This is a genomic window from Streptomyces sp. NPDC005485 (genome assembly GCF_040606085.1).
Classification (GTDB): domain Bacteria; phylum Actinomycetota; class Actinomycetes; order Streptomycetales; family Streptomycetaceae; genus Streptomyces.
The window spans coordinates 1-56,925 of the sequence record NZ_JBEXDZ010000005.1 but is presented as its reverse complement, the minus strand read 5'-3'; the positions used below and the strand labels follow the sequence as shown (position 1 = coordinate 56,925).

51 protein-coding genes (1 of these 51 only partly in view) are annotated in these 56,925 nt (G+C 71.4%); 25 read left to right on the top strand and 26 right to left on the bottom strand.

All coding sequences use genetic code 11. The features are described 5' to 3' along the window. Nucleotides 1-74, bottom strand: partial view of a DUF2087 domain-containing protein gene (locus ABZS97_RS03595; RefSeq protein ID WP_356133067.1) — the 5' portion only. It extends 520 nt beyond the left edge of the window; the window shows 74 of its 594 coding nt (coding positions 1-74); it begins with the start codon at nt 72-74; its stop codon lies beyond the left edge, outside the window. A gap of 192 nt (nt 75-266) precedes the next feature. On the opposite strand from ABZS97_RS03595, the gene ABZS97_RS03590 reads away from it, so the two are divergent. Further along, nucleotides 267-575, top strand: a complete 309-nt coding sequence (locus ABZS97_RS03590) for a chaplin (protein ID WP_356133065.1) — start codon at nt 267-269, stop codon at nt 573-575. A gap of 113 nt (nt 576-688) precedes the next feature. Here ABZS97_RS03590 and ABZS97_RS03585 read toward each other — a convergent pair whose 3' ends face one another. From ABZS97_RS03585 to ABZS97_RS03550, 8 genes are all read right to left on the bottom strand, one after another. Further along, nucleotides 689-1,555, bottom strand: a complete 867-nt coding sequence (locus ABZS97_RS03585) for a tyrosinase family protein (RefSeq protein ID WP_356133062.1) — start codon at nt 1,553-1,555, stop codon at nt 689-691. Next, complete coding sequence (locus ABZS97_RS03580; protein WP_356133171.1) at nt 1,539-1,952, bottom strand: tyrosinase family oxidase copper chaperone; 414 nt, start codon at nt 1,950-1,952, stop codon at nt 1,539-1,541. The genes ABZS97_RS03585 and ABZS97_RS03580 overlap by 17 nt, the downstream gene beginning before the upstream one ends. 259 nt (nt 1,953-2,211) lie before the next feature. Next, entirely contained in the window at nt 2,212-2,727 is a 516-nt protein-coding gene (locus tag ABZS97_RS03575) for a hypothetical protein (protein WP_356133060.1), read from the bottom strand. Nucleotides 2,728-2,953: 226 nt separating this feature from the next. Continuing rightward, a complete protein-coding gene (locus ABZS97_RS03570) occupies nt 2,954-3,451 on the bottom strand; it encodes a DUF5949 family protein (RefSeq protein WP_356133058.1) in 498 nt (165 codons plus the stop codon). A gap of 199 nt (nt 3,452-3,650) precedes the next feature. Continuing rightward, entirely contained in the window at nt 3,651-3,905 is a 255-nt protein-coding gene (locus ABZS97_RS03565; RefSeq protein WP_356133054.1) for a chaplin, read from the bottom strand. An 84-nt stretch (nt 3,906-3,989) separates the two neighbouring features. After that, nucleotides 3,990-4,292 carry a hypothetical protein gene (locus tag ABZS97_RS03560; RefSeq protein WP_356133052.1) on the bottom strand — a complete coding sequence of 101 codons (303 nt, stop codon included), beginning with the start codon at nt 4,290-4,292 and terminating at the stop codon, nt 3,990-3,992. 238 nt (nt 4,293-4,530) lie between these two features. After that, complete coding sequence (locus tag ABZS97_RS03555) at nt 4,531-5,301, bottom strand: hypothetical protein (protein WP_356133050.1); 771 nt, start codon at nt 5,299-5,301, stop codon at nt 4,531-4,533. A gap of 229 nt (nt 5,302-5,530) precedes the next feature. Then, nucleotides 5,531-5,770: a chaplin gene (locus ABZS97_RS03550; RefSeq protein ID WP_356133048.1), complete on the bottom strand. Its 240-nt coding sequence runs from the start codon at nt 5,768-5,770 to the stop codon at nt 5,531-5,533. 306 nt (nt 5,771-6,076) lie between these two features. Between ABZS97_RS03550 and ABZS97_RS03545 the strand changes: the two genes are divergently transcribed. The 9 genes from ABZS97_RS03545 (at nt 6,077) to ABZS97_RS03505 (ending at nt 17,027) form a co-directional block, all read left to right on the top strand. After that, the gene (locus tag ABZS97_RS03545; protein ID WP_356133046.1) at nt 6,077-7,294 is read left to right on the top strand and encodes a DUF3344 domain-containing protein; all 1,218 of its coding nucleotides are present in this window, start codon (nt 6,077-6,079) and stop codon (nt 7,292-7,294) included. Nucleotides 7,295-7,335: 41 nt separating this feature from the next. Next, nucleotides 7,336-8,610 (top strand): glycosyltransferase family 4 protein, encoded by a 1,275-nt coding sequence (locus ABZS97_RS03540; protein WP_356133044.1) that lies wholly within the window; start codon nt 7,336-7,338, stop codon nt 8,608-8,610. Further along, entirely contained in the window at nt 8,607-10,058 is a 1,452-nt protein-coding gene (locus ABZS97_RS03535; RefSeq protein WP_356133042.1) for a sugar transferase, read from the top strand. Before ABZS97_RS03540 ends, ABZS97_RS03535 begins: the two co-directional genes overlap by 4 nt. A gap of 100 nt (nt 10,059-10,158) precedes the next feature. After that, nucleotides 10,159-11,484 (top strand): O-antigen ligase family protein, encoded by a 1,326-nt coding sequence (locus ABZS97_RS03530; RefSeq protein WP_356133169.1) that lies wholly within the window; start codon nt 10,159-10,161, stop codon nt 11,482-11,484. After that, complete coding sequence (locus ABZS97_RS03525; protein ID WP_356133040.1) at nt 11,481-13,340, top strand: lipid II flippase MurJ; 1,860 nt, start codon at nt 11,481-11,483, stop codon at nt 13,338-13,340. Before ABZS97_RS03530 ends, ABZS97_RS03525 begins: the two co-directional genes overlap by 4 nt. A 70-nt stretch (nt 13,341-13,410) precedes the next feature. Further along, nucleotides 13,411-14,103, top strand: coding sequence for a polysaccharide deacetylase family protein (locus ABZS97_RS03520; RefSeq protein WP_356133167.1), 693 nt, complete (start codon nt 13,411-13,413; stop codon nt 14,101-14,103). Between the two features lies 1 nt (nt 14,104). Then, on the top strand, nt 14,105-15,247 hold the full coding sequence (locus ABZS97_RS03515; protein ID WP_356133038.1) for a glycosyltransferase: 1,143 nt from the start codon (nt 14,105-14,107) through the stop codon (nt 15,245-15,247). Continuing rightward, complete coding sequence (locus ABZS97_RS03510) at nt 15,244-15,909, top strand: lipopolysaccharide biosynthesis protein (RefSeq protein ID WP_356133036.1); 666 nt, start codon at nt 15,244-15,246, stop codon at nt 15,907-15,909. The genes ABZS97_RS03515 and ABZS97_RS03510 overlap by 4 nt, the downstream gene beginning before the upstream one ends. Beyond that, nucleotides 15,906-17,027, top strand: a complete 1,122-nt coding sequence (locus tag ABZS97_RS03505; protein ID WP_356133034.1) for a GNAT family N-acetyltransferase — start codon at nt 15,906-15,908, stop codon at nt 17,025-17,027. The genes ABZS97_RS03510 and ABZS97_RS03505 overlap by 4 nt, the downstream gene beginning before the upstream one ends. A gap of 31 nt (nt 17,028-17,058) precedes the next feature. Here the strand turns inward: ABZS97_RS03505 and ABZS97_RS03500 are convergent, their stop codons facing one another. Then, entirely contained in the window at nt 17,059-18,438 is a 1,380-nt protein-coding gene (locus ABZS97_RS03500) for a glycosyl hydrolase (protein WP_356133032.1), read from the bottom strand. Between the two features lie 164 nt (nt 18,439-18,602). Between ABZS97_RS03500 and ABZS97_RS03495 the strand changes: the two genes are divergently transcribed. Beyond that, on the top strand, nt 18,603-19,865 hold the full coding sequence (locus tag ABZS97_RS03495; protein WP_356133030.1) for an ATP-grasp domain-containing protein: 1,263 nt from the start codon (nt 18,603-18,605) through the stop codon (nt 19,863-19,865). Then, nucleotides 19,865-21,136 carry an NAD(P)-binding domain-containing protein gene (locus ABZS97_RS03490; RefSeq protein ID WP_356133165.1) on the top strand — a complete coding sequence of 424 codons (1,272 nt, stop codon included), beginning with the start codon at nt 19,865-19,867 and terminating at the stop codon, nt 21,134-21,136. Before ABZS97_RS03495 ends, ABZS97_RS03490 begins: the two co-directional genes overlap by 1 nt. 96 nt (nt 21,137-21,232) lie before the next feature. Here ABZS97_RS03490 and ABZS97_RS03485 read toward each other — a convergent pair whose 3' ends face one another. The 3 genes from ABZS97_RS03485 to ABZS97_RS03475 form a co-directional block, all read right to left on the bottom strand. Then, a complete protein-coding gene (locus tag ABZS97_RS03485; RefSeq protein ID WP_356133028.1) occupies nt 21,233-22,300 on the bottom strand; it encodes a chaplin in 1,068 nt (355 codons plus the stop codon). Nucleotides 22,301-22,407: 107 nt separating this feature from the next. After that, entirely contained in the window at nt 22,408-22,665 is a 258-nt protein-coding gene (locus tag ABZS97_RS03480; RefSeq protein WP_356133026.1) for a chaplin, read from the bottom strand. Between the two features lie 314 nt (nt 22,666-22,979). Continuing rightward, a complete protein-coding gene (locus ABZS97_RS03475) occupies nt 22,980-23,396 on the bottom strand; it encodes a rodlin (RefSeq protein ID WP_356133024.1) in 417 nt (138 codons plus the stop codon). Nucleotides 23,397-23,649: 253 nt separating this feature from the next. On the opposite strand from ABZS97_RS03475, the gene ABZS97_RS03470 reads away from it, so the two are divergent. Further along, nucleotides 23,650-24,063: a rodlin gene (locus ABZS97_RS03470; RefSeq protein ID WP_356133022.1), complete on the top strand. Its 414-nt coding sequence runs from the start codon at nt 23,650-23,652 to the stop codon at nt 24,061-24,063. Between the two features lie 206 nt (nt 24,064-24,269). Further along, complete coding sequence (locus tag ABZS97_RS03465; RefSeq protein ID WP_356133020.1) at nt 24,270-24,680, top strand: rodlin; 411 nt, start codon at nt 24,270-24,272, stop codon at nt 24,678-24,680. Nucleotides 24,681-24,755: 75 nt separating this feature from the next. Here ABZS97_RS03465 and ABZS97_RS03460 read toward each other — a convergent pair whose 3' ends face one another. The 4 genes from ABZS97_RS03460 to ABZS97_RS03445 all read right to left on the bottom strand — a co-directional run bounded on the left by ABZS97_RS03460 (nt 24,756) and on the right by ABZS97_RS03445 (nt 32,073). After that, complete coding sequence (locus ABZS97_RS03460) at nt 24,756-26,675, bottom strand: AMP-dependent synthetase/ligase (protein ID WP_356133018.1); 1,920 nt, start codon at nt 26,673-26,675, stop codon at nt 24,756-24,758. Nucleotides 26,676-26,816: 141 nt separating this feature from the next. Beyond that, nucleotides 26,817-28,388 carry a von Willebrand factor type A domain-containing protein gene (locus ABZS97_RS03455; RefSeq protein WP_356133017.1) on the bottom strand — a complete coding sequence of 524 codons (1,572 nt, stop codon included), beginning with the start codon at nt 28,386-28,388 and terminating at the stop codon, nt 26,817-26,819. Between the two features lie 173 nt (nt 28,389-28,561). Beyond that, a complete protein-coding gene (locus ABZS97_RS03450) occupies nt 28,562-29,425 on the bottom strand; it encodes an ABC transporter permease (protein ID WP_356133016.1) in 864 nt (287 codons plus the stop codon). After that, nucleotides 29,422-32,073, bottom strand: a complete 2,652-nt coding sequence (locus ABZS97_RS03445) for an alpha/beta fold hydrolase (RefSeq protein WP_356133015.1) — start codon at nt 32,071-32,073, stop codon at nt 29,422-29,424. The genes ABZS97_RS03450 and ABZS97_RS03445 overlap by 4 nt, the downstream gene beginning before the upstream one ends. Before the next feature lie 116 nt (nt 32,074-32,189). Between ABZS97_RS03445 and ABZS97_RS03440 the strand changes: the two genes are divergently transcribed. Further along, nucleotides 32,190-32,600 (top strand): GNAT family N-acetyltransferase, encoded by a 411-nt coding sequence (locus ABZS97_RS03440; RefSeq protein WP_356133013.1) that lies wholly within the window; start codon nt 32,190-32,192, stop codon nt 32,598-32,600. A 10-nt stretch (nt 32,601-32,610) separates the two neighbouring features. Here ABZS97_RS03440 and ABZS97_RS03435 read toward each other — a convergent pair whose 3' ends face one another. The 6 genes from ABZS97_RS03435 to iolC form a co-directional block, all read right to left on the bottom strand. Then, entirely contained in the window at nt 32,611-34,020 is a 1,410-nt protein-coding gene (locus ABZS97_RS03435) for an APC family permease (RefSeq protein WP_356133011.1), read from the bottom strand. A 300-nt stretch (nt 34,021-34,320) separates the two neighbouring features. After that, nucleotides 34,321-35,823 (bottom strand): CoA-acylating methylmalonate-semialdehyde dehydrogenase, encoded by a 1,503-nt coding sequence (mmsA, locus tag ABZS97_RS03430; protein WP_356133009.1) that lies wholly within the window; start codon nt 35,821-35,823, stop codon nt 34,321-34,323. A 13-nt stretch (nt 35,824-35,836) separates the two neighbouring features. Further along, nucleotides 35,837-37,729 carry a 3D-(3,5/4)-trihydroxycyclohexane-1,2-dione acylhydrolase (decyclizing) gene (iolD, locus tag ABZS97_RS03425; protein ID WP_356133007.1) on the bottom strand — a complete coding sequence of 631 codons (1,893 nt, stop codon included), beginning with the start codon at nt 37,727-37,729 and terminating at the stop codon, nt 35,837-35,839. Then, nucleotides 37,726-38,559, bottom strand: a complete 834-nt coding sequence (iolB, locus tag ABZS97_RS03420; protein WP_356133005.1) for a 5-deoxy-glucuronate isomerase — start codon at nt 38,557-38,559, stop codon at nt 37,726-37,728. Before iolB ends, iolD begins: the two co-directional genes overlap by 4 nt. A gap of 7 nt (nt 38,560-38,566) precedes the next feature. Then, nucleotides 38,567-39,523: a deoxyribose-phosphate aldolase gene (locus ABZS97_RS03415; RefSeq protein ID WP_356133003.1), complete on the bottom strand. Its 957-nt coding sequence runs from the start codon at nt 39,521-39,523 to the stop codon at nt 38,567-38,569. Next, nucleotides 39,520-40,470: a 5-dehydro-2-deoxygluconokinase gene (iolC, locus tag ABZS97_RS03410; protein ID WP_356133001.1), complete on the bottom strand. Its 951-nt coding sequence runs from the start codon at nt 40,468-40,470 to the stop codon at nt 39,520-39,522. Before iolC ends, ABZS97_RS03415 begins: the two co-directional genes overlap by 4 nt. A 125-nt stretch (nt 40,471-40,595) precedes the next feature. On the opposite strand from iolC, the gene ABZS97_RS03405 reads away from it, so the two are divergent. The 3 genes from ABZS97_RS03405 to ABZS97_RS03395 all read left to right on the top strand — a co-directional run bounded on the left by ABZS97_RS03405 (nt 40,596) and on the right by ABZS97_RS03395 (nt 42,671). Next, a complete protein-coding gene (locus ABZS97_RS03405) occupies nt 40,596-41,549 on the top strand; it encodes a sugar phosphate isomerase/epimerase (protein ID WP_356132997.1) in 954 nt (317 codons plus the stop codon). A gap of 243 nt (nt 41,550-41,792) precedes the next feature. Continuing rightward, the gene (locus ABZS97_RS03400; protein ID WP_356132995.1) at nt 41,793-41,993 is read left to right on the top strand and encodes a MerR family transcriptional regulator; all 201 of its coding nucleotides are present in this window, start codon (nt 41,793-41,795) and stop codon (nt 41,991-41,993) included. Nucleotides 41,994-42,080: 87 nt separating this feature from the next. After that, nucleotides 42,081-42,671 carry a GNAT family protein gene (locus tag ABZS97_RS03395; protein ID WP_356132993.1) on the top strand — a complete coding sequence of 197 codons (591 nt, stop codon included), beginning with the start codon at nt 42,081-42,083 and terminating at the stop codon, nt 42,669-42,671. Here the strand turns inward: ABZS97_RS03395 and ABZS97_RS03390 are convergent. Beyond that, a complete protein-coding gene (locus ABZS97_RS03390) occupies nt 42,652-43,695 on the bottom strand; it encodes a zinc-dependent alcohol dehydrogenase family protein (protein WP_356132991.1) in 1,044 nt (347 codons plus the stop codon). The genes ABZS97_RS03395 and ABZS97_RS03390 overlap by 20 nt on opposite strands. 202 nt (nt 43,696-43,897) lie before the next feature. Between ABZS97_RS03390 and ABZS97_RS03385 the strand changes: the two genes are divergently transcribed. The 3 genes from ABZS97_RS03385 (at nt 43,898) to ABZS97_RS03375 (ending at nt 47,559) form a co-directional block, all read left to right on the top strand. Next, nucleotides 43,898-44,848 (top strand): PrsW family intramembrane metalloprotease, encoded by a 951-nt coding sequence (locus tag ABZS97_RS03385; protein WP_356132989.1) that lies wholly within the window; start codon nt 43,898-43,900, stop codon nt 44,846-44,848. A gap of 95 nt (nt 44,849-44,943) precedes the next feature. Next, nucleotides 44,944-45,183, top strand: a complete 240-nt coding sequence (locus tag ABZS97_RS03380) for a cation transporter (protein ID WP_356132987.1) — start codon at nt 44,944-44,946, stop codon at nt 45,181-45,183. Nucleotides 45,184-45,288: 105 nt separating this feature from the next. Beyond that, nucleotides 45,289-47,559 (top strand): heavy metal translocating P-type ATPase, encoded by a 2,271-nt coding sequence (locus tag ABZS97_RS03375; RefSeq protein WP_356132984.1) that lies wholly within the window; start codon nt 45,289-45,291, stop codon nt 47,557-47,559. A gap of 590 nt (nt 47,560-48,149) precedes the next feature. Here ABZS97_RS03375 and ABZS97_RS03370 read toward each other — a convergent pair. Both ABZS97_RS03370 and ABZS97_RS03365 read right to left on the bottom strand, forming a co-directional pair. Continuing rightward, nucleotides 48,150-49,448 (bottom strand): citrate synthase, encoded by a 1,299-nt coding sequence (locus ABZS97_RS03370; RefSeq protein ID WP_356132982.1) that lies wholly within the window; start codon nt 49,446-49,448, stop codon nt 48,150-48,152. A gap of 243 nt (nt 49,449-49,691) precedes the next feature. Next, on the bottom strand, nt 49,692-51,953 hold the full coding sequence (locus ABZS97_RS03365; RefSeq protein ID WP_356132980.1) for an ATP-dependent RecD-like DNA helicase: 2,262 nt from the start codon (nt 51,951-51,953) through the stop codon (nt 49,692-49,694). Between the two features lie 179 nt (nt 51,954-52,132). Here ABZS97_RS03365 and ABZS97_RS03360 point away from each other — a divergent pair, with 179 nt between their 5' ends. From ABZS97_RS03360 to ABZS97_RS03345, 4 genes are all read left to right on the top strand, one after another. After that, nucleotides 52,133-53,149: a LacI family DNA-binding transcriptional regulator gene (locus ABZS97_RS03360; RefSeq protein WP_356132978.1), complete on the top strand. Its 1,017-nt coding sequence runs from the start codon at nt 52,133-52,135 to the stop codon at nt 53,147-53,149. Beyond that, nucleotides 53,146-54,693, top strand: a complete 1,548-nt coding sequence (locus tag ABZS97_RS03355; RefSeq protein ID WP_356132976.1) for a sugar ABC transporter ATP-binding protein — start codon at nt 53,146-53,148, stop codon at nt 54,691-54,693. The genes ABZS97_RS03360 and ABZS97_RS03355 overlap by 4 nt, the downstream gene beginning before the upstream one ends. After that, nucleotides 54,683-56,638, top strand: a complete 1,956-nt coding sequence (locus tag ABZS97_RS03350) for a substrate-binding domain-containing protein (protein WP_356132974.1) — start codon at nt 54,683-54,685, stop codon at nt 56,636-56,638. Before ABZS97_RS03355 ends, ABZS97_RS03350 begins: the two co-directional genes overlap by 11 nt. Before the next feature lie 92 nt (nt 56,639-56,730). Further along, nucleotides 56,731-56,925 (top strand): PfkB family carbohydrate kinase (locus ABZS97_RS03345; protein ID WP_356132972.1); only part of this gene is annotated, 195 nt, incomplete at its 3' end.

The following is a 56,925-nucleotide window of genomic DNA, read 5'->3' as shown; positions in this document are numbered from 1 at the left end:
CCGAGGGCCACGGCGGCGAAAGCCAGAACCCTGCGCTCCTCGGCGAACAGACGGATCAATGGGTCGGTTGCCATGGTTCGGAGGCTAGTTGAGGTGCCTCGTGGTCCGAAGCGAATTTCCCGGGGTTCGAAGGGCCGTGCGAACGAAGGGCCTGTTCGGAACGGGTGATCCCCCGAGGAAGTCCGTGACCAGTGGTGAGCGGGCGCGTTGAAGGGGAGTGCGGTCGCGTTCGAGCAGCCGCACTCACCGAATCAAAGGAGAACGTGATGTCTCGCATCGCGAAGGCGGCCGGTGTCGCGCTCGGCACGGGTGCCGTGGTGCTCAGCGGGGCCGGCCTGGCCCTGGCGGACGCGGGTGCTCAGGGCGAGGCCGTCGGCTCGCCCGGCGTCCTGTCGGGCAACGTCATCCAGGTCCCGATCCACATCCCGGTCAACGTGTGCGGGAACACCGTCAGCGTCATCGGCCTGCTCAACCCGGCCTTCGGCAACACCTGTGTCAACGACGGCGGCCACAAGCCCAGCCACCCGGGCCACCCCGGTCACCCCGGCCCCTCGGGCTACGGTTACGGCAACTGATTCGTCGTAAGCGCGGAAAGGCCCCCGGCGGTTCCACCGCCGGGGGCCTCGCACTACCCGCCCGTCCCGTTCCGCCCGTCCGCCCGTCCGTCCGTTCCGGGCCATGGCGCGCGCTACGCGTAACGGTAGATCCGGCCGACGTCCTCCATCTGGTCCGGCGTCACGTTCCACGGCGGCATTCCCTCGTGCCGGGCGACGATCCGCTCGTACTGCGAACTGCCGGGGCCCGGCGGATTCGCGGGGAGGTAGCGGGCGCCCCCGTGGCGCCGCTGCCACAGCGACCACTGGAGGTCGATGAAGGCGTGGTGCAGCCAGAAGACGGGATCGTTGACCGAGGCGCCGCCGAGCATGTGCCCGCCCACCCAGCGGTGGACGCGGTTGTGGTTGCCCCACGCACCGCTGCCGCTCCCCCGGCCCCATCCTTCGAGGCGGTTGCGGAAGCCCTTCGTCGAGGTGGAGTCCCACGGCGAGGTGTCGTAGACGGCATCGCCCAGGGCCTGTGACAGCTCGGTACGGGTGGGCAGTTCGAGCGGATCCTGGGGGTGACCGAAGTCCCGGGTGAGGAACTTGACGTCGGTCACGCCCTCCTTGATCGTCCACTTCCCGTTGCCGTAGGCGAAGGGGCCGGTCATGACCCGGTGGTCGGAGCGCCGCCCGTTGCCGCCGAGCAGGTCCTTGGTCCAGGGTGCGGAGGAGGGCGTGCGGTTCCGCGTCCAGTCCCAGTACGGCACGCTCACGCCGGAGTCCACGCGCCGCAGTGCCCGCTCCAGCTCCAGCAGGAACTTGCGGTGCCAGGGCAGGAAGGAAGGCGCCATGTGGGCGGCGCGCAGTCCGCCGTCGCCGTCGGCGACGTAGTAGTCGATGTGCGTCCGCACGAACTCGTCGTACTCGCCACGGCGTTTGATCTCCAGCATCGCGCCCACGAACCGCCGCCGCTCCGCGACGGTGAGGGTACTGACGTCCTTACGCGTGTACGCCACGGTGCCCCCCGTCCCTGGAACGACCACCCTCGTCCCCGCTCGGGCCCATGGCGCGCAGGTGCTCCGCGGGCCCGAGTTCGTCGACGGCGGCCCGGGCGGCGGCGAGCGGTGTCGGGTACGACTGGTAGTGGTCCACCATGCTCAGGTACGTGCCGTCCGCACGGCGCATCAGGTGCAGTGGCCGCCCGTCCACGGTGACCTGCCACTCCCCCGCGTCATAGCTTGCCCGGCCCGTGCCCGCCCAGGTCCCGCGGATCAGGCGGCCGCGATAGGTCTCCTCGAAGGTGTCCGTCGTGTCAGGCGGGTCGGCCACGATGTCGTCGGCGACCGGGGGGCGCGAGGCCGCGACGACCGGGATCGCGGCCGCGGCGACGACCAGGGCCACCATTCCGCGCATCACGTACCGGCGGCTTCTGTCCTCGGGTTCGACCGGACGTTCGGACCCCACGGGACTCTGCTGACCTACGTGGCCCACCGGACCCACCGGGCTTACTGCGCCCACCGGATTCGCCGAACCCGCCGACGAACTCACCGACACTCTGCTGACGAACAATGTTCTCTCCTCGTCGTGTTCAGTAACGGTGACCGCCCGGGAGCCGGGCAGCGGACCCTGCGACGGCACGGCCCGCAGGACGTCGGGCCCGGTGGGCCGGGGACTACGCGCCTCCCGCGAGCCCCAGGTTCGCGGCCGGCACCGTCTGCAGCACGGGGCCGAGGACGGCGGCCTGCGGGAGCTTCAGGTCGGGGAGGCCGAAGTTGTCGGGGTTCGGCGGGGTCAGCGGGGTGTCCAGGGACAGCCCGGGGGTCAGCGTGCGGAGGTCGGACGCGGGGGCGCCGACCTCGACATGGTCGGAGCCGTCGCCGAGGACGTGCGGCAGCGGCGCCCGCAGTCCCGCGCCGGGCAGCCCGCCGCTGAGCGGCAGCTGCGGCACGACCCCCTGCGGGATCAGGCGCCCTTCGACGTACTGCGGCCCCTCGGGCTTGCCCGGCACAAGCAGCGGCAGCTCTCCGCCGACCTTGGGCAGCTGCACGTTGAGGGACTTCTCCACACCGTCCAGCGGTACGGGAACGGGGACCGAGCCCGCCGCGACGGCGGGGGTCGCGGCGGCACCTGCCGCGGCCGCCACGCAGGTGATGACGGCGGCGAGGGTTCCTCGGGTGGTCGGCTTCATCTCAGGTACGGTCCCTTTCGGAATTCATGGGGGCTCTGCGTGCGTACCGAGTAACGATCCTGAGAACGGCATCAGTTCAAGATTCCCCCGAGTGATGCAGTAGTAGGACTGGTGGAGATGCCGTACGCCACCAGGCCCAGCTTCGGGCCGGGGAACCCGAGGGCCGAGGCCTGGTCGCTCCTCGTGGGGCCGCCGGGGCGACCGGCTCAGGCCGTGGCCCGGACCATCAGCCGCGCAGGCTGCGTGCCGGCAGCAGGACGTGGGCGGCGCTGGTCAGGGTTTCCTCGTCGCCGGCGAAGGCGGTCAGGCTCTCCGGGGCGACGGGCCGGCCGGGCACGGCGTCGGGCCAGGCGCGGGTGGCGAACAGGAAGTAGGCGTAGCCGCGTTCGCCGACGGCGGCGAGCCACTCCGGCGGCACGATGCACTGGGCGTTGAGGTGCGGCATGTTGACGACGGCCTGGCCCGCCTCGACGAGGAGGGTGAGCGGCAGGCTCGGGTGCCGGGAGCCGTCGACGAGCTTGTCGCCGACGGGCAGCCCGTTGTCGCGCAGCAACTGCGTGACGGCTTCCGAAGAGCCTTCCGGGCCGTTCTCGCCGTCGCCCAGGGAGTAGGCGAGGAGGTAGGGCATGTCGCCGTCAGGGGCTTCGCCGCTGAACGCCATCACGGCGAGCGTGCCGAGATCGCCGGCTCGAAGAGGGCGCGTTTCGCTTGAGGTTGAGGTCACCGCAAAACCCTATCGACGCGACTGAATACGCCCGGCCGCTTTCTCACCCGACCGGGCGATATCCGACGGGGTGACCACACGAACGAGGGACGGATATCGAACAGCGCCACATGGCACGAAGGGCCGATTCCGCGGATGCGGAACCGACCCTTTCGGCGTGCGAACGGCGCCACTTGTCCGGGCGAATCCGGGAAGGACGTCAGTGGTTGACGCAGGTGTTCCCGAACGCCGGGTTCAGGGCGCCGATGACGTCGACGGTGTTGCCGCAGACGTTGACCGGAACGTCCACCGGAACCTGGACGACATTGCCGGAGGCGACACCCGGGGACTTGACCGCGGCACCCTCGGCACTGGCGCCGCCACCGTCACCGTGGGCGAAGGCGCTGCCCGAGGCGGCACCCGCGGCCATTCCGGCGGCGGCGAAAATCAGAGCGGCCTTCTTGGCAGTGTTCATCGTCAGCCCTTTCCTCGGGAATTTTCCCCAGCCTATGGACGGCTCGGCAAGGCATTCCGCAAGGACACGCGAGGAAAAATCGGATCAGCCTTGGAGCGGGAGTCCGCCGAGGAGCTGAGAGGGGCTGGCGGCCGAGTTCAGTGCTGTCGTCGCGCCGTTCACGGTGTTGAGCGCCGAGTCCTTGTTCTCGGTGTCGAGCGCGTCCGACTGGTGCTGCAGGGGCATCACGTCCTGCAGGTTGAGCGAGCGCTGGCTGGTGATCGTCTCCAGGGCGCCGTTGAGGCTGGTGGGCGTGACATCGGCGGCCTCCACGGCAAAGGCCGGGGCGGCGACACCAGCGATGACCACGGATCCGGCAACGACAGCGGCAGCCTTCAGGGACTTCATCGTGTTCCTTTCTTCGGCAACTCACGTCACCAGAGGGATTTTTCACTGTGCAGACATCTTGAAATGCCTGGTCTCTCACTGCGTCCTGGCTAACGAGCCCCGGGCGTGACGGAAACCCCGTGTGCAGAAAATTGCTGCAACCCACCCGAATGAACGGCGTGTCGCATTCTCATATAAAACAGCCGTCGTGCCGACCGGAAAGGTCGGCACGACGGCGGAATACCGCGAAACCCGTGGCTCAGGAAGGCAGCAGCCCCGAAGTCGGGAGGCTGGAGGTCGGCAGCGCACCCGTCGGCAGCGCGGGCAGTGCGGGCAGCCCGGGCAGGTTCGGCACGGGCAGGCCGCCGCCGAGCACCACGGCCACGACGACGTTGACGAGGCCCGTCACCACGGCGGTGGCCGCGGGCACCAACTGCGTGGGGTCGCCGGAGGTGACGGCCTTGAGCAGCGTGTCGACCGACTTCTGCAGAGCCGCGAGCGCGTCGCCCTTGAGGTCCGCCGGCGCGGCGGCTCGCGGCGCCTTGCCGTCCTCGCTCGCGGCGTCGCGCTCCGCGCTCTTGAGCCCGGGCAGGGCGGGCAGCGCGGGAGCAGCCGGCAGCGTCGGCGTGGCCGGGAGGGCCGAGGTGGCGGGGGTCGTGGACGTGGTCGACGTGCCGGGAGTCTGCGGGAGTGCGACCGGCGGCGTTACCGGTGCCGCCGCGGTGACCTTGGCGATCGCATCCTTCACCGCCTGGCCCAGTTGGGTCGCCTGGTCGGCGGAGAGCTGTCCGTTGTCCGCCTTGAGGGCGGCGTTGAGCAGGTCGGTGACCGGGGTCAGCACGGCGCCGATGTTGCCCAGCGACTGCACCTGCGCCAGAAGCGCGTCCGCGCCGGGGACGGGCGCCGCCGCATGAGTGCGGGCGCGCGTCGAGTCACTGTCCGCTGCCATGGCGGCTGGTCCGGCGATGCCGAGCAGGAGCGAGGCACAGAGAGCGGAGGACGCGAGGCGCCGTACGGGCAGAACACGCATGGATGTTCCCTTCGATGATTGCATCGGATCTTGTGCTCACCGTGAAAGCGGTCATCGCCGCCTGCAACCGATCAACTGCTCCGCGTAGCGGCCCGGCGCCCCTACCACTCGCGTCGTCGCTGGTGAGGAGCCATGCCCGGACATGGAACCCGCTTCCACCATTCAGGGCAACGCGGGCCGGCCGCCCACCCCGAGGGGAGGACGGCCGGCAGAAGGGTCCGCGCTGACGTCAGTCGTTGACGCAGGTGTTGCCGAACGCGGGGTTCAGCAGACCGATCACGTTGACGGTGTTGCCGCAGACGTTGACCGGGACGTGGATCGGAACCTGCAGGACGTTGCCCGACAGGACGCCCGGGGAGTGGGCGGCGACGCCGTGTGCGTCGCTGTCGGCGGCGGCGATGCCGGCGGTGCCCGCCACGGCGGCTGCGGCAACGGAGGTCAGGGCCAGGCCCTTCGCGATACGCGACATGGAGAAGTGCTCCTTGGATTGGTCACAAACATCCGGGCGGGGATGCCCGGCGCTGAATCAACGCGCGGCGCGCGCTGGGGTTGTGCCTCCGTTTGAGTGATGTCGGAAAAGGCAGGCTTCACCATTCCGACACACTTGCAGGGTTTCACCGACGAATACCGATAGAGGCTAGAGTTGCCCTCCTCCTGAGGCCGCTTGGAAACAGGCGTAAAGACGTGGGAGCTCAACGCGGCACAAATGTGATTAACACATTGATGTCAATCCGCTGGTCCAGAACCTTTTCCCACCGAAAGGGCAACGCCGGTCATGCGTATTTCCCCGGGTCTCCTGCTGCGCCGTGTGACGGTGGGCTGCTCCGCTCTGGCCACCCTCTGGGCGCCGGGCTGCGCCGTGGCGGCCGCTGCGCCTTCCCCGCCCGCCGCACAGGCGGACAGCCTCGCGTTCACGCAGCGGTACGCCGCGCTGCAGCACGGCGGGATCGTCCGGGCGGCCAACACGTCGATCAGCTGCCGTACGCCCCTCGCGCCCGTAGGGACACCCGCCCCCGACCCGGACGCCTCCGATGCGGCCGTCGCCCGTACGTATCTCGCCGAGACAGCCGCAACAGCCGAGGCGACCGACACGACTGCCACCCGCGCAGCCGCGCCCTCGTGTTCTACCGCGCGCGAGGGGAGGGCTGCCGCGAACAACGACTTCGACATGTTCTACGTCGACGTCGACGACGACCCGAACACCTACAACTCCAGCCGTGCGGAGGTGCGTCTGCCGGAGGGGGCGCACGTCACGTACGCGCGGCTGTACTGGGGCGGCAATCTCCGGGTGGGTGAGCAGAAGCCGCCGAAGGACAACGGGCGGGTGCTCATCGCGGAGCCCGGCGGCCAGTACAAGGCCGTGCTCGCGGACACCGTCGTCGGGCACCGGGTGGCCCGTGGCGCGGACGCGTTCCAGGCCTCGGCGGACGTCACCAAGCTGGTGCGGGGCAGTGAATCGGGCCTCTACACGGTCGCGCAGGTCAATGTGGCGATGGGCAGGTCGACCCCGGGGGCCTGGGGCGGCTGGACGCTGATGGTGGCGTACGAGAAGGAGTCGGAGCCGCTGCGACGGCTGGCGATGTGGGACGGCTTCGACACGCTCGGCCCGGGCGAGGACCAGGTGATCCGGCTGCGCGGACTGCCGTTCCCGAAGGGGGCCCGCGGGCGTGCCGGACTGGTCGCGTACGACGGCGACCGCGGACAGAGCGGCGACTCCCTGACGGTGTCGACCGGCGAGCGCGGCCCCACGACCACCCTGGGCGACACGGCCAACCCCCTTGACGACGTACTGAATTCGACGATCAGCGAGCCGGGCCCGGCGGCGATGGCGCGGGTGCCCGCCTACGCGAACACGCTCGGCTACGACTCCGACGTCCTCGACCTGGACAAGGCGCTGCGCCGCGGCGGGGACGGGCTGGTCTTCCGGCTCTCCTCGCGGCGGGACGCCGCCTGGGTCGGGGCGCTGTTCGCCGCCGTCGACGCGAAGCAGTGACGGGCGCCCGCCGGCGCCGGCCCTTAGCCGAGGAACCGCGCATGCAACAGTCCCCGACCGACGCTTCGTCGCGGGTCCTGCACATCACCCAGCCGGTCGACGGCGGTGTCGCCCGGGTCGTCACCGACCTGGTGAAGGCACAGCTCGCCGCCGGAATCCACGTCACCGTCGCCTGCTCGGACGACAGCCGCCTCGCGGACACGCTCCGGGCGCTCGGCGGCGACGTACTGCACTGGTCGGCCGCCCGTTCGCCCGGACCACTGCTGCCTCAGGAGGTACGGCGGCTCGCGCGCGTGGTCGCCGCGGCGCGGCCGGACGTGCTGCACGCGCACAGTGCGAAGGCCGGGCTCGCCGCCCGGCTCGCCGTGCGCGGGCGCATTCCGACCGTGTTCCAGCCGCACGCCTGGTCGTTCGAGGCGGTCGGCGGGAGCCTGGCCGCGCTCGCGCTGAGGTGGGAGCGGTGGGGGGCGCGTTGGGCCTCCCGGGTGGTGTGCGTGAGCGAGGCCGAGCGCGGGACCGGGCAGCGGGCCGGGGTCGCCGCCCGGTGGAGTGTCATCCCCAACGGGGTCGACCTGGAGCGTTTCCACCCCGCGGCCGTGGACACCGTACGGGCCGGGATTCCGCTGCTCGCGGGAGCGGGTGTGGATCCGGCGGCTCCGCTTGTCGTCTGCGTGGGGCGGTTGTGCCGGCAGAAGGGCCAGGACGTCCTGCTGGAGGCGTGGGGCGAAGTGGTCCGGCGGGTGCCCGGGGCCAGGCTGGTGCTGGTCGGGGACGGGCCGGACGCCCCGCTGCTGCGGGCCCTCGCGCCCGCCGGTTCGGTGCTGTTCGCCGGGGCCGCCGAGGACGCCGTTCCCTGGTACCAGGCCGCCGATCTCGTGGTCCTGCCGTCCCGTTGGGAGGGCATGGCGCTGGCCCCGCTGGAGGCCATGGCCTGCGGGCGGCCGGTGGTGATGACCGACGTGGACGGCGCCTCGGAGAGTCTGCCGACGGCGCTCGCCCCGCGTTGCCTGGTGCCGCCACGGGATCCGGAGTCGCTGGCCCGGGCGATCGCGGACCTGCTGTCCGACCCGCTGCTGCGCGAGTCGCTCGGCCACCAGGGCCGCCGTCACGTCCTGGCCACCCACGACGTCCGGCACATGGCGGACGCGGTGGCGGGCGTGTACCGCGAGCTGCTCGACGCGAAGCGCGCCGAAAGCGTGCGGCGTACCGGGCGGGGGCGGCATGCCGAGACCGCGAAGTCCGTGGAGCACGCCGGGGGCGCCGGGCGCGCCCCCGGCGTGGAACACACCGAGTGCAGGGAGTCCATCCACACGTGACTGCGGAAAGCACCGTTCCCTCCCCGGGCGGACAGCCCCGGGAGTACGGATTCTCGCCCGTCTCGGTCATGCCTGCGCGCGCAGCCGCAGACGGCTTCGGATTCCCCGCCGGCCGGCGGCCCTCCGTGCGGCGTGCCTCGCGGCTGCCGCTGCTCGCCGTGGACGGGAGCGCCGCGCTGCTCACCGGCCTCGCGCTCGCGCAGGTCCAGCGGCACCCGTCGCTCGTCGTCGCGCTGCTGTTCGGCGTGGTCTGTCTGAACGCGCACGCCTCGCTGTACCGCAGCGAGGTGGTGCCCGCGATGCTGGACGAACTGCCCGCGCTCTGCACGCGGATCGCGGTGACCTGGTGCACCCTCGCGGCACTCGTCGCGGCACTCGCCCCGGCCGCCGTGCTGTCCGCCCGCACCCTCGCCGTGGGCTGCGTGCTGCAGTCCGCGGTGAGCTGCGCGGGCCGCGGCACCGTGCACTGGCGGCGCCGCCGAGCCCTCGCCCTGCGCCCCGACACCGCGCTGGTGATCGGCCCCGCCCCGACGGCACAGCGCGTGGCCGCGGCCTTCCTGCGCCATCCGCAGTGCGGCGTACGGCCCGTGGGCATCGTCGCCGACCAGCCGGCCGGGGGTGAGGGACTGCCGGTCCTGACCACCGGCGAGGAAGTCCAGCGGGCGCTGATCCAGAACACCGTGCGGGCCGTGCTCGTCGTGCAGCCGCCCGGTGAACGGGCCCCGCTGCTGCGGGCGTTGGCGGGGGCGGGCTGTGTGCTGTGGGAGATCGACCCGGAGTCGCCGTCGTACGGCACCAGACCTTCGTACGACCGGCGCGGCTGGCAGCTCGCCGGGTTCGCCTGCCGCCGGATCGGGGTCGCCGAGCCGCGCGGCAGCCTCGCCAAGCGGCTGCTGGACGTGGCCGTCTCCGGGACGCTGCTGCTGATGGTCAGTCCGGTGCTGCTGCTGTGCGCGGTGGTGCTGCGGCTGAGCGACGGGCCCGGTGTGGTGTTCCGGCAGGAGCGGATCGGCAAGGACGGGCGGCCCTTCACGCTGCTGAAGTTCCGCACGCACCGCCCGGTCGACGCGCATGAGGCGGCGACCCGGTGGAGCGTGGCCAACGAGCAGGAGATGAGCCGCTTCTGCCAGTTCCTGCGGCGTACGTCGCTGGACGAGCTGCTCCAGCTGTGGAACGTGCTGTGGGGCGACATGAGCCTGGTCGGGCCGCGCCCCGAACGGCCTTATTTCGTCGGCAAGTTCAGTCAGACGTACCCCGGTTACGCGGCCCGCCACCGGATGCAGACCGGCATCACCGGGCTGGCCCAGATCCAGGGGCTGCGCGGTGACACCTCGATCGAGGACCGCTGCCGGTTCGACAACGCATACATCGACAACTGGTCGCTGTGGCAGGACATCTGCATCCTGCTGCGCACGGTCGCCGCGCTCGTGCGTCCGACGGGGAGCTGAGCCGATGAGTCAAGTCCTGCCGCTCACCTCGCCGTTGGGCACCCTGGTCGGCGCGCTGCGACGCGCGCTGCCGGTGCTGCCCGTCGTCGCGGTGATCGCCATGCTCGGTCTGCCCATCGCTCCGGACGGCGAGGGCGGCGCGACCGTCGCCGACGCCGTCTCCGGGCTCGTGGTGGTGTGCTGCGCGGTCCGTCTCGTACGGGAGCGGCGGCGCCCCCTGACCCGTACCGCAGCGGTGGTCATGGGTATGCCCGTGGTCGGCATCGCGATCGCGGCCGTCGGGGCGGCGAGCCCCGGGGCGGGGATCACCGGCCTCGCCCGCTACCTCCAGATCTTCGTGCTGGTGCCGGGCGCCGTGCTGCTGCTGATCCGGGACCGGCGCGACTTCCGGCTGCTCGCCTGGTCGTTCGTGGCCCTGGCGCTGTGGCAGGGGGCGGTCGGGGTGCACCAGTACGTCACCGGGACCGGTGCCTCCTACATGGGTGAGGACATCCGGGCCGTGGGCACGTTCGGGCCGACGGATGTCATGGGGATGGCGACCGTCGTCGCGTTCGGGCTGGTGTGCGCGCTCGCGCTGGCGCTCGGTGCGCTCGGGCCGGTCGCGGCGAGGCAGCGGACCGCCGCGGTGACGTGCTCGCTGCTGCTTCTGCCGCCGCTCGCGCTGTCGTTCAGCCGCGGCGCGTGGATCGCCACGGCCGTGGCGTGCTGCGCGCAGCTGGTGCTGGCGGGGTTGCGGCGGGCGGCGAAGGCGGGGGCGGCCGTGGCCGCCGCGGCCGTGATCCTCGTGGGCGGGCTCGGTGTCGGTACGGCGATGCTCCAGGAGCGGATCGACAGCATCAGCCAAGTCGCGGACGCGCCCGACCAGTCGGTGGTCGACCGGTACACGATGTGGGCCGCGGCCGTCGACATGTGGCGCGACCATCCGCTGACCGGCGTCGGGCTGAAGGCCTTCCCCGACCAGCGCGACGGGCACGCGTCACTGGCCCTCTCCTCCGGCAGCGACATCGGCGGCGCGGGTGCCGCCTACCGCAAGCAGCCGCTGCTCTCCCCGCACAACATGTACCTGCTGGTGCTGAGCGAGCAGGGGTTGATCGGACTGCTCGCCCTCGCGGGGAGCTGGCTGGTCCTGCTGGTGTGCGGGCTGCGGGGGCTGATGCGGGTGCGCCGCGGCTCTTCGGGGGTGCCGAGGTGGCCCGGAACGTCGCCGGAGGCCGCGGGTGCGGCGCACGGTGGGCTCGACTGTGCGCTCGTCGCCTGCGGGCTGCTCGTCTGGCAGCTGATCGACTTCGCGTACGCGGACATCGGCGGGCCCTCGACGGTGCTGACCGCCGTGTGCTTCGGCCTGGTGGCCTGGTGGGCACTGGCGGACCCGGCCTCCGTGGCCTCACCGGGCTCCGCTCCGTCCGGGGAGGCCACGGCCCGATGACGGTGACGCCACCTCGCGTGGCCTACGGCGCGACGGCCGACGGGGGTTCGGTGGTGCCGGGCGACCGGGCCGTGCCGGGCGGCCCGGTCGTCGAGGGCCAGGCGTCGGCCGGCTCGGCACCCGGCGGCTCCCCGGCCGACAGCCCGGCGCCCCGAACCGTGGTGGCGGACCCACCGACCGCCAACGGGCCCACCACCCATGGCACGTTGGCGATGCCCGACCGCTCGACGCCCGGTGGCCCGGTGGCCAACCGCAGGGCATCCGGCGGCCCGGCGGCCAAAAGCACGCCGGCCGGCAGCACCCCTCCCTCCAGCCGTTTCCTCGCCAAGGCGGCCCTGGTCACCGTCGCGCTCTCCATTGCCGGGGCGCTGCTCGGACTCGGGCGTGACCAGGCGCTGGCGCATCTCTTCGGGGCGGGGTCCGAGACGGACGCGTTCCTGGTGGCGTGGACGGTGCCGGAGTTCGCGGCGACGCTGCTGATCGAGGACGGTCTCGCCTTCGTGCTCGTGCCGGCGTTCAGCATGGCCGTGGCCCGGCGCGCACGGGGGGCCGCGGGCGACCCGGTGCGCGCCCTCGTCGCGACGACGCTGCCCCGGCTGTCGCTCGCCTTCCTGGCCTTCGCCGCGCTGCTGATCGCCGGGGCACCGTACCTGGTCGAGGCGCTCGCGCCAGGCCTGCCCGACCCCCAACTCGCCGTGGACTGCACCAGGTTGACGGCGACCTGCGTGCTGAGCTTCGGGCTCGCCGGGTACTGCAGCGCGGCGCTGCGTGCGCACCGGCGGTTCGTGGCGCCCGCGGCGATCTACGTGGCGTACAACATCGGCATCATCACGGCGATGTTCGTCCTCGGCGGCCACTGGGGCGTGCGGTCGGCGGCGCTCGGGGTCGCGGTGGGCGGTGCGCTCATGGTGGCGGCACAAGTGCCTTCGCTGTGGCGGCAGTTGAGGCGCCCTGACGGCAGCACGGCGCCGGTGGAGGCGGCGGACCAGCGCCCGATGGACCTCACGCTCATCGCCACGGTCCTGCTCTTCGCGCTCACCCGCCAGTCCCAGGTCCTCGTCGAACGTTTCCTCGCCTCCTCCCTCCCCTCCGGGGCCATCTCGCATCTGAACTACGCGCAGAAGGTCGCCCAGATGCCGATGGTGCTCTCGCTGATGCTGTGCACCGTCACCTTCCCGGTGGTGGCGCAGGCGGTCGCCGAGGGCGACACCGAGCGCGCCCGCGACCGCGTGGAGCGCGATCTGACGCTGGTCTCCTGCACGGTGCTGCTCGGTGCGGCGGTGGTTGTCGCGTGTGCGCCCCAGATGATCCAACTGCTGTTCCAGCGGGGCGCGTTCACGGCCCAGGACACCGCTGCGACCGCGGCCGTCATGCGGGTGTACGCGCTCGGGCTGCTGGGCCACACCCTGGTGGGCGCCCTCGCGCGCTCGTACTTCTCGGGCGGGCGGCCCACCTGGTACCCGCTGTTCGCGATGGCCGCCGGGATCATCGTGACGTCCTGGCTCGGCGCGTGGACCGTCGGCTCCTGGGGGGTGTGCGGGATCGCCGCGGCCAACGCCACCGGGATCACGCTCAGCGCCCTGCTCCTGCTGCGCGGCATGGGCCCGCGCAGCATCCCGATCCGTACGCGCCGGGTGGTCGCCGAGATCGGCAAACCGGTGCGGGCGGCGGTGGTCGCCGCCGCCGTGGGGGCGTTCTGCGCGAGCCGCGTGGACTCCCCCGTGCTCGGCCTCGTCGTCGGCGGCACGCTCGTGACCGTCGTGTTCGCCCTGCTGGCCTGGGCCCTGCGGGTCCAGGGCTTCGCACCCGCCGTTCGTTCCGTCGCAGGAAGGCTGCCGCATGTCCGTTTCCGCTGACAGCGCCACGGCGCGCACCGCACGCCCCACCCACACCCACAGACGCCCCGGCACACTCCCGTGGGTGGCGATGTACCACTCCGTGGGCGACTGCTCCGACGACCCCTACCGCATCACGGTCTCGCCCGACCGCCTCGACCAGCAGCTGGGCTGGCTGCGCCGCCGGGGTCTGCGCGGCGTCGGCATGACCGAGCTGCTCGCGGCGCGCGCCCGCGGTGCGGGCCAGGACCTGGTGGGTCTGACCTTCGACGACGGGTACGCCGATTTCGTGACGGCGGCCCTTCCGGTGCTGCGCCGCTGGGAGTGCGGCGCCACCCTGTTCGTGCTCCCGGGCAGGCTGGGCGGCGAGAACGCCTGGGATCCACTGGGTCCGCGCAAGCCGCTTCTCGACAAGCAGGGCATCCGGCTGGCGGCCGCGACGGAGGGCATCGAGGTCGGCTCGCACGGGCTGACGCATGTGGACCTGACGGAGGCGGACGACACCGTTCTGCACGCCGAGATCGCTGAGAGCAGAGCAGTGCTCTCGAAGTTGATCGGCGCTCGCATCAACGGCTTCTGCTACCCGTACGGCACCCTCGACCAGCGGATCGTCGACGCCGTACGGGACGCCGGATACACGTACGCCTGCGCGATCGACCCCGGTGCGCTGACCGGCCCGCACGCCCTCCCCCGCGTCCACATCGGCGAGAACGACACCGCCGTACGCCTGCTGCTCAAGCAACGTCTGCACCGCCTGCGCCGCCGCCCCGTCGAGGGGATCTGACGTGAAGGCCCTGCACATCATCACCGGCCTCGGTGTGGGCGGCGCCGAACAGCAACTGCGCCTGCTGCTGCGCCACCTGCCCGTCGACTGCGACGTGGTGACGCTCACCAACCCGGGCCCGGTCGCCGCCGGTCTCGCCGACGACGGTGTCCGCGTCTTCGACCTCGGCATGACCGGCAACCGCGACCTCTCCGCCCTCCCCCGTCTGGTGAAGCTGATCCGCGCGGGCCACTACGACCTCGTGCACACGCACCTCTACCGGGCCTGCGTATACGGCCGGATCGCCGCCCGCCTCGCGGGAGTTCGCGCCGTCGTCGCCACCGAGCACTCGCTCGGCGACTCACAGATGGAGGGGCGCGCGCTGAGCAGGGGAGTCCGCGCGCTCTACCTCGCCAGCGAGCGCCTGGGCCGGTCGACCGTCGCCGTCTCGCCCACGGTCGCCGACCGGCTGCGCCGCTGGGGCGTGCCCGCACCGCGCATCGAGATCGTGCCCAACGGCATCGACGTGGCCCGCTTCCGCTTCGACCCGCTGCTGCGCGAGCGCACCCGGCGGCGGCTCGGGCTGCCGGAGGGCGCATACGTCGTCGGCGGCGTCGGCCGGCTGACGTCGGGCAAACGCTTCGACACCCTGATCCGCGCACTGGCCGAACTGCCCGGTGACGTATGGCTGTTGCTGGTCGGCGGCGGCGCCGAGGAGAGCGTCCTGCGGCGTACGGCGCACGAGGCGGGGGTCGCGGACCGGGTGCTGTTCACCGGCGAGCGCCCCGCCGACGGCTCACCCGGCGCCGATCTGCCGTCGCTGATAACGGCCATGGACGTCGTCGCCTCGCCCTCCGCCGAGGAGGCCTTCGGCCTCGCGGTCGTGGAGGCGATGGCCGCCGGACTGCCCGTGCTCTACGTCTCCTGCCCGGCGGTCGAGGACCTGCCGCCCAGCGCCGCCCCCCGCACCCTCCGCGTCCAGGGCGGCGCGGACTCGTTCACCCGCGCCCTCCTGAAGGTCCGCGCCGAGGGCCCCGGCTCCCGCGCCGTACCGGACGCCGCCCGCCACTACAGCATCACCCGCAGCGCCGCACAGCTCATGGACGTGTACGCGGCCGCGGCCTCCCGCTCTTCTCTGTCAGCTCTGGGAGTGAGTTCCTCATGACCGAAAACCCCACCCGCCAGCACGGTCCGGCCCGACCGGCAGGAGGACCCCTCGCCCGCGCGAAGGCCCTGCCGCCCTGGACCCTGCTCGCCGCCGGCGCCGTCCTCGGTGGCCTGCTCGGCGGCTCGTACGGTGTGTTGAAGCCCCCGCAGTACACGGCCACCAGCTACGTCATCGCCGTACCGACCACGAAGTCGGACACGGCGTCGGCGCTCGGCTTCGCCCAGGCGTACGGGCGGGTGGCCACCCAGCTCGCGGTGCTCGGGGACGCGCAGGTCTGGGCCGGCGTGCCGGTGAAGACGCTTCAGCGCAGCGTGCAGACCGCGACCTCCCCGGACGCCCCGATGGTCGCCGTCTCCGCCACCTCCTCGCGCCCCGACGTCGCCGCCGACATGGCCAACGCCGTCTCCCGCGCGCTGACCCAGCACGCCCAGGACAGCCAGGACAGCACGCACGTCGAACTCGTCTCCTTCTCCCGTGCCGTCAAGCCCACCGAGGCGTCCTCGGCGCCGCCGACCGTGACGGGCCTGGTGGGCGCGAGTGCGGGCGGGCTGCTCGGCGGACTGGTGCTCCTGGTCCGCCCGCGTCGCACAGCGGAGTCCGCCCGCGCGGCGTCCGTGCCGGGCCCGGCGATGGCCGCCGACGTCCACGGGCAGCTGTGAGCGGCACACTGCGCGCCGAACTCTGCACGGACGAACGGGAGTTCGCCGAACTGGCCGCACCCTGGGGCCGGCTGTACCGCCGGTGCGGTGCGGCCACGCCGTTCCAGAGCCACGCCTGGCTGCACTCCTGGTGGCTCTCCTACGGCGCGCCCGGCCGGCTTCGTCTGGTGCTCGTCCGCGACAGCGACGGCGAACTCCGCGCGGCCGCCCCCCTCATGCGGGTACGCCGCCCGCTGCCCGCGCTCGTCCCGCTCGGCGGGGCCATCTCCGACTACGCGGACGTACTCCTCGACGACGAGGACGACGAGCGTGCCGACCGGGCCGCGACGACCCTCGCCGAGGGCCTCGCCGCGGCCGCCCGCACCGCGCTGATCGACTTCCGCGAGGTGCGGCCCGGCGGGGCGGCGGAGCGGATCTACGAGCGCTGGCGCGGGCCCCGCCGCCGGGTGCGCGACTCGCTCTGCCTGGAGTTGCCCGCCACCTCCATGGACGAACTGGTGGGCAGGCTCCCGTCGGCCAAGGCCCAGCGGGTGCGCGCCAAGCTGCGCAAGCTCAGCGCGCTCGGGGTCGAGCAGCGCGTCGTAGGCCATGACGAGGTGGACGCGGCGCTGCGGCGGCTGCTGGAACTGCACCAACTGCAGTGGCAGGGCCGCAAGGTGACCTCCGAGCACCTTCAGGACCGGTTCTGCGAGCACCTGGTCCGCTCGGTGGGCCCGATGGTGCGCTCCGGCGACGCGGTGGTCACCGAGTTCCGGCTCGACGACACCGTGATGGCCGTGGACCTCACGCTGCTGTCGCGGCGTCTGGCGGGCGGCTATCTGTACGGTGCCCATCCGCAGTTGCGCGAGCGGAAGGCGGACGTCGCGGTGATGCTGCTGGACGCCTGCGCCCGGCACACCGAGGCGGGCGGCCGTGGCGCGCTGAGCCTGCTGCGCGGCGACGAGCCGTACAAGCACCACTGGCGCCCCGAGCCCGTCGTCAACCAGCGGCTGCTGCTGGCCCGGCGGCGTACGGCGCCGCTGATGTCGGCGGTCGTCTGCGATGTCGTCGCCCGCAACCGGGGCAAGGAACTCCTGCGCAGTTGGAGGGAACGGGAACGCGGTGGCGCCGGACCGTGAACGGCCCGCCGCCACCGCGCTCAGCCGGCCGTCACCGGTTGCGCGACCACCAGTCGAACCGCAGGCACAGCTTCCCGCCGAGCCAGTACTCGACCCAGTCGCCCAGCTCGATGGGCGAACAACTGGGCGGCCGCACCGGTGTGGTGGGCGAGGGCACCGGCGTAGTCGGGACCGGAGTGGTCGGGACCGGGGTCGTGGGCACCGGCGTCGTCGGGACCGGTGTCGTCGGCACGGGCGTGGGGTCGAGTCGGCCGGAGAGCATCGAGCGGTAGACCTGGGACGCCCTGGGGTTGTCCTCGCACTGCCAGACGCCGTGCGGGCAGTAGTCGGTGAGCGTGTTGTACAGCGGCTTCTGCTCGTCCATCCACGCGAGCATGCGCTTCATGTACGTCTCGTTGTCTCCGTTGCGAAAGAGGCCCCATTCAGGATAGGAAATGGGCTTGCCGTGGGATTTGGCGAAGTCCACCTGCGCCTGAAGGCCGTACGGCTCCTTCACCTGTTCGTCGAATGAAAGCCCGCTCGGCTGGTCGTACGAATCCATGCCGACGATGTCGACCGTGGCATCCCCCGGATAACACTGCGTCCAGGGAACGGCGTCCAGGCCGCGGTTCGGAGCGAAGTCGAACCGGAATTTCTGGCCCGGCACCGAACGCATGGTGGTGACGATTCTGTTCCAGTACTTCTTCCAGGCCTCCGGGTCCGGCCCGCACCGATGGGTGTACGTGTTGCCGTTCATTTCCCAGCCGAGCACGATGACGGTGTCCGGCACCTTCAGCTCGACGAGCCGCTCGGCGAGCGCCTTGAAGTGGTGGTCGAACTCACCGGCCGCCGCCCGGCCCAGCAGCGCGCGGACCTCCCAGTCGGAGACGCCCTCCTCGTTGCGCTCCATCATCGGCACGTTGAGGACGAGCATCCGGTCGTCCCGCTCGCGCCGCCAGTCCGCCCAGACGTCGAGGAAGCCGTGCGCGCCCTCGATATTGCTCCAGCGGTCGCCCGGCAGATACGTGTGGCCCACGCGCAGATCGCTGCCGCCCAGCCAGTCGCTCAGCTCGGCGATCCGGGCCACACCGCGGGCGCCGTAGTCGAGGTAGGCGCCGAAGGCGGGCACGTAGGCGGCCGGTTTCGGCTCCTCGGTGCTCGGCGCGGGCGGCGTGGTCGTCGGCGTCGGGGTCAGCGGCGGTGTCAGGGTCGGCGGCGTTGCGGTCGGCGCCGGCGGTGCCACCACGGGGGCGGCCGGAGACGGTGCCGGCGGTGCCACCGACGTGGGCGTCGGCGCCGGAGGATCGGCGACGCGCACCACCTCGGCGCCCATGGCGTATCCCGGCGCCGACGTCAGGACGAGCGTCGCGACGACCGCCGCCGCGACGCACACCGGCCGCCGGGACCGGGGCCGTTGCTGCTGTGGGGCCATGCCTGCTCCTCTCTCCGCTCCGGACCGATTCTTCTCCGCGTTTCCGGTCACGCTTTTCCACCTACTGACACTCAGTCATAAGAATGCGGAATCCGCCAACCGAGGCTCCGGCCTTTGAGTGTTCCGATCACCCGCACGGGTGACCGAGCCGAAGGAAATTGTCCGTGCCGTTTCTCGACACCCGCGTCCCCGCCGTGCTTGTGCGGATCGACCGGAACCCCTTTCACCACGGAACCCTGGGAGCCGTACGCTCACTCGGCCGAGCGGGCGTGGAGGTGCATGTCGTCGCCGATTCCACGGGAAGTCCCGTACGGCGATCCCGATTTGTCTCCGAGATGCATCCCCCGCCGCGACCCAATGCATCCGCACCGGAAATCGCCGGTGTGCTGCGCCGGGTGGCCGCGCGCGTGTCCCGACCCGCCGTGCTGATCCCCATGGACGACGCCAGTGCCGTCGCGGTGGGCCGAATGCGCGACGAACTGATGCCCGGTTACCTGCTGCCGCAGCAGCCCGGCGCCCTCGCCGAACGCGTCGCCGACAAGGCGCAACTCGCCGCCCTGTGCGAGCACGTCGGCATCCCGCACCCGGTGACGCTGGTGCCCGAGAGCGCGGCGCAGGCGGCCGCGGCCGCATGGCGGCTGGGCCTGCCGGTGGTCGCGAAATGGAGCCGCCCGTGGCTGGTGCCGGCCGGATCGGGGCTGCGCAGCACGGTGGTCGTCAACTCGGCGCAGGAGGCCCAGGCGCTGTACCTGCGCTCGGCGGAGGCGGGCAGCCGGCTGCTGCTGCAGGCGTTCCTGCCGCCGGGGCCCGACCTCGACTGGTTCTTCCACGGGTACGCCGACCGGTCCGGGACGGTGCGCGGCGGCGGTCCGGGACGCAAGCAGCGGGCCTGGCCGCGCACCGCCGGGCTGACCGCGGTCGGCCGCTGGACCCCCAACCCGCAGGTGCAGGCGCTCGCCGAGCGGCTCACCGGGGCGCTGGGCTACCGCGGCATCCTGGACCTCGACTTCCGCCGGGACAGCGCGACGGGCCGCTACCACCTGCTCGACTTCAACCCCCGGCCGGGCGCCCAGTTCCGGCTCTTCGCCGACGCCTGCGACGTGGACGTCGTACGCGCCCAGCACCTCGACCTGACCCACCGTCCGCTGCCACCACCGGCGCCCTTGCCGGGCCGGGCCTTCGTGGTGGAGAACTACGCCCCGCTCAGCGCGCTGCGCTGCCGCCCCGGCAAGCGCGAACTGGCCTGGTACGCCCGCGACGACCGCGCGCCCGGCCTCGCGATGTGGGCGCTGTGGTGCCGCCATGTGGCACTGCGCCTGCTGGACCGCCTGCGCCGTTCCGCGCCCGCCCCGGCGAGCGTGCGGATCGGGCGGCAGGCGGGCCCCCCGAGTTCCGTGACCGACAACGAGAAAGCGAGCCGTTGCTGATGTACGACCTGCTGGTGGTGGGAGCCGGCCCCTACGGCCTGTCCATCGCGTCCCATGCCGCCGCGGCCGGCCTGAGGCTGCGCGTCATGGGGCGCCCCATGGCGTCCTGGCGCGACCACATGCCCCGCGGCATGTTCCTGAAGTCGGAGCCCTGGGCGTCGAACCTCTCGGACCCCGAACGCCTGCGGCGCCTCGACGTGTACTGCGCGGAGCAGGGCGTCGACGCCCTGCACGGCGAGCCGATCCCGGTCGAGATGTTCGCCGCGTACGGGCTGTGGTTCGCCCGCCACGCCGTACCGGCGGTGGACGAGCGCACGGTGACGCGCGTTCAGCCCTGCCTCGGGGGCTTCGAGGCGGTCACCGAGGACGGCGAGGTGCTGCGCGCCAGGACTGTCGCGCTGGCCGTCGGGGTCATGCCCTTCGTCGAGGTGCCCGCCGCCCTGCGCGACCTCGGCCCCTCCCACGTCTCGCACAGCAGCCACCACGGCGACCTCACCCGCTTCCGGGGCAAGGACGTCACGGTGGTCGGCGGCGGCCAGGCCGCGCTGGAGACGGCGGCACTCCTCGCCGAACAGGGCACCCGCGTCCGGGTGCTGGCCCGCGCCGGGCAGCTGAACTGGAACGACCTGCCACCGGCCTGGGAACGCCCCTGGTGGCAGTCGGCCCGCGCCCCGCACAGCGGTCTGGGCTGCGGCTGGCGCAACTGGTTCTACGCCGAGCGCCCCGGCCTCTTCCACCGCCTCCCCGAACCCACCCGCACCCGGATCGCGGCCACCGCCCTCGGCCCGGCGGGCGCCTGGTGGGTGCGCGACCGGGTGGAACCGTCCGTCGAGGTGCTGCTCGGACACGAGATCGCGGCGGCCTACGCCTCGGGCGGCGGCGTACGGCTGGAGGCGGTGAACCGGGGCGGCGGACTGACGTCGCTGGAGACCGAACACGTCATCGCGGCCACGGGGTTCAGGCCGAGCTGCGAACGGCTCGGGCTGCTCGCCGAGGAACTGCGCAGGGGGCTCGTGGCGGAGGCCGACGGTTCGCCGCGGGTGGGCCGGGGGTTCGAGTCCTCGTGGCCCGGGCTGTTCATGGCGGGCCTGGTGACGGCGTCCGGCTTCGGCCCGGCCATGCGTTTCGTGCACGGAGCCTCGTTCACGGCGGGAACGCTCGTGCGGGGCGTACGACGACGGCTGCACGCGAGCCCGGCGAGCGGGCGGATTCCGGCGCCCGGGGACGGGAAGGGGCGCGATCGCGCGGCGCTGGACACGGCGCGCCGCTGACGAGGGCTTGGGTGCCGGACGCTGGCGTCCGGCACCCGGAGCGGTGCCTCTGCTTACGGAACTGCTTCGTCACTGCTCACGGCACTGCTTGCTGCACTAATTACGGGACGCGGCTCGGCCCCGTCGGTACAGCAGCGTGCCGCCCGCGAGCAGGGCGGCGCTGGCGGCCGAGGTCGCCAGCATGCCTTCGCTGCCGGTGTGGGGCAGCGTGGGGGGCGTACCGGGAGGGGTGCCCGGCGGGGTGCCGGGAGGTGTCCCTGGCGGGGTGCCCGGGGGTGTACCGGGAGGCGTACCTGGCGGAGTACCGGGCGGGGTGCCGGGAGGGCCCGGAGGTGACCCGGGCGGCGTGCCCGGAGGCGTCGTCGGGGGTGTGTCCCCGTAGCCTCCCGGGGTGTCCCCGTAACCTCCGTGCGATCCTCCGGGGCCTCCGTGCGTGCCCCCGTGACCACCATGGCCGCCGTGGGTCCCGTGACCACCATGGCCGCCGTGGGTCCCGTGACCGCCGTGACCTCCATGGCCCCCCTGGCCGCCGTGGGCCCCGTGACCGCCATGCGGCTTCTCGCCCGCGCACTCGTTGCCGAACACGGGGTTGAGGGCGCTGATCACGTCCGCTGTGTTGCCGCACGCGTTGACCGGGACGTCCACCGGCGCCTGGGCGTTGTCTCCCGACCCGACGCCGGGCGAACCGTGCGTCTCACCGTGCGCCGAGGAGCCGGAACCGCCATGGCCCGGCGAGCCGCCGTACCCGGAACCGTAACCCGACCCGTAGTCCGAGCCGTAGTCCGAGCCGTAACCCGACCCATGGTCCGAGCCGTAGCCGGAGCCGTACCCGCCCCAGTCGTCGGAGTCGTCGGAGCCGTAGCCCGGCGAGCTCTCGTGGTGGGAGGAGTGGTGCGGCGCACCGTGCGACCCGTGCCGGTCGGACTCGTGGGCGCAGGAGTTCCCGAAGGCCGGGTTGAGCGCGGCGGCCACGTCGACGGAGTTGCCGCACGCGTTCACCGGCACACTCACCGGGACCTCGACGTTGTTGCCCGACGCGACGCCGGGCGAGTCCGAGGCGCCGGCGACCGCGTGCGAGTCGGCGAGGGCGGGGGTGGCGTACAGAGAGAGGATGCTCGTCGCGGCCGCGGCCACGACCATTCCCTTGCTCAGGGTCTGTCGCAATCTCGTTGTCTTCCTACTTGAAGAAGTTGGAAAAGCCGGCCTTGGAACCGAAAGTGCGTTCCAAGGCCGGCTTTTGACTCAGCCGAGACGGCTGGTGTGACGCTGCGTCAGTCGTTGACGCAGGTGTTGCCGAACGCGGGGTTCAGCAGCGCGATGACGTTGACCGAGTTGCCGCACACGTTGACGGGCACGTGCACGGGAACCTGGATCACGTTGCCCGAGAGGACACCGGGGGAACCGACCGCGGCACCGTGGGCGTCCGCGTCCGCGAAGGCCGGGGCGGCCATGCCCAGGGCCATGATCGCGCCGGCGACGAGAGCAGCGCTCTTCTTGTGCTTCACGTACTTTCCCTTCTCTGCGGTCATGCCCCTTTGACGGCCGAAACCGAGCGAGCACAGCATGAACGGCTCGCACCATGACCTGCAGCCTGTAAACGAGGGATAGACCTCGGAGGAAACTAAAGAACGTGAGTCGCTTGGGAATTCACTCGAATCGCCCTGCACAAATACACCAGGGGAGCCTCACGCGCGCAGAAACGCTTCTCTAAAAGCGTCGCACAACGGAGGGGAGCAAGGGGGAAATCACGAAAGGGCCCGAGCGGCCCGCGCGCATGCGCGACGGGCGGCCCGAGCCCCTTCGTGACGGCAGATCAACTGGCGGGAGATCAGCCGGCGAAAGGTCAGCTGCCCTTGGCGCCGTTGCCGGAGAGCACCGGGATGTTGTCCAGGATGTGCGAGAGCGGCTCGTCGCCCTTGGCCTGGGTGGAGTTCTCCGCGCACTGCTGGTTCTGCGGGGCCGACAGGACCGGGACGTCCTGCAGCACGGTGACCGGCACCAGAATGCCCACGACCGAACCCACGTTGACCTTGGCCGGAAGGCCGACGCAGAGCTTGTTGAGCGAACCCTGGGCGAGCGAGAGCTGGGGGCTCATGAGGCCCTCGGTCTTGGCGTTGCCGTACGACTGCACGGCGCCGTTGCCGTTGGTGGTGGTGACGCCGTTGTCGTTGCCGATCGCCAGCGCCTGGGGCGCGGCGGCCGCCGAGACACCGACGACGGAAGCCGCGACCGCCACAGCGGCCATTGACTTCTTGAGCATTTTCTCCGGTCCTTTCCTGGCTGGAGACCCATGTTCCTGCTCCCCCTCAACCGGAGCCCGCGGAAATGGTTGCGCGATGTCACCCGGACGGCTCGTTCGACGTATCCGGATTCACGGGAGAATCTCGCGCGCGTACGCCACTCAACGGACCCTTCAATGGGGCCATTGGAGTGAATGAGAGCAACCACCGGGCCCTGACGGAGTTGTCCAGAGCGCTCCGGTGGACGGGGTTACTCCAGAAGGGACCATGCAAGTGATCAAGAAGGTTATGGCTGCTGCGGCTGTCGCCGCTTCCGTCGTCGGAGCCTCGGCTGCCGCCGCGCCCCAGGCGCTGGCGATCGGCAACGACGGTGGCGTCACCACCACGAACGGCAACGGGTCCGAGCAGGTCTACGGCAACCAGGCCACGTACGGAAAGATGAGCCCGCAGATGGCGCTCATCCAGGGCTCGCTGAACAAGCCCTGCATCGGTCTGCCGGTCAAGGGCAACATCGGCTCGGTCGTCGGCCTGGTTCCGATCACCGTCGCCCAGGACGTGCCGATCCTCTCGGCCCCGCAGAACCAGCAGTGTGTCGAGAACTCCACCCAGGCCAAGGGCGACGAGCCGCTCTCGCACATCCTGGACAACATCCCGGTGCTCTCCGGCAACGGCGCCAAGAACAGCTGATCTCCTCGGCAGCACGTGCAGCGGGCCGCCGGTCCTCCGGTGGCCCGCTGTCGCTGTCGACGACGCGTCGTCGGTGACGCGTCATCACTCCGGTCCCGGAGTAACCCTGTGGGCCGATCGGGGCACACCCCGCATCCACGCCACTCACCACGTTGTTGATCACTGTGCGGCTCCGCAACGGAGTCCGCTCTCCGAAGGGAACGAACATGAAGAAGCTGTGGGCGACCGCGGCCGTTGCCGCCTCCGTCGCCGGTATCGCCGGTGCCGCCGCGCCCCAGGCGATGGCCATCGGCAACGATGACGGTGTCACCACCACGAACGGCAACGGCGCCGTTCAGAAGTACGGCAACCAGGCCACGCACGGCGACATGAGCCCCCAGCTCTCGCTCGTCCAGGGCACCCTGAACAAGCCCTGTGTCGGCCTGCCGGCCAAGCTCAACGTCGGTTCGGTCGTCGGCCTGGTTCCGATCACCGTCCTGCAGGACGTGCCGATCCTCTCGGCCCCGCAGAATCAGCAGTGCACCGAGAACTCCACCCAGGCCAAGGGCGACGAGCCGCTCTCGCACATCCTGGACAACATCCCGGTCCTGTCGGGCAACGGCGCCAAGGACAGCTGACCCTCTCGGCACCCCGCACAGCGGGCCGCTCCTCGGAGCGGCCCGCTGTCGCCATGTCCGGACCCGGGTCGCCTCTCAGGTCCTGTAGAGCGCCTCGATCTCCTCCGCGTACGCCGCCGTCACCGCGTGCCGCTTGACCTTGAGGGACGGGGTGAGCAGGCCGTTGTCCTCGGTGAACTCGCCCGGCACCAGCCGGAAGGCGCGGATCGACTCGGCGCGCGAGACCGCCTCGTTCGCGTGGTCGACGGCCCGCTGGACGTCGGCGCACATCGCCGGGTCCTCGGCGAGTGCGGACAGCGGGGTGTCCGCGGGAAGTTTCCGTACGGCGAGCCAGTGGGCGACGGTCTCGGGGTCCAGGCTGATCAGGGCGGCGACGAACGGGCGGTTGTCGCCGACGACGAGGCACTGGCCGACGGGGGCGCGGCCGCGCAGCCGGTCCTCCAGGACGGCGGGTGAGACGTTCTTGCCTCCGGAGGTGACGATGATGTCCTTCTTGCGGCCGGTGATGGTGAGGTAGCCGTCCTCGTCGAGGGCGCCGAGGTCGCCGGTGGCGAACCACTCGTCCTTCAGCACGGCATCGGTCGCGGCCGCGTTGTTCCAGTACGCGCCGAAGACGATGCCGCCCTTGACGAGGACCTCGCCGTCGTCGGCGATGCGGACCGCGGTGCCGGGGACGGGCAGGCCGACCGTGCCGGGGCGGGGGTCGAGGGGCGGGATGACGGTGGCCGCCGCGGTGGTCTCCGTCAGGCCGTAGCCCTCGTAGACGATGATTCCGGCGGCGGCGAAGAAGAGGTTGAGGTCGCGGTCGAGCGGGGAGCCGCCGCTGATGGCGTAGCGCGTGCGGCCGCCGAGCTCCTTGCGGATGCGGCGGTAGACCAGCAGGTCGTACAGCGCCCAGGCCGCGTACAGCCGAGGTCCCGGTCCCCTGCCGCGGCCGAGAACCCGGTCGAGGTACGCCGCGCCGAAGCGGACGCCGATGCGGTGCGCGCGGTCGAAGGAGGCGGCGCGGCCCATCCTCTCGGCGGTGGCGCGGCCGGCGGCGTGGATCTTCTCGAAGAGGTACGGCACCCCGATGAGGAAGGTGGGGCGGAACTCCCGCAGGGCGGGCCGGAGTTCGTCGGGTTTGAGGCTCGGGCAGTGGCCCAGCTCGATGCGGGCCATCAGACAGGCGATCTGCAGGCTGCGGCCCATGATGTGGGCGAGCGGGAGGAACAGGAGGGTCGAGGCGGGCTGGTCGGTGACCTCCATGAGGAGGGGGTGGAGCAGCTCGACCGTGTTGGCGGCCTGGGCGTGCAGGTTGGCGTGGGTGAGGACGCAGCCCTTGGGCCGGCCGGTGGTGCCGGAGGTGTAGCAGATCGTGGCGATGGTGTCGGGGGTCAGGGCCGTACGGCGCTTGGTGACCTCCTCGTCGGGGAGGTCCCGGCCCAGGGCGGTGAGTTCGGGCAGGGCGCCGGCGTCCAGGACGTACAGGCTCGGGGGTTCGGGGTGGCCGGCCGTGCCGGCCTTGACGGTGTCCGCGTTCTCGGCGGTCTCGGCGATGACGAGGCGGGCGCCGGAGTCCCGGACGATCCACTCCACCTGCTGGGCGGACGAGGTGGCGTAGACGGGGACGCTCTGGCCGCCGGCCGCCCAGATCGCGAGGTCGAGAACCGTCCACTCGTAGCGCGTGCGGGACATCACGGCGACCCGGCCGCCCGGTTCGAGGCCGGCGGCCATCAACCCCTTGGCCGCGGCGGTGACTTCGCGGGCGAAGTCCACCGCGGTCACCGGGCGCCAGGCGCCGTTCTCGTTGCGGCGCAGGACGACGGTGTCCGGGGCCTCGGCCGCGTTGGTGAAGGGGAGGTCGGCGATGCTGCCGGTGGTGGCCTTCGGCACCAGGGGGGCGGTGCGCGCCTCGCGGACCGTGCCGGTGTCGTCCCTGATCAGTTCGGTGCTGCCGCGGGCCGCCAGGTCGGCGCGCCGCCGTGCCCGTCGCAGATCCTTGTGTACGCCCATGACGACTCCCGGTGCTGACTCAAAGTGTCCGCGTGCTGACGTGTCGGCGCGTGCAGGTGCCGGGGCGTCAACTTACTCGCGCGTAGGGTGGGGTCAATGGGGCCTGCGCGAACTGGTCCCGGGGCCGCGGGTGTTCGGCCCTCAGTCCCTGGACCGGGCGGCCGTTTCGACGGCGTCCGCCAGCTCGCGCACCGCTTTGTCCTCCGTCGTACCGGCCAGCGTGTCGGCGTGGTCGGCGAGTCGGGAGAGGGAGGGGCGGTCCGGGAGCTGTGTCCAGCGCTCGTCGCCCGAGCGGAGGGCGTCGGCGAAGTACCCGGCCACGGCGGCCACTTGGAAGCGGGCGGGCGCGGACCACACGTCGTCGCCGAGGGCGCCGGTCTCCAGCCGGCCCGACTTCTCGTGCGGGGCGCGGGTGTCGGGGTCCAGCCAGCGGACGCTCGCGGTGGCCAGGTGACCGGAGGAGCCCGGCCTGGTGCGGACCGCGTACAGCGCGGTGACCGTGTGGCCGGGGCCGACCTCGCCGCCGTCGACGCGGTCGTTGCGGAAGTCCTCGTCGGCGACCTTGCGGTTGTCGTAGCCGATGAGCCGGAACTCCCTGACCGTCTCCGGGTCGAAGGCGACCTGCGCCTTGGCGTCGCGGGCCGTCAGGTCGATGTTCTGCGGGAGCTGGTCGCAGAAGACCGTGCGGGCCTCGTCCTTCGTCGCGACGTACGCCGTGTGGCCGTCGCCCTTGTCGGCGAGGCGCTCCATGAGCGCGTCGCCGTAGTCGCTGCCGACGCCGACGCCGAACAGGGTGATGCCGTGCTCACGACGGGCGCCCGAGATGCGTTCGAGGATCGAGTCCGCGTCGGTGTCGCCGGTGTTGGCGAGCGCGTCCGAGATCAGGACGACCCGGTTGGTGGCCCCCTTGCGCAGACCCTCGACGGCGGTGTCGTACCCGGTGCTCACGCCCGCGCCGAGGTTGGTCGACGAGCGGGACTCCAGGCTGTCGACGGCGTCGTGGACGCGGCCGCGGTGACCGCCGAGGCGGGTCATCGGCAGGACGGTCTCGGCCTCGTCGCTGAAGGTGACCAGGGCGACCGAGTCGTCGTCGCGCAGCCGGTCCGTCATCACGTCGAGGGAGTCCTTGGCCAGGTCGAGGCGGCCCGGTTCGTCCATGGAACCGGAGATGTCGATGACGAAGGTGAGAGCGGCGGGCGGGCGTTCGCGGTCGCCCGCGGCCGCTCGGGTCGCGAGGCCGACCCGGACGAGCGACCAGCCCTCGTCGTCCGTTCGGGCGCCGTCGACCGTGACCGAGAAGCCGTTGCCGTCCGGGCGCTCGTAGTCCTGCCGGAAGCTGTTGACGAACTCCTCGGGCCGGATGGTCGACGGGTCGGGCATCCGGCCGTCGGCGAGGGTGCGGCGGGCGTAGCCGTAGGAGGCGGTGTCCACGTCGAGGGCGAAGGTGGAGAGGTAGTCGGGGGACGCGGACGGGGCGATGTCCCGGTTCTCGTCCCCCTTCTGCTCGCCGTCGTGGTCGCTGTTCCGCTCGCCCTGGCCGGCACCCGTGGGCTGGGCGGGGGCGGGCAGCCCACCGGTCGAGCCGCCGGTCCTGCTCGCGCCGTTCGACGTGCCGTCGTGGTCGCCCGCGCCGCAGCCGGTGAGCAGCAGGCCGCCCGTGACGGTGAGCGCGAGCAGCGCGCCCCGCAGTCGCCGTATGTGATCCGTCCCCATCCGTGCCCCCTCGGTGAGTCACCTGTCAGCCGGTGTCCAGTGATGTCTGGGGTTCGACATCTGTGACTGTGACGTCCGAGGGGGCCCGGATGTGCGGTACGGGGTGTTGCGGATGGATCTCGAAGCGGCCACGGTGAAGGGCCGCCGATACCGGTAGGTGATCCTCCGGAGACCTACGACACGATGTCCTTGTGCCGGAAACCGCGGAAGGCCAGGGCGAACAGCACGAGCGCGTACGTTATCGAAATCGCGGTGCCCTGGATCATGCCTCCCCACTCCGGAGTGGGCTGGACGGCGTCGGCCCAGGCGAACTGCCAGTGCGCGGGCAGGAAGTCGCGCCAGTCGCCGAGCGCGGTCACGGCGTCCAGGACGTTTCCCACGATCGTCAGCCCGACCGCTCCGCCCACCGCACCGAGCGGCGCGTCGGTCTTGGTCGACAGCCAGAACGCGAGCCCCGCGGTGACCAGTTGGGACACGAAGACGTACGCCACCACCACCAGCAGGCGCTGGGCGGCGGTGCCCGCGGAGAGCGCGCCGCCGGTGGGGATCTCCAGCGGCCCCCAGCCGTAGGCCGCCGTGCCGACCACCAGCGCGACGACCGGCAGCAGCACCATCGCGGCGAGGCTGAGGCCGAGCGCGACGGTCAGCTTGGACCACAGCAGACGCGCCCTCGGTACGGGGGCGGCCAGCAGATAGCGCAGTGAGGACCAGCTCGCCTCGGAGGCGATCGTGTCCCCGCAGAACAGCGCGACGGGGATCACCAGGAGGAAGCCCGCGGAGACGAACAGGTTCACCGCGGCGAAGTTCGCGCCGGACGCGGTGGCCGTGTCCATCAGCGTCACCTGGCCGTTGCGCGCGCCCGGTTCGCCGCCCACCGCGAACGCGATGACCAGCACGAAGGGCAGCACAGCGAGGACGGCGCCCATGACGAGGGTGCGGCGGCGCTTCAACTGCCGTACGAGTTCGACGCGCAGCGGCAGTGTGCGCCGCGCCCGGTAGCCGGAGGCCACTTCGGTGTGCTCGGCGAGCGTGCTCATGCGGAGCCTCCGATCAGGGTGAGGAAGGCGTCTTCGAGGCGGCGGTGGGGGCCGACCGACTCCACCGGCACTTCGAGCCGGACGAGCTCCACGACCAGGCGCTGTGCGCTTCCGCCGGGGTCGAGACGGACCAGGATGCCGCCGTCCGCGAGGGCGGCCGAGGCCACGCCCGGCAGGGCGCCGACCTTGTCGGCCACCACCTCCTCGACGGGCAGTGCGGTGCCGACGAGCAGGGTGTCGCCGGAGCCGATGATCTCGGCGACGGGGCCCGCCTGGACGAGGCGGCCGCGGTCCATGACCACCAGGTGCGTGCAGGACTGCTCGACCTCGGCGAGGAGGTGGCTGGAGACGATGACCGTGCGGCCGACCGCCGCGTAACGGATCATCACCTCGCGCATCTCGCGGATCTGCGGCGGGTCGAGGCCGTTGGTCGGCTCGTCGAGGATCAGCAGGTCCGGCAGGCCCAGCATCGCCTGGGCGATGGCCAGGCGCTGGCGCATGCCCTGGGAGTACGTGCGCACCGCTCGGGCCAGTGCGTCGCCGAGGCCCGCGATCTCCAGGGCCTCCTCCAGGTGGGCGTCCTCGGGCGGGCGGCCGGTGGCCTGCCAGTACAGCTCCAGGTTCTCGCGCCCGGTCAGGTGCGGGAGGAAGCCCGCGCCCTCCACGAAGGCGCCGACCCTGGACAGTACGGGTGCGCCGGGGCGGATCGCGTGGCCGAAGACGCGGATCTCGCCGCCGTCCGGCTTGATCAGGCCCATCAGCATGCGCAGTGTCGTGGTCTTGCCCGCGCCGTTGGGGCCCAGCAGACCCAGGACCTGGCCCTTCTCCACGCGGAACGCGAGCTCACGCACCGCGTACCGGTCCGCCGACTTCGCGTACCGCTTGCTCAGGTCGGTTATCTGCAGCGGGACTTCGGCCAGTCCGGGATCGGGCGCCGGGGTCGTCGTACGGCGGCGGCCCGTCAGCAGGAGCGCCAGGGCGAGGACGGCTCCGGCCAGCGGCAGCCACCAGACCCAGGCGGGCAGCGGGGCGGCGGCGGTCGTCACGCCGGGGGCGGTCGGGACGTGCAGGTCGCCCTTGAGGGTGACGGTGTACGTCGCCGGGGCCGCCGGTGAGGCGTAGCCGAGGTCGGTGGAGGCGAGGACCAGGCGGAGCCGGTGGCCCTTCCGCACCTCGTGGTCGACGGCGGGGAGGGTGAACGTGACGTCCTTGCCGGCCTTCGCGTTCTCGACGCGGAGCGGGGCGACCAGTTGGGAGGGCAGCACCTGCTGGGTGCCGCCGGGGCCGACGTCGTACACCTTCCCGAAGAGGACCGCGTCGTCGGTGGTCGACTTCACGTGCACCGTCGCCGTGGGCGAGCCGGTGATGCGCAGGTCGCGCGTCAGCGTCGCCGAGTCGAACTTCGCGAACTGACCCGGGAAGTCCAGGGAGACGCCCACGCCGAGCGCCGAGAGCTGGGAGAGGCCGCCGGTGCCGCCGAGGCCCGGCAGCGCGGAGATCGCGGGCGGGCTCGCCCCGGCCGGGTTGTCGAAACTCTGCTCGCCGCCGCTCAGCGCGACCGCCTGCTCTCCGCTCGACAGTCCGGGGTAGGCGTCGCCGCTCGCGCCCCGCAGCCGGGCGGCGCCGTCGGTGGAGTCGATGCCGCCGGTGCGGGTGACGCGGAAGGCGGGGCCGGTGTCGACGTTCGGCTCGTCCTTCAGGTAGCGGTCGAACCAGGAGCCGACGCGGGCCTGGACGCGGTCCGCCTCCCGGTCACCGCCGTCGTGCCCGCCGGAGATCCAGTCGACGTCCACGGGTGCGCCGTTGGCGCTGATCGCCTTGGCCATGGCGTCGGCCTGGCCGAGCGGGAAGAGGGAGTCGGACTGGCCCTGCACGATCAGTGTGGGCACCTTGATGCGGCCGGCGACGGCGGAGGGGCTGCGCTCCTCAAGGAGTTTCTCGGCCGCCGCGTCGGGCTTCCCGGACTCGGCGACCCGGTTGTACATGGCGCACAGCCGGTCCTCGAACCGGTCGCAGCCGCCGCCGGAGTTGATGAAGATCCCGGCCCAGAGCTTCTTGAAGACGCCGCTCGGGAACAGGGCCTCCGACAGGTTCCAGTACGTGATCGAGGGGGCGATCGCGTCGACCCGCTTGTCGTACCCGGCGGCCAGCAGGGAGATCGCCCCGCCGTACGAGGCGCCGGTGACGCCCACGCGCGGGTCGCCGGCCTTGTCGAGGCGGACCTCCGGGCGCTTCGCCAGCCAGTCGATCAGCTTCGAGACGTCGGCGACCTCGCCCTTCGGGTCGTTCAGCCCGATCTTCCCGGTGGACCTGCCGAAGCCGCGGGCCGACCAGGTCAGCACCGCGTACCCGTCGCGGGCGAGTTTCTCCGCCTCGCCCTTCACGTCGTCCTTGCTGCCGCCGAAGCCGTGCCCGAGGAGCACGGCGGGGCGGCGGCCGGAGCCCTCGGTGAAGTACGACGTGTCGATCCGCACCCCGTCGCCCAGGGCCATCACACGGTCGGCGCGGTGCACGGGCGGGGCGTCGTCCGAGGCGACGGCCGTCCACGTGCCCACGCCGGCGAGCACGACGACGGCGGCCGCGGCGGCGATCCAGCGCCGCGGCCCCCGCAGTGCGGGCCCGCGCAGTCGGGGCAGTCGAAGATCCATGTGTCAACGGTACGGGCCGCCGCCGACAACCGATGCAGCCACCGGTCTGAACCCCTCGCCCTCCTGCGGGAGTACGGGACTCTCCCCGCATACCGCGGCCGTGGTACGAACACCGCATGGAGATTCGCCGCGCCACCACCGTCGACGAACTGTCCGCCGCCGAGCACCTCTTCGACAACCCGGTGCGCCCCGAGTGGGCCGGGCGTTTCCTGACCACCGCCGGGCACCATCTCTTCCTCGCCTACGAGCAGGACGCTCCCGTCGGCTTCGTCAGCGGTGTCGAGACGGTCCACCCCGACAAGGGCACGGAGATGTTCCTCTACGAGCTGGCGGTCGCCGAACCGTTCCGGCGGCGCGGCACCGGCCGGGCCCTGATCCGTACGCTCGCCGCCCTCGCCCGCGAGCACGGCTGCTACGGGATGTGGGTCGGCGTCGACACCGGGAACGACGTCGCCCTCGCCACCTACCGCAGCGCGGGTGGCAAGGACGACGGGACGTGCACGGTGGTGACGTGGGACTTCGGGTAGTCCCGAGGACCTACGCCTGCGCGTCCTCCGGGATCGACACCAGCCAGCGGGTGTCGCGGCGCGGGCGCAGGTAGAAGGCCCAGTACAGGGTGGCCACGGCGGTGATGCCGCCGGTCCACAGAAGGTACGTCGTCTCCTGCTGACTCAGGATGTACGCGAGGACGGCGATCAGCAGCACCGGCACGGTGGGCCACAGCGGCATGCGCCAGGCGGGCGTGTGGCGGTGGTGCCCGCGCCGGGCGAGCAGCGCGGCCACTGCGACGAGCAGGTACATCGCCGTCACCGAGACGCCCGTGACGCCGTACAGGGTGTCCAGGTTGACGAAGCAGAGGGCGGCGCCGGGGACGCCGACCAGGAGGGTGGCGACCCAGGGGGAGCCGAAGCGGCCGAGGCGGGACAGGCCCTGGTTGACGGGCTCGGGCCAGGCCTTGTCGCGGGCCGAGGCGAACAGGACGCGGGAGTTCTGGATGACCATGACGATGCCCGCGTTGATGATCGCGAGGGCCACGCAGAGGCTGACGAAGGTGCCGACGGCGGAGTTCGACCAGGCGGTGACCATGGCGCTGATGTCGCCGCCGGTCAGGGTCGAAAGGTCGGAGGCGCCCATGGTGATCGCGACGACCGGGACCAGGATGATCACGGAGGAGATGGCGAGGGTGGCCAGCACCGTACGGGCGACGTTGCGGCGCGGGTTCTCCAGCTCCTCGGAGAGGTAGACGGCGGTCGAGAAGCCCTGGGTGACGAAGAGGGCGATGGCGAGGCCGGAGACGATCAGCATGGCCGTGACGGTGTCCGTGTGGCCCCCGGAACCCGCGACCTGCATGGAGACCAGGCTGCCTGCCCCACGCTGGCTGTGGGCGAAGCCCAGGACCGCGACGACGGCGGCGGCGATGACTTCGAGGACCAGGAAGACACCGGTGATCCAGGCGTTGGCGCGCAGGTCGAGCAGTCCGGCGAGGGTGGCGAGGATCATCACGCCGGCGCCTGCCATGGACGCGTTGAGGTGCACGATCGGTGCCAGGTAGTCGGCGGTGCCCATGGCGATCACCGGCGGCACGATCATGACGACCAGCAGGGAGAGCACGAAGACCAGCCAGCCCGCGAGCCGTCCGGCCAGCGTGGAGACCATGGCGTACTCGCCGCCCGCGCTGGGGATGAGGGTGCCCAGCTCCGAGTAGCAGAACGCCACGGCGATACAGAGCAGCGAGCCGATCGCGATGGTGAGGGCCGTCGCGGTGCCGAGCGAGCCGAAGAGGTCGGGGACGACCACGAAGAGCGTGGAGGCGGGGGTCACGCACGAGAGCGTGAGGAGGGTGCCGCCGACGATGCCTATGGAGCGCTTGAGCTTCTGGGGATTCCCGGTGGCCGCGGGGGCGGCCTGCGGGGCGGCGGTCTCGACAGGGCGGAGCGTGTCCGTCATGAAGCGGTTCCGATCGACTCGTGCGTCAGGAGATTCGGGCGGGAGCGTTATCGCCTCCGGCGGCTCGTGTCGTACGTCATCTGTCCGCTCCCGGTTGCCGAATAGAACCTCGACGAAAACCGTCACGTCAATGGGTGTTTACCTACGGAATCCGTTGACGACACGCCCCTCGACTGTCGTACAGAGCGCAACTGGTCAGTCCGAGCGGTTCCTTCCGTCCCTACGGGAACCGCAGCGGGCGGGCGCAAAAAAAGCGGCCGTCCGCATGGCGGACGGCCGCTCGGGCCCGGCGGGTGACGCTCAGTGGTTGCGCGGGAAGCCCAGGTCGACGCCCGTCGGGGCCTCGGACGGGTCGGGCCAGCGGGTGGTGACGACCTTGCCGCGGGTGTAGAAGTGCGTGCCGTCGTTGCCGTAGATGTGGTGGTCGCCGAACAACGAGTCCTTCCAGCCGCCGAAGGAGTGGTAGCCGACGGGGACCGGGATCGGCACGTTCACGCCAACCATGCCCGCCTCGATCTCCAGCTGGAAGCGGCGGGCGGCGCCGCCGTCGCGGGTGAAGATCGCGGTGCCGTTGCCGAACGGCGAGTTGTTGATGAGGGCGACACCCTCCTCGTACGTCTCGACGCGCAGCACGCACAGCACCGGGCCGAAGATCTCGTCCTGGTAGGCGTCCGAGGTGACCGGCACGCGGTCCAGGAGCGAGAGGCCGATCCAGTGGCCGTCCTCGTGACCCTCGACCGTGTAGCCGGTGCCGTCGAGGACGACCTCGGAGCCCTGCGCCGCGGCGCCCGTCACGTACGAGGCGACCTTGTCGCGGTGGGCGGCGGTGATCAGCGGGCCCATCTCGGAGGCCGGGTCGTTGCCGGGACCGATCTTGATCTTCTCGGCGCGCTCCTTGATCTTCGCGACGAGCTCGTCGCCGATCGAGCCGACGGCGACGACGGCGGAGATCGCCATGCAGCGCTCGCCGGCCGAGCCGTACGCGGCGGACACGGCGGCGTCGGCGGCCGCGTCCAGGTCGGCGTCCGGGAGGACCAGCATGTGGTTCTTGGCGCCGCCGAGCGCCTGTACGCGTTTGTGGTTCGCGGCGGCCGTGGTGTGGATGTAGCGGGCGATCGGGGTCGAGCCGACGAAGGAGACCGCCTTGACGTCCGGGTGCTCCAGGAGGCGGTCGACGGCGACCTTGTCCCCGTGCACGACGTTGAAGACGCCGTCGGGCAGACCGGCCTCCGCGAGCAGCTCGGCGACCTTCATGGCGGCCGAGGGGTCCTTCTCGGAGGGCTTCAGCACGAAGGTGTTGCCGCACGCGATGGCGATCGGGAACATCCACATCGGCACCATGGCCGGGAAGTTGAACGGCGTGATGCCCGCGACGACGCCGAGCGACTGGCGGATCGAGGACACGTCGACCCGGGAGGCCACCTCGGTCGACAGCTCGCCCTTCAGCTGCACGGTGATGCCGCACGCCAGGTCGACGATCTCCAGACCGCGGGCGACCTCGCCGAGCGCGTCCGAGTGCACCTTGCCGTGCTCGGCGGTGATCAGCTCGGCGATCGCGTCACGGTTCGCGTCGAGCAGCGCGCGGAACTTGAAGAGGATCGTGGTCCGCTTGGCCAGCGACGAGGTGCCCCACGTCGCGTACGCGTCCTTCGCCGCGGCGACCGCGGCGTCCACCTCGTCGACGCTCGCGAAGGCGACCTTCGTGGTCACCGCGCCGGTCGCCGGGTCGGTGACCGGCCCGTACGTACCCGACGCGCCCTCGACGGTCTTCCCGCCGATCCAGTGGTTGACGATCTTCGTCATGCCGAAAACTCCCTCACAGATGGCGGCGTCGGGTTGAGACGTGCCGGTCGTACTCCTCGCGTGCCTTGACCGCCGACGAACGGGTCGCGGTCTCGGCCACAGGTACATCCCACCAGGCCTGGGCCGGGGGCGCGCCCGACACAGTGTCTGCCGTTTCGGTCTCCACGTAGACACATGTGGGAGTGTCGGCGGCGCGTGTCTCGGCGAGGGCGGCGCGCAGGTCACGCACCGTCTTCGCGCGTAGGACACGCATGCCCAGGCTGGCCGCGTTGGCGGCGAGGTCGACGGGCAGCGGCGCCCCCGTGTATGTGCCGTCCTCGGAGCGGTAGCGGTAGGCGGTGCCGTACCGCTCGCCGCCCACGGACTCGGAGAGGCCGCCGATCGAGGCGTACCCGTGGTTCTGCAGGATCACGAGCTTGATCGCGATCCCCTCCTGCACGGCGGTGACGATCTCCGTCGGCATCATCAGATACGTGCCGTCGCCGACCAGCGCCCACACGGGACGGTCGGGCGCGGCCAGCCGTACGCCGATCGCGGCCGGGATCTCGTAGCCCATGCACGAGTAGCCGTACTCGACGTGGTACTGGTCCGCGGAGCGCGCCCGCCACAGTTTGTGCAGGTCGCCGGGGAGCGAACCGGCCGCGTTGATGAGGATGTCCTCCTCGGTGACCAGTTCGTCGAGCAGGCCGAGCACCTGGGGCTGGGTGGGGCGCAGGTCCGGGTCCTCGGCCTCGAACGCGGCGTCGACCCGGTACTCCCAGCGCTCCTTGTCCTCCGTGTACTCGGCGACGTACGAGGCCGCGACCCGGTGCTCGTGCATCCGCAGCGCCACCGTCAGCTCCGCGAGTCCGCTGCGTGCGTCCGCGATCAGGGGCTGCCCGGAGAGCTTGTGGCCGTCGTAGGGGGCGATGTTGAGGTTGAGGAAACGGACGCCCTCGCCGGTGAAGAGGGTGCCGGAGGCGGTGGTGAAGTCCGTGTACCGCGTGCCGACGCCGATCACCAGGTCGGCGGTGCGGGCCAGCTCGTCGGCGGTCGCCGTGCCGGTGTGGCCGACGGCGCCCACGTCCTGCGGGTGGTCGAAGCGCAGCGAGCCCTTGCCGGCCTGGGTGGAGGCGACGGGGATGCGGGTCGTCGCGGCGAACTCGGCGAGCGCCTCCTCGGCGCGGCTGTGGTGCACCCCGCCACCGGCGACGATCAGCGGGCGGCGGGCGGCGCGGATCGCGCTCACGGCCTCGGCGAGCTCGCTCGTGTCGGGGCCCGGGCGGCGTACGGTCCAGGTCCGCTCGGCGAAGAACTCCTCCGGCCAGTCGTACGCCTCCGCCTGGACGTCCTGCGGGAGGGCGAGCGTGACGGCGCCCGTCTCGACGGGGTCGGTGAGCACGCGCATCGCCTGGAGGGCGGCCGGGATCAGCGCCTCGGGGCGGGTGACGCGGTCGAAGTACTTCGACACCGGGCGCAGGCAGTCGTTGACCGACACATCCCCGGCGTACGGCACTTCGAGCTGCTGGAGGACCGGGTCGGCGGGGCGGGTGGCGAAGGTGTCGCCGGGCAGCAGCAGGACCGGGAGGTGGTTGATGGTGGCGAGGGCGGCGCCGGTGACCAGGTTGGTGGCGCCGGGGCCGATGGAGGTGGTGACGGCGTGGGTGGACAGGCGGCCCGACTGGCGGGCGTAGCCGACAGCCGCGTGCACCATGGCCTGTTCGTTGCGGCCCTGGTGGTAGGGCATGTCGTCGGCGTACTCGACGAGCGCCTGGCCGATCCCGGCGACGTTCCCGTGGCCGAAGATCCCCCAGGTGGCGCCGATCAGCCGCTGCCGGCTGCCGTCGCGTTCGGTGTACTGGGCGGCGAGGAAGCGCACGAGCGCCTGCGCGACCGTGAGCCTCGTCGTCGAGGTCTGCACCGTCATCGGTATCCCCCTGTGCTGTCTACGTGGTCCGGGTGGAAGCAGATCCGCCACTGCCGCTCGTCACCCGGCCCCGCCATCACGTTCAGGTAGTACATCGCATGACCGGGCTGGGCGACGGACGGGCCGTGCCAGCCGTCGGGGACGAGGACGGCGTCGCCGGTGCGGACCTCGGCGAGGACGTCGGAACCGCCCTCGTGTGAAGGAGATACGCGCTGATAGCCGAATCCGTTCGGTCCGTCGATCTCGAAGTAGTAGATCTCCTCGAGTTCCGTCTCCTCGCCGGGGCGGTTCTCGTCGTGCTTGTGCGGCGGGTAGGAGGACCAGTTGCCACCGGGGGTGATGACCTCGACGGCGATGAGCTTGTCGCAGTCGAAGGCGTCGGCGGAGGCGAAATTGCGCACCGTGCGGGCGCAGTTGCCACTGCCTCGGTCTTCGACGGGAACCTCCGGCGCGGGGCCGTAGCGGGCGGGGAGTCGGCGCTCGCACTTCGCTCCTGCCAGGGCGAAGCGGCCTCCCGCGCCGGAGGCGATCTGAACCCGGGCGTCACGGGGCACGTACGCGAAGTCGGTGACCGACGCGAACACGCTTTCCCTGCCCAGGAGTTGGAACTCTCCATCCTCTGCGCCGTCCCCTGTTCGCACGCTACAGGCACCGTTGAGCGGAAGCACGATCCACTCGCTGTCACCGGTGGTGAAGGTGTGCGTGCCGCCCGGCGCGAGCTCGACCACGCGCAGGCTGCTGTGGGTCCAGCCCGCGCGCTTGGGGTCGATGTCGACGGCGTAGTGCGGGCCGGCGGTGGCGCCCTTGGGGACGTACAGGTCGTTGGTCATGCGGCCCTCACAGCAGTCCTACGGCGGTGTCCACGGCCGCGGCCACATCGCCGTCCGCCGGGTAGAGCAGTGAGCGTCCGACCACCAGACCCTGGACGGTGGGGAGTTGGAGAGCGCCGCGCCACTTCTCGTACGCGCCGTCCTGGTCCTCCCCGACGTCGCCGCCGAGCAGCACGGCGGGCAGCGTGGACGTCTCCATGACCCGGGCCATGTCGTCCGGGTTCTCGGTGACGGGCACCTTCAGCCAGGTGTACGCCGAACTGCCGCCGAGGCCGCTCGCGATGGCGAGGGACTTGGTGACGGCCTCGGCGCGCAGGTCGTTGCGCAGGGCGCCGGTGACGGGGTCGCGGTGGCAGAGGAACGGCTCGACGAAGACGGGGAGCCGGCGCTCGGCCATCTCGTCGATCACCCGGGCGGTGGACTCCATGGTGCGCAGGGAGCCCGGGTCGTCGTAGTCGATGCGGAGCAGGAGCTTGCCCGCGTCGAAGCCGAGCCGTTGGAGGTCCCTGGGGCGGTGCCCGGTGAACCGGTCGTCCAGCTCGAAGGCGGCGCCCGCGAGTCCGCCGCGGTTCATCGACCCGATGACCACCTTGTGGTCGAGCGCGCCCAGCAGCAGCAGGTCGTCGAGGACGTCCGCGCTGGCCAGCACGCCGTCCACGCCCGGGCGGGAGAGCGCGAGGCAGAGCCGCTCCAGGAGGCCGGCCCGGTTCGCCATCGCCAGCTTCCGGTCGCCGACGGCGAGGGCGCCGCGGGCCGGGTGGTCCGCGGCGATGATCATCAGACGGCCGGTGTCGCCGAGGAGCGGCCGGCGCAGGCGGCGGGCGGCCGCCTCGGCGACGGCCTCGGGGTGGTGGGTGCGGGTGCGGACCAGGGCGGGGATGTCGACGCCGCTGAAGGAGCCGGGGGTTCGCGGGATGCCCGGGGCGCCGCCGCCGCCCGCTCCTGCGACGTGACCCGCCCTCATCGGACCGCCCCCGCCGCGAGCGCCTCCTCGACCTCCGCCGGGGTCGGCATCGCGGAGGAGCACTCCAGGCGGGACGCGACGATGGCGCCCGCGGCGTTCGCGTGCCGCATGATGCGCTCCAGGTCCCAGCCGGCCAGCAGGCCGTGGCAGAGGGAGCCGCCGAACGCGTCGCCGGCGCCGAGGCCGTTGAGGACCTCCACCGGCAGGGGCGGGACCTCGGCCGTCGTACCGTCGCGGTGCACGGCGAGGACGCCCTTCGGCCCCTGCTTGACCACCGCGAGTTCGACACCGGCGTCCAGGAGCGCGCGGGCCGCGGTGTGCGGGTCGCGCTCACCCGTGGCGATCTCCACCTCGTCCAGGTTGCCGACGGCGACCGTGGTGTGGCGCAGGGCCTCCGCGTAGAAGGGGCGGGCCGCGGCCGGGTCCTTCCAGAACATCGGGCGCCAGTCGAGGTCGAAGACCGTCGTGCCCGACTTCGCCCGGTGGGCGAGCGCCGCGAGAGTCGCAGTGCGGCTGGGCTCCTCGCTCAGGCCCGTCCCCGTCATCCAGAAGACGCGGGCCTCGCGGATCCCGTCCAGGTCCAGGTCGTGCGCGTCGATCTCCAGGTCCGGGGCCTTGGGCTGCCGGTAGAAGTACAGCGGGAAGTCGTCCGGCGGGAACACCTCGCAGAACGTGACCGGAGTGGGCAGCCCCGGGACCGGGGTCACCCAGCGGTCGTCCACGCCGAAGTCGCGCAGCGCCTCGTGGAGATACGTGCCGAAGGGGTCGTCGCCCGTCCGGGTGACCACCGCCGTGCGCCGCCCGAGCCGGGCCGCGGCCACCGCGACGTTCGTCGCCGAGCCTCCGAGGAACTTCCCGAAGGACGACACCTGCGGCAGGGGCACGCCCGTCTGCAACGGGTACAGATCCACACCGATCCGTCCCATGGTGATCAGGTCGTACGCCATCGACTTCCCTTCGCTGCCGCTGTCCCCCCATGGTCTAGTCGTCCGCGGGGAGCCCTGTCAATGTTTTGTCCAGACATTCGGACCAGAGCTTGACACCTCTCCCGGTCGGCCGGAAGCTGACGCCCATGACGTCGTTGTCACCGCGGCCTTCGCCCCAGTCCTCGCCTGCGCCTTCGCCTCAGTCCTCACTGTCCCGCATCCGGGTCGGTTCGGCTCCCGACTCCTGGGGAGTCTGGTTTCCCGACGACCCCCGGCAGGTGCCCTGGCAGCGGTTCCTCGACGAGGTCTCCGCGTCCGGGTACGAGTGGATCGAGCTGGGCCCGTACGGCTATCTGCCCACCGATCCGGCCGTCCTGAAGGACGAGACCGAGCGGCGCGGGCTCACCGTGTCCGCCGGCACCGTCTTCACGGGGCTGCACCGTGGGCCGGACGTGTGGGACTCCACCTGGGCGCACGTCTCGGACATCGCGGCGCTCACCCAGGCGATGGGCGCCTCGCACCTCGTCGTCATCCCCGCCTTCTGGCGCGACGACAAGACCGGCGAGGTCCTTGAGGACAGCACGCTGACACCGACGCAGTGGCGGCACCTCACCACCCAGACCGAGCGGCTCGCACACGAGGTGCGGGAGCGGTACGGGCTGGAGATCGTCGTCCACCCGCACGCCGACACCCACATCGACAGCGAGCAGAACGTCGTCCGCTTCCTCGACGGAACGGACTCGTCGCTCGTGTCGCTGTGCCTGGACACCGGGCACTACGCCTACTGCGGCGGGGACAGCGTCAAGCTGATCGAGACGTACGGGGAGCGGATCGGATACCTCCACCTCAAGCAGGTGGACCCGGCGATCCTGGCCGAGGTGCGCGCCGAGGAGATCCCGTTCGGACCCGCGGTGGCGAAGGGCGTGATGTGCGAGCCGCCGTCCGGGGTGCCCGCGCTGGAGCCGGTGCTGGCGGCAGCACAGAAACTGGACGTCGATCTCTTCGCGATCGTCGAGCAGGACATGTACCCGTGCGAGCCGGACCGCCCGCTGCCGATCGCGCAGCGGACCCGGGCGTTTCTGAGGTCGTGCGGGGCGTAGCCCTCGCCCGACACCGACAGCACCGACGTGGGCCGTTTGCGTCACTCCTGTCACAAATAACGCACTCCTGTCACACATGTCCCGTGTACGCGGGTCTTGTGTCACACCCGGTCGACAGGGGCTGCCTGGCGCTCACGCTGCGTCGTTCACGGGGCACAGGCTTTGTGATCGCCAGCGCAGCGCCCGGCTCCCCCGACGGCCGCCCCCGGCCGCCGCCGCGGCGCGCGCAGGGAGGTGCCACTCATGACCGACCGTCGGCTCTGGTCGTACAAGGAGATCGCTGCGCACATCAAGGTGCAGCCGGACACCGTGAGGTCGTACCGCAAGCACGGGCTGCTGCCCGCGCCCGATCACGTCGAGGGCGGGAAGCCCTACTGGTACGCCGACACCGTGCGGGCCTGGGTCGCCTCCCGGCCCGGCAACCGCGGCCGAAGAGACGACTGAGGCCGCCGCCCCTCTGTGCCCCACCCCCGCGTGGGGCACAGTTCTATTCGGTTGCAGGTGTGCTGCCGCGCCGCCGAAGATCGCCGGATGAACTTCTCCGTCAAGCCCGTGCTCACCGGGGAGAGGTCGCTGCTGCGGCCGTTCACCGAGGACGACGCGACCCGGATCGCCGAGATCATCGAGGACCCCGAGGTCATCCGTTTCACCTTCGAGCCGTCGACCGTGCTCACCGAGGAGCGGCTGCGCTCCTGGTACGCCTCCCGCAACGCACAGACCGACCGGCTCGACCTCGCCGTGACGGACCGGGCCACCGCGGAACTCGTCGGCGAGGTCGTCCTGTACGAGTGGGACCCCGACGCCCGCAGCTGCAGCTTCCGCACACTCGTCGGGCCCCGCGGACGCGGCCGGGGTCTCGGCACCGAGGCGACCCGGCTGATCGTCGGGTACGGCTTCGAGCAACTGGGGCTGAACCGGATCCAGTTGGAGCTGTTCAGCGACAACCACCGGGCCCGCCGTGTCTACGAGAAGGTCGGCTTCGTGGAGGAAGGTGTCCGACGGCAGGCGCTGGTGCGCGGCGAGGACCTGCTGGACGAGACGGTCATGGCGGTCCTCGCGCAGGACTGGGCGGTCCACCGCGGGCACCCCGACATCGCCGCGGTCAGCTCCACGGTTCGATGACCGTCACGCCCGCCCCCGGTGCCGTTCCCATCGCCGCCAGCGCGGCGGGCGCCGCGTCGAGGGTGATGGCCGAGGTCACAAGGAGGTCGGGGCGCAGCACCCCGGCAGTCACGAGCTCCAGCATCGACGGGTAGGCGTGGGCCGCCATGCCGTGGCTGCCGAGGACTTCGAGTTCCAGGCCGATCACGCGGGACATGGGGACGGCGCTCGAACCCGTCGGCGAGGGGAGCAGGCCGACCTGGACATGGCGGCCGCGGCGGCGCAGGCCGTTCACCGAGGCCGCGCACGTGACGGGTGAGCCCAGGGCGTCGAGAGACAGGTGGGCGCCGCCTCCGGTCAGTTCGCGTACGGCCTCGGCGGTGTCCTCGACCCGTCCGGCGTCCACGCACTCCGCGGCTCCGAACTTCCTTGCCAGGTCCAGGGCCTGGGCGGACACGTCGACGGCGACCACCCGCGCCCCGGCGGCCGCCGCGATCATCACCGCCGACAGCCCGACGCCCCCGCAGCCGTGCACGGCCACCCACTCCCCCGGCGCCACCCTGCCCTGCGCGACGACCGCGCGAAACGCCGTGGCGAACCGGCAGCCCAGCGACGCCGCCGTCCCGTAGGACAGCTCGTCCGGCAGCGCGATCAGGTTCACGTCGGCGTGCTCCAGCGCGACGTACTCCGCGAACGAACCCCAGTGCGTGAACCCCGGCTGGGTCTGCCGCTCGCACACCTGCTGGTCACCGGCGGCGCAGGACGGGCAGCTGCCGCAGGCGCACACGAACGGCACGGTGACCCGGTCGCCGGGGTGCCAGCCGGTGACCCGGGCGCCCACCGCCTCGACCACCCCGGCGAGTTCGTGCCCGGGGACGTGCGGCAGCGTGATGTCCGGGTCGTGGCCCATCCAGCCGTGCCAGTCGCTCCGGCACAGCCCCGTGGCCTCCACCCGCACCACGACGCCGTGTTCCGCGGGCTCCGGGTCCGCCACCTCGCGCACCTCAGCCGGCTCCCCGTACCGCTCGAACACCACTGCCCGCATCCGTCTCGCCCCTCAGCCCGGAGATCAACACCGTCCGGAGGAACGCTAGGACCTCCACCGGTTCCTGTCGCCCACGCCGACAGACCTGACAGCGGGCTTGATCCGGATGCCCCTTCCGGACTGCGGCATAGCGGAGATTCACCATAAGGTGCGGATAAATCCGCATATCCGTATGCGATGTGTCGAGCCCGAGGGATGTGACGTGACCCAGTCTCCGCCGCCCGGCGCGCCCCGAGCCCGCATTCCCGGACCGAAGCAGCCCCCGCCGCCGTACCCCCGCATCCGCGCCGGACTATGGCGGCAGTGCCTGGGCGGCGGGCTCGCGCTCTGGGCGCTGACCGCGGTCGTCACGTACGCGACAAGGAACACGACCCTCCTGCCGACCCTGATCCTGCTCGGCGGTTTCCTCGTCCCGGTCACCTTCGTGCTGTGGGCGTACGAGCGGCACGGGCGTGACCTGGGCGTGCATCTGATCCTCGGCTGTTTCCTGATCGGCGGGACGCTGGGGGTGCTGGGCGCGTCGGCGATGGAGTACTACCTGCTGCACCCCTCACTGGGGATGTACGTCGGCGTCGGACTGATCGAGGAGGCGGCCAAGCTCGCGGCACTGATGTTCGTGCTGCGCCGGCACACCCGGATCCGGGGGCTGCGGGCGGGGCTGGTGCTCGGCGCGGCCGTCGGTTTCGGCTTCGCGGCGCTGGAGAGTTCGGGGTACGCGTTCAACGCCGCCGTCTCGATGAAGGGCGTGGATCTGCGGGCCCTGCTGGAGACGGAGATCCTGCGCGGGGTGCTCGCCCCCTTCGGGCACGGCCTGTGGACGGCCATCTCGGGTGCCGTGCTGCTGGCGTACCGCCGCCCGAACGGGCGCTTCCACTTCGCCGCGCCGGTGCTCGGCGCCTACCTCGGCGTCTCACTGCTGCACGCTCTGTGGGATTCCACGCACGGCATCGCGATCTGGCTGGTGGCACGACTGGCCGGCGCGGGCCTCGACCGGAGCCTCTTCGCGCAGGGCTACATCCCCACGCCGAGCGACGACCAGGAGCATCTCTTCACGCTCTTCTCGATGGGCGGCCTGGTCCTCGTCTCGCTGGCCGGGGTGGCCTGGGTGCGATCGCTGGCCCGGCGCGACCCCACTTGGAGAAATACCCCCTAGGGGTATAGTGTGGCGAGCATGGGGCGAGGACCCTGGAACCCAGGGACCCCCTCCCGCACACGCACGCCACGCACGCCTCGACGAGGAGTAACGCCATGACCGCCCAGACCGACACCCCCGGCACCGTCACGACCGTCTACCAGGTGAGCGGGATGAGCTGCGGACACTGTGAAGGCTCCGTGTCCGGCGAGATCTCCGAGATCGCCGGTGTCAGCTCGGTGAAGGCCGTCGCCTCGACCGGCGAGGTCACCGTCGTCTCCGCCGCGCCGCTCGACGAGGAGGCCGTCCGCGCCGCCGTCGACGAGGCCGGCTTCGAGCTCGTCGTCAAGGCCTGAGCGCCCTCGCCCCCTCGGGCAGAGGGAACGCACCTCTCCACACCGGGCCGTACCGACCAGCTGATACTGGCTCCGTACGGCCCGGTTCACCCACTGGAGCCGGACATGACCACCGCAGTACCCGAGAGCCCCATAGCGCGGACCGCGCAGACAGAGGCGGCCGCCGAGGTCGAACTCGCCATCGGCGGCATGACCTGCGCCTCCTGCGCGGCGCGTGTCGAGAAGAAGCTCAACCGCATGGACGGCGTCACCGCCACGGTGAACTTCGCGACGGAGAAGGCGAAGGTCTCGTACCCGGCGGGGGTACAGGTCGCCGACCTGATCGCCACCGTCGTGAAGACGGGCTACACGGCCGAGGAGCCCCCGCCGCCCGCGCCGGTGCGGGACGAGGAAGAGGCCCCGCCCTCGAAGGACTCCGAACTGGCCTCCCTGCGTGAGCGCCTCACCGTCTCCGTCCTGCTCGCCGTCCCGGTCATCCTGATGGCGATGGTCCCGGCCCTCCAGTTCGACAACTGGCAGTGGCTGTCGCTGACGCTCGCCGCACCCGTCGTCGTCTGGGGCGGGCTGCCGTTCCACAGGGCCGCGTTCACCAACGCGCGGCACGGCGCGGCCACCATGGACACGCTCGTCTCGGTCGGCACGCTCGCCGCCTTCGGCTGGTCCCTGTGGGCGCTGTTCTTCGGCGACGCGGGGATGTCGGGCATGAAGGACGGCTTCGAGTTCACCGTCTCCCGCACGGACGGCGCTTCGTCGATCTACCTCGAGGTCGCCTCCGGAGTCGTCGCGTTCATCCTGCTCGGCCGCTATCTGGAGGCCCGCTCCAAGCGCCGCGCGGGAGCCGCGCTCAAGGCACTGCTCGAACTGGGCGCCAAGGACGTGTCCGTGCTCCGGGGAGGCCGCGAAGTACGCGTCCCGATCGGTCAGTTGGCCGTCGGTGACCGCTTCGTCGTACGGCCCGGCGAGAAGATCGCCACGGACGGTACCGTCGTCGAGGGCACCTCGGCGGTGGACGCCTCGATGCTGACCGGCGAGTCGGTGCCGGTCGACGTCTCGGCGGGCTCGACGGTGACGGGCGCGACCGTGAACGCCGGGGGCCGGCTCGTCGTCGAGGCCACCCGCGTCGGCGCCGACACCCAGCTCGCCCGCATGGCGCGCCTCGTCGAGGACGCGCAGAACGGCAAGGCCGAGGTGCAGCGCCTGGCCGACCGGATCTCCGGGATCTTCGTGCCGGTGGTGCTGGTGCTCGCGCTCGGCACCTTCGGGGTGTGGATCGGCGTCACCGGTGACACGGTCGCCGCCTTCACCGCCGCCGTGGCGGTCCTGATCATCGCCTGCCCGTGCGCGCTGGGGCTGGCCACGCCGACCGCCCTCATGGTCGGCACGGGTCGCGGCGCCCAGCTCGGCATCCTCATCAAGGGCCCCGAGGTCCTGGAGTCCACCCGCCGCGTCGACACCGTCGTCCTGGACAAGACCGGAACCGTGACGACCGGCCGGATGACCCTCCACGAGGTGTACGCGGCCGACGGCACCTCCGAGAACGAGCTGCTGCGGCTCGCAGGCGCCCTTGAGCACGCCTCCGAGCACCCGATCGCCCAGGCGGTCGCGGCGGGCGCCGAGGAGCGCACAGGGGCCCTTCCCGCGGTCGAGCACTTCGAGAACGTGCCCGGACTCGGGGTGCGCGGGCGAGTGGAGGGCCGCGAGGTCACCGTCGGTCGGTTCGCCGGCGCCGACGTGCTCCCCGACGGACCGGCCCGGGCCAAGGCCGCGGCGGAGGCGGAAGGCCGTACGGCCGTCGTGGTCGCCCTGGACGGGGTGGTGCTCGGTGTACTGACCGTCGCCGACGCGATCAAGGAGACCAGCGCCGAGGCCGTACGGAAACTGCGTGCCCTCGGGCTCACGCCGGTGCTGCTGACCGGGGACAACCGGGCAGTCGCCGAGTCGGTCGCCCGGGCCGTGGGCATCGACGCCGAAAACGTGATCGCCGAGGTGCTGCCGCAGGACAAGGTCGACGTGGTGAAGCGGCTGCAGGGCGAGGGCCGCAGCGTCGCGATGGTCGGCGACGGCGTCAACGACGCGGCCGCGCTCGCCACCGCCGACCTGGGCCTGGCCATGGGCACCGGCACCGACGCGGCGATCGAGGCGAGCGACCTGACCCTGGTGCGCGGGGACCTGCGGGTGGCCGCGGACGCGATCCGGCTGTCGCGCAGGACCCTCGGCACCATCAAGGGAAACCTGGTCTGGGCCTTCGGGTACAACGTGGCCGCGCTGCCGCTGGCCGCGGCCGGGCTGCTGAACCCGATGATCGCGGGCGCCGCGATGGCCTTCTCGTCGGTGTTCGTGGTGACGAACAGCCTTCGGCTCCGGACATTCTCATGACGTCGAAGTAAGAGTCCCCCTAGAGTCCAACGGGAGCCTCACATAAGCTCTTCACAAGGCTCGCGCATCTTCCTTACGCTTGGGTCCCGATTGACGTTTTGGGGCTCTTGCGTATCTTCAGGACATACGCAAGAGACGCAGATCACAGTGATGTGAACGTAACCATCGAAGGGGTTCGTGAGTCTAAGTTGGCGATGTCAGAAGCGTCTTGGGGGGCGTGACTGACATCTGGGGATGTCTTGGGGGACGTTCCCGGAAATTGCGTTGCCGGGACACGTACACCGGGGAGCTTTGAGCGGCCCTCCCGTCGTACGGGTCCCGGCAGATCGCAACGCAGCACCGCAGGACGCAGTACGCAGTACCGGAGCACATCGAGTTTTGCTCGTTTTGCTCGCAGCGATTCAGGCGCTGTCCACAGACGCCCGGCCGGATCCCGTGGGGGGAATCCGCACCGGGACAAGGAAAGCGCCCCGACTGCCAGCCCGTGGGGGGACTGGTAGCGGGGCGCTTTCCGTATTTTTTGGGGCTCGGTTCGCCTCCGAAGAGGCGCGCTGCGGGTTGCCCTGGCAGGGCAACCGGCGGCTACGAGGTCAGCGCGCCTCGACCGGAACGAAGTCGCGCAGGACCTCGCCCGTGTAGATCTGGCGCGGGCGGCCGATGCGGGAACCCGGCTCCTTGATCATCTCGTGCCACTGGGCGATCCAGCCCGGGAGGCGGCCGAGGGCGAACAGGACCGTGAACATCTCGGTCGGGAAGCCCATGGCGCGGTAGATCAGGCCCGTGTAGAAGTCCACGTTGGGGTAGAGGTTGCGCGAGACGAAGTAGTCGTCGGAGAGCGCGTGCTCCTCCAGCTTGAGCGCGATGTCCAGCAGCTCGTCGGACTTGCCGAGGGCCGAGAGGACGTCGTGCGCGGCAGCCTTGATGATCTTCGCGCGCGGGTCGAAGGACTTGTACACCCGGTGGCCGAAGCCCATCAGGCGGACGCCGTCCTCCTTGTTCTTCACCTTGCGGATGAAGGAGTCGACGTCGCCGCCGTTGGCCTGGATGCCCTCGAGCATCTCCAGGACGGACTGGTTGGCGCCGCCGTGCAGCGGGCCCCACAGGGCGGAGATGCCGGCGGAGATCGACGCGAACATGTTGGCCTGCGACGAGCCGACCAGGCGGACCGTCGAGGTCGAACAGTTCTGCTCGTGGTCCGCGTGCAGGATCAGCAGCTTCTCGAGCGCGGAGACGACGACCGGGTCCGGCTCGTAGTCCTGCGCGGGGACCGAGAAGGTCATGCGCAGGAAGTTCTCGACGTACCCGAGGTCGTTGCGCGGGTAGACGAAGGGGTGGCCGATCGACTTCTTGTACGCGTACGCGGCGATCGTCGGAAGCTTGGCGAGCAGCCGGATCGTCGAGAGGTTGCGCTGCTTCTCGTCGAACGGGTTGTGGCTGTCCTGGTAGAAGGTGGACAGCGCGGAGACGACCGAGGACAGCATCGCCATCGGGTGGGCGTCGCGCGGGAAGCCGCGGTAGAAGTTCTTGACGTCCTCGTGCAGCAGGGTGTGCTGCGTGATCTCGTCCTTGAACGTGGAGAGCTCGTCGACCGTCGGCAGCTCACCGTTGATCAGGAGGTAGGCCACCTCCAGGAACGTGGAGCGCTCGGCCAGCTGCTCGATCGGGTAGCCGCGGTAGCGGAGGATGCCCTGCTCGCCGTCGAGGTAGGTGATCGCGGATTTATACGCGGCGGTATTGCCGTATCCGCTGTCCAGCGTCACCAGCCCGGTCTGGGCGCGGAGCTTCCCGATGTCGAAGCCCTTGTCGCCGACGGTGCTGTCGATCACCGGGTAGGTGTACTCGCCATCGCCGAACCGCAGTACTACAGCGTTGTTGGTCTGCTCGCTCACGTCATCCCTCACCGACGTTGTGCCTCTTCTTCGAGGTGCCCTGACTGTCTCTACCATCCCCCATTCGGCCCTGAAGAGTGCACTGGGGGTCGACCATTGGGCCTATTGGCGGCACTCAGTGCCGCCAACCTGCTCATCCTGCCCCCCTTCGCCTCGCTTCCGGAAGTGCTCTGTGACCTTTGCGACTCGTTTGATCGATCATTTTTCACGATGCCTGCTCCGAGGGGCCCCGAAGCGGGTCGATCAGCGCTCCAGAGGCCGGGGGGAGAGCCGGAAGTCCAGCGCCGTGCACCGCCGTCCGGCGGACACCGTGCGTACCGCCTGACCTATGGCTTTGCGCGAACCGACCAGGACGACCAGCCTCTTGGCACGGGTCACCGCCGTGTAGAGCAGATTCCGCTGCAGCATCATCCACGCTCCGGTGGTGACCGGGATCACCACCGCCGGGTACTCGCTGCCCTGGGAGCGGTGGATCGTCACCGCGTAGGCGTGCGCCAGCTCGTCGAGCTCGTCGAACTCGTACGCCACCTCCTCGTCCTCGTCCGTCAGCACCGTAAGGCGCTGCTCGTCCGGATCGAGGGAGGTCACCACGCCCACGGTGCCGTTGAAGACACCGTTCTTGCCCTTGTCGTAATTGTTGCGGATCTGGGTGACCTTGTCGCCGACCCGGAAGACACGGCCGCCGAAGCGTTTCTCGGGGAGGTCCGGGCGGGCGGGCGTGATCGCCTGCTGCAGCAGGCCGTTCAGCGTGCCCGCGCCCGCCGGGCCCCGGTGCATCGGTGCGAGGACCTGGACGTCGCGCCGTGGATCGAGGCCGAACTTGGCCGGAATCCGCCGGGCCGCCACGTCCACGGTGAGCCGGCCGGCCTCCTCCGTCTCGTCCTCGACGAAGAGGAAGAAGTCCTTCATGCCGTCGGTGACCGGGTGCTGCCCGGAGTTGATCCGGTGCGCGTTGGTGACCACCCCGGACTGCTGGGCCTGGCGGAAGACCTTGGTCAGGCGGACGGCCGGGACCGGGCCGCCGTCCGCGAGGAGATCGCGCAGCACCTCGCCCGCGCCGACGCTGGGCAGCTGGTCGACGTCCCCGACGAAGAGCAGATGGGCGCCCGGGGGAACCGCCTTGACCAGCTTGTTGGCGAGCAGCAGGTCGAGCATCGACGCCTCGTCGACCACCACCAGGTCCGCGTCCAGGGGGCGGTCCTTGTCGTACGCCGCGTCGCCGCCCGGCTTCAGCTCCAGGAGCCGGTGCACGGTGGAGGCCTCGGCTCCGGTCAGCTCGGCGAGGCGTTTGGCGGCGCGGCCGGTGGGGGCGGCGAGCACGACCTTCGCCTTCTTGGCGCGGGCCAGCTCGATGATCGACCGGACCGTGAAGGACTTGCCGCAGCCGGGGCCGCCGGTGAGCACGGCGACCTTCTTGGTGAGCGCGAGCCGGACGGCTTCCTCCTGCTCGGGGGCCAGCTCCGCGCCCGTACGCCCCTTGAGCCAGGTCAGCGCCTTGTCCCAGGCCACGTCATGGAAGCCCGGCATCCGGTCCTCCTCGGTGCGCAGCAGGCGCAACAGCTGGGCGGAGAGGGAGAGTTCGGCGCGGTGGAAGGGGACCAGGTAGATCGCGGTCACGGGCGTGCCGCCGTCCGGGCCCGGCACCTTCTCCCGTACGACTCCGGGGTCCTCGCCCTCCTGCGGGGGTGCCGCCAGCTCGGCGAGGCACTCGATGACCAGGCCCGTGTCGACCTGGAGGAGCTTCACCGCGTCGGCGATCAGCTGCTCCTCGGGGAGGAAGCAGTGGCCCTGGTCGGTGGACTGCGACAGGGCGTACTGCAGGCCGGCCTTGACGCGCTCCGGGCTGTCGTGCGGGATGCCGACGGACTGGGCGATCTTGTCGGCGGTGAGGAAGCCGATGCCCCAGACGTCGGAGGCGAGGCGGTAGGGCTGGTTCTTGACGACCGAGATCGAGGCGTCGCCGTACTTCTTGTAGATGCGCACCGCGATCGACGTGGACACCTCGACGGTCTGGAGGAAGAGCATGACCTCCTTGATCGCCTTCTGTTCCTCCCAGGCGTCGGCGATCTTCTTGGTGCGCTTGGGGCCGAGGCCGGGGACCTCGATGAGCCGCTTCGGCTCCTCCTCGATGATCTGCAGGGTGTCGATGCCGAAGTGCTGGGTGATGCGGTCGGCGAAGACCGGGCCGATGCCCTTGACCAGGCCGGAGCCGAGATAGCGGCGGATGCCCTGGACGGTGGCCGGGAGCACCGTCGTGTAGTTCTCCACCGTGAACTGCTTGCCGTACTGCGGGTGCGAGCCCCAGCGGCCCTCCATGCGCAGGGACTCCCCCACCTGGGCTCCGAGGAGTGAGCCCACGACGGTGAGCAGGTCGGCGGCGCCCCGTCCGGTGTCCACCCGGGCGACCGTGTACCCGTTCTCCTCGTTCGCGTACGTGATGCGCTCCAGTACGCCCTCCACCACCGCCAGGTTGACCTGCCGGGTGGTCCCCGCCTGATTGGACATGATCCGACGCTACCGCCGGGGACTGACAGCGCGGGCGGCCTGTGGGCAAGCCGGGCCGCGCACCTGCGGCGGGCTTCATCACAATCGAGTCTCAGGGTCTTGCCAAAGTCCCGTGTAATCGATTCCAATCCTCGGTACACGAAGTCGTGTAATCGATTCCACGAGGAGGTGGAGCGACGATGGCGAGCATCAAGGACGTCGCCGCCGAGGCGGGCGTATCCGTCGCCACGGTCTCGCGTGTCCTGAACGACCATCCGTCCGTCAGCCCCGAGGCGCGCACCCGCGTCCTGGCTGCCGTCGACACGCTGGGCTACCGCCCCAACGCCGTCGCCCGTTCCCTGCGCACCGACCAGACCCGCACCCTCGGCCTGGTCATCAGCGACGTACTCAACCCGTACTTCACCGAGCTGGCCCGCTCCGTCGAGGAGGAGGCCCGCGCGCTCGGCTACAGCGTCATCATCGGCAACGCCGACGAGCGGCCCGAGCTGCAGGACCACCACGTCCGTACGCTCCTGGACCGCCGTATCGACGGCCTCCTCGTCTCCCCCGCCGACGGCGGCTCGCCCGCGCTGCTGGGCGCCGCCCGCGCGGGGACCCCGATGGTCTTCGTGGACCGCTGGATCCCGGGCGTGGACGTGCCCGTGGTGCGGGCGGACGGGCGCGCGGCAGTCCGCGATCTCGTCGCCCATCTGCACGGCCTCGGCCACCGCAGGCTCGCCATCATCGCGGGCCCGGCGGCGACCACCACCGGCAGCGAACGCGTGGAGGCCTTCCGCGAGGCACTCGCCGCCCACGGTCTGGAACTCCCCGACGCCTACATAGGCCAGGGCGACTTCCAGGCCGAGAGCGGGCGCCGGGCGACCGAGGGGTTCCTCGACCTGCCCGAGCCGCCCGAGGTCGTCTTCGCCGCGGACAACCTGATGGCGCTCGGCGCGCTGGACGCGGTCCGCGCGCGCGGGATGCGGGTTCCCGAGGACCTCGCGCTCGCCGCGTTCGACGACATCCCGTGGTTCGTGCACACCGATCCGCCGATCACGGCGATCGCCCAGCCGACGGGCGAGCTGGGCAGGGCCGCCGTACGGGCCCTGATCGACCGCATCGAGGGACGGCCCCCGCAGTCCGTCACCCTCCCCGCCCGACTCGTCGTGCGCCGCTCGTGCGGCGAGTCCCCCGTAACGAACAGGAGCAACCCGTGAGCAACCCGGACGAGTTGCTGCGTATCGAAGGGATACGCAAGGCCTTCCCCGGTGTGGTCGCGCTCGACAGCGTCGACTTCGATCTGCGCCGCGGCGAGGTGCACGTGCTGCTCGGCGAGAACGGCGCGGGCAAGAGCACCCTCATCAAGATGCTGTCCGGCGCCTACCAGCCCGACTCGGGACGTGTCCTGGTCGACGGCAAGGAAGAGCGCATCCACGGGGCGCAGGACTCCGAGCGCCTCGGCATCGCGACGATCTACCAGGAGTTCAACCTGGTCCCCGATCTGACGGTCGCCGAGAACATCTTCCTGGGCCGGCAGCCCCGCCGCTTCGGACTGATCGACCGCAAGACCATGGAGACCGACGCCGAGGCACTGCTGAAGCGTGTCGGCGTCAACGTGTCCCCACGCGCGCGTGTCCGTGAACTCGGTATCGCACGCCTTCAGATGGTCGAGATCGCGAAGGCGCTCAGCCTGAACGCGCGCGTGCTCATCATGGACGAGCCCACCGCCGTGCTCACCTCCGAAGAGGTCGAGAAGCTCTTCACCATCGTGCGCCGGCTGCGCGAGGACGGTGTGGGCATCGTCTTCATCACGCACCACCTGGAGGAGATCGCCGCCCTGGGCGACCGGGTCACGGTCATCCGCGACGGCAGGAGCGTGGGCCAGGTGCCCGCGTCCACGCCCGAGGACGAACTCGTACGCCTCATGGTGGGCCGCTCCATCGAACAGCAGTACCCGCGCGAACGGGCCGACGCCGGTGCCGCGCTGCTGACCGTCGAGGGGCTCACCAAGGACGGCGTCTTCCGCGACGTGAGCTTCGAGGTGCGCGCCGGTGAGGTCGTCGGCATCGCGGGGCTCGTCGGTGCCGGACGTACCGAGGTCGTACGGGCCGTCTTCGGCGCCGACCCCTACGACAAGGGGTCCGTCGAGGTCGCCGGGGCACGGCTGCCGCGGCACGACGTCAACGCGGCGATGACCGCGGGGATCGGGCTCGTGCCGGAGGACCGCAAGGGGCAAGGGCTCGTCCTCGACGCCTCCGTCGAGGAGAACCTCGGCCTGGTGACACTGCGCACCGCGACCCACGGCGGGTTCGTCGACCTCAAGAGCCAGCGGGAGTCCGCCGCGCGGATCGCCGAGCAGCTCGGCGTCCGGATGGCCGGGCTCGGCCAGCATGTGCGCACCCTCTCCGGCGGCAACCAGCAGAAGGTCGTCATCGGCAAGTGGCTGCTCGCCGACACCAAGGTGCTGATCCTCGACGAGCCGACGCGCGGTATCGACGTCGGCGCCAAGGTCGAGATCTACCAGCTCGTCAACGAACTGACGGCCGCCGGCGCCGCCGTCCTGATGATCTCCAGCGACCTGCCCGAGGTCCTGGGCATGAGCGACCGGGTCCTCGTCATGGCGCAGGGCCGCATCGCGGGCGAACTCACCGCCGCCGAGGCCACCCAGGACTCGGTGATGGCCCTCGCCGTCGGCACGAACACGGAAGCCGCCGGCACGAACACCGAAAAGACCGAGAAGGAGGCCCCCCGTGGCCACTGACACGCTCAAGAGCACAACGGGCGCGAGTGGCGCCTCGGCGGTCCGCCGCCTCCTGCTCGACAACGGTGCGCTCAGCGCGCTGATCGTCCTCGTCGTCGCGATGTCGGCGCTGTCCGGCGACTTCCTGACGACGGACAACCTGCTCAACATCGGCGTCCAGGCGGCCGTGACGGCGATCCTCGCCTTCGGCGTCACCTTCGTGATCGTCTCGGCGGGCATCGACCTGTCGGTCGGCTCGGTCGCCGCGCTCTCCGCCACCGTCCTTGCCTGGATGGCCACTTCGGAGGGCGTCCCGGTCTGGATCGCGGTGATCCTCGCGATCGCCACCGGCATAGCCTGCGGCTTCGTCAACGGCGTCCTGATCTCGTACGGGAAGCTGCCGCCGTTCATCGCGACGCTGGCCATGCTCTCGGTGGGCCGCGGCCTGTCGCTCGTCATCTCGCAGGGCAGCCCGATCGCGTTCCCCGACTCGGTCTCGCACCTCGGTGACACCCTGGGCGGCTGGCTGCCGGTGCCGGTCCTGGTGATGGTCGTGATGGGCCTGATCACCGCCGTGATCCTCGGCCGTACGTACATCGGCCGCTCCATGTACGCGATCGGCGGCAACGAGGAGGCGGCCCGTCTCTCCGGCCTCCGCGTGAAGAAGCAGAAGATCGCGATCTACGCCCTCTCCGGTCTCTTCGCGGCCGCCGCGGGCATCGTCCTCGCCTCCCGCCTCTCCTCCGCGCAGCCGCAGGCCGCGCAGGGCTACGAGCTGGACGCGATCGCCGCGGTCGTCATCGGCGGCGCCTCCCTCGCGGGCGGCACCGGCAAGGCGTCCGGCACCCTGATCGGCGCGCTGATCCTCGCGGTGCTGCGCAACGGCCTCAACCTCCTGTCGGTGTCCGCGTTCTGGCAGCAGGTCGTCATCGGTGTCGTCATCGCGCTCGCGGTGCTCCTCGACACGGTCCGCCGCAAGGCCGGGGCGACCCCGGTGGCCGCCGGTACGTCGAGCGGTGGCGACCGGGGCCGGCAGGCGGCGACGTACGTGATCGCCGCGGTGGTCGCGGCCGCCGTCGTCGGAGCGATGTCGTTCCTGCACAACGACGACTCCTCGGCCGCGGCGAACAAGAAGATCGGCCTGTCCCTCTCCACCCTGAACAACCCGTTCTTCGTGCAGATCAAGGCGGGTGCGCAGGAGGAGGCGAAGAAGCTGGGCGCCGACCTGACGGTGACGGACGCGCAGAACGACGCCTCCCAGCAGGCCAACCAGCTGCAGAACTTCACCAGTTCCGGGGTCGGCTCGATCATCGTCAACCCGGTGGACTCGGACGCCGCGGGCCCCTCGGTGCGCTCCGCGAACAAGGCCGACATCCCCGTCGTCGGCGTGGACCGCGGCGTCAACAAGGCCGACACCGCCGCGCTGGTCGCCTCCGACAACATCGAGGGCGGCAAGCTCGGCGCCAAGGCGATGGCCGAGAAGCTCGGCGGCAAGGGCAAGATCGTGATCCTCCAGGGGCTGGCCGGAACGTCGGCGAGCCGCGAGCGCGGGGCCGGTTTCGCCGAGGGCCTGAAGGCCTACCCGGGCATCAAGGTCGTCGCCCAGCAGCCCGCGGACTTCGACCGCACCAAGGGCCTCGACGTGATGACGAACCTGCTCCAGGCCCACCCCGACGTCGACGGTGTCTTCGCCGAGAACGACGAGATGGCGCTCGGCGCGATCAAGGCGCTCGGCTCCAAGGCCGGCAAGTCGGTCTCCGTCATCGGCTTCGACGGCACCCCCGACGGTCTGAAGGCCGTACAGGCGGGCACGCTCTACGCGTCCGTGGCCCAGCAGCCGAAGGAGCTCGGCCGGATCGCCGTCGAGAACGCGCTGAAGGCGGCCGACGGCAAGAAGACCGCCGAGACGGTGAAGGTGCCGGTGAAGGTGGTCACGTCGAAGAACGTGGCGGGCTTCGGCGGCTGAGAGGCCTCCGACCGACCGGCCGGGGGTGGGCGCTCCACGAGACCGCCCACCCCCGGTTGTCCCATCAAGTCACCTATGCAGGGAGACAGTTCATGTACGACTACGACCTTCTGGTCGTAGGGTCGGCCAACGCCGACCTGGTGATCGGCGTCGAACGGCGGCCGGCGGCCGGGGAGACGGTGCTCGGCTCCGACCTCGCCGTCCACCCCGGCGGCAAGGGCGCCAACCAGGCGGTCGCCGCCGCCCGCCTCGGGGCCCGTACGGCCCTGCTGGCGCGCGTCGGCGAC

Coding starts and splice junctions, on each gene's coding strand:
- ABZS97_RS03590 (WP_356133065.1), top strand. CDS start 267: ATGTCTCGCATCGCGAAGGCGGCCGGTGTCGCGCTCGGCACGGGTGCC.
- ABZS97_RS03580 (WP_356133171.1), bottom strand. CDS start 1,952: ATGCGCGGAATGGTGGCCCTGGTCGTCGCCGCGGCCGCGATCCCGGTC.
- ABZS97_RS03575 (WP_356133060.1), bottom strand. CDS start 2,727: ATGAAGCCGACCACCCGAGGAACCCTCGCCGCCGTCATCACCTGCGTG.
- ABZS97_RS03565 (WP_356133054.1), bottom strand. CDS start 3,905: ATGAACACTGCCAAGAAGGCCGCTCTGATTTTCGCCGCCGCCGGAATG.
- ABZS97_RS03560 (WP_356133052.1), bottom strand. CDS start 4,292: ATGAAGTCCCTGAAGGCTGCCGCTGTCGTTGCCGGATCCGTGGTCATC.
- ABZS97_RS03555 (WP_356133050.1), bottom strand. CDS start 5,301: ATGCGTGTTCTGCCCGTACGGCGCCTCGCGTCCTCCGCTCTCTGTGCC.
- ABZS97_RS03550 (WP_356133048.1), bottom strand. CDS start 5,770: ATGTCGCGTATCGCGAAGGGCCTGGCCCTGACCTCCGTTGCCGCAGCC.
- ABZS97_RS03545 (WP_356133046.1), top strand. CDS start 6,077: ATGCGTATTTCCCCGGGTCTCCTGCTGCGCCGTGTGACGGTGGGCTGC.
- ABZS97_RS03540 (WP_356133044.1), top strand. CDS start 7,336: ATGCAACAGTCCCCGACCGACGCTTCGTCGCGGGTCCTGCACATCACC.
- ABZS97_RS03530 (WP_356133169.1), top strand. CDS start 10,159: ATGCTCGGTCTGCCCATCGCTCCGGACGGCGAGGGCGGCGCGACCGTC.
- ABZS97_RS03525 (WP_356133040.1), top strand. CDS start 11,481: ATGACGGTGACGCCACCTCGCGTGGCCTACGGCGCGACGGCCGACGGG.
- ABZS97_RS03520 (WP_356133167.1), top strand. CDS start 13,411: ATGTACCACTCCGTGGGCGACTGCTCCGACGACCCCTACCGCATCACG.
- ABZS97_RS03510 (WP_356133036.1), top strand. CDS start 15,244: ATGACCGAAAACCCCACCCGCCAGCACGGTCCGGCCCGACCGGCAGGA.
- ABZS97_RS03500 (WP_356133032.1), bottom strand. CDS start 18,438: ATGGCCCCACAGCAGCAACGGCCCCGGTCCCGGCGGCCGGTGTGCGTC.
- ABZS97_RS03490 (WP_356133165.1), top strand. CDS start 19,865: ATGTACGACCTGCTGGTGGTGGGAGCCGGCCCCTACGGCCTGTCCATC.
- ABZS97_RS03480 (WP_356133026.1), bottom strand. CDS start 22,665: ATGACCGCAGAGAAGGGAAAGTACGTGAAGCACAAGAAGAGCGCTGCT.
- ABZS97_RS03475 (WP_356133024.1), bottom strand. CDS start 23,396: ATGCTCAAGAAGTCAATGGCCGCTGTGGCGGTCGCGGCTTCCGTCGTC.
- ABZS97_RS03465 (WP_356133020.1), top strand. CDS start 24,270: ATGAAGAAGCTGTGGGCGACCGCGGCCGTTGCCGCCTCCGTCGCCGGT.
- ABZS97_RS03460 (WP_356133018.1), bottom strand. CDS start 26,675: ATGGGCGTACACAAGGATCTGCGACGGGCACGGCGGCGCGCCGACCTG.
- ABZS97_RS03455 (WP_356133017.1), bottom strand. CDS start 28,388: ATGGGGACGGATCACATACGGCGACTGCGGGGCGCGCTGCTCGCGCTC.
- ABZS97_RS03450 (WP_356133016.1), bottom strand. CDS start 29,425: ATGAGCACGCTCGCCGAGCACACCGAAGTGGCCTCCGGCTACCGGGCG.
- ABZS97_RS03445 (WP_356133015.1), bottom strand. CDS start 32,073: ATGGATCTTCGACTGCCCCGACTGCGCGGGCCCGCACTGCGGGGGCCG.
- ABZS97_RS03440 (WP_356133013.1), top strand. CDS start 32,190: ATGGAGATTCGCCGCGCCACCACCGTCGACGAACTGTCCGCCGCCGAG.
- ABZS97_RS03435 (WP_356133011.1), bottom strand. CDS start 34,020: ATGACGGACACGCTCCGCCCTGTCGAGACCGCCGCCCCGCAGGCCGCC.
- mmsA (WP_356133009.1), bottom strand. CDS start 35,823: ATGACGAAGATCGTCAACCACTGGATCGGCGGGAAGACCGTCGAGGGC.
- iolD (WP_356133007.1), bottom strand. CDS start 37,729: ATGACGGTGCAGACCTCGACGACGAGGCTCACGGTCGCGCAGGCGCTC.
- iolB (WP_356133005.1), bottom strand. CDS start 38,559: ATGACCAACGACCTGTACGTCCCCAAGGGCGCCACCGCCGGCCCGCAC.
- ABZS97_RS03415 (WP_356133003.1), bottom strand. CDS start 39,523: ATGAGGGCGGGTCACGTCGCAGGAGCGGGCGGCGGCGGCGCCCCGGGC.
- iolC (WP_356133001.1), bottom strand. CDS start 40,470: ATGGCGTACGACCTGATCACCATGGGACGGATCGGTGTGGATCTGTAC.
- ABZS97_RS03405 (WP_356132997.1), top strand. CDS start 40,596: ATGACGTCGTTGTCACCGCGGCCTTCGCCCCAGTCCTCGCCTGCGCCT.
- ABZS97_RS03400 (WP_356132995.1), top strand. CDS start 41,793: ATGACCGACCGTCGGCTCTGGTCGTACAAGGAGATCGCTGCGCACATC.
- ABZS97_RS03395 (WP_356132993.1), top strand. CDS start 42,081: ATGAACTTCTCCGTCAAGCCCGTGCTCACCGGGGAGAGGTCGCTGCTG.
- ABZS97_RS03390 (WP_356132991.1), bottom strand. CDS start 43,695: ATGCGGGCAGTGGTGTTCGAGCGGTACGGGGAGCCGGCTGAGGTGCGC.
- ABZS97_RS03380 (WP_356132987.1), top strand. CDS start 44,944: ATGACCGCCCAGACCGACACCCCCGGCACCGTCACGACCGTCTACCAG.
- ABZS97_RS03375 (WP_356132984.1), top strand. CDS start 45,289: ATGACCACCGCAGTACCCGAGAGCCCCATAGCGCGGACCGCGCAGACA.
- ABZS97_RS03365 (WP_356132980.1), bottom strand. CDS start 51,953: ATGTCCAATCAGGCGGGGACCACCCGGCAGGTCAACCTGGCGGTGGTG.
- ABZS97_RS03360 (WP_356132978.1), top strand. CDS start 52,133: ATGGCGAGCATCAAGGACGTCGCCGCCGAGGCGGGCGTATCCGTCGCC.